Below are 54989 nucleotides of genomic sequence, written 5' to 3'. Positions count from 1 at the left end.
CACCTCGCGCAGGTGCTCGGTCACCTTCTCGGCCGGCCAGGCGTCCTTGTAGCAGCGCTTGTGGCTCAGGGCGTCGAACACGTCGGCCACCGCCACGATGCGGGCATACGGGTGGATGTCCACGCCCTTGAGGCCCTGCGGATAGCCGGTGCCGTCGAACTTCTCGTGGTGCTGGTGGGCGATCACGGCGGCGGCCTTGAGGATCGGGCGCTGCGAGCCGTCGAGGATCTGCAGGCCCACGGTCGGGTGCTGCTTCATGATTTCCCACTCGTCCTCGGTCAGGCGGCCCGGCTTGAGCAGCACCGCGTCCGGGGTGGCGATCTTGCCCACGTCGTGCATCGGCGCGGCGTGCATCAGGGTCGCGACTTCGTCTTCCGGCATGCCGGAAGCCTGGGCCAGCAGGTGGCAGACCTGGGCCATGCGGCGCACGTGGTTGCCGGCTTCGTTGGAACGCGATTCCACTACGTCGCCCAGGCGCAGGATCAGTTCCGCCTGGGTGTCCGTGATTTCCTGGTTCAGCAGGATGTTGTCGAAAGCGATCGCCACGCCCGAGCAGAACACCTCGAGCAGCTGGGCGTCGATCTCCGCGATCTCTTCCACGCCTTTCAGCACCAGCAGGGAAGCCTTGCCGCTGTTGTTCGGGAAGTAGCCGACATAGGTGTCGCCGTGCAGGCGCGAAATGCGGTTGTGGCGCGCGTCGTCCAACTGGGCGATCAGCTCGGGGCCGATCTCCTCGCCTTCCATCTCGCCGATCTGGGCCAGCACCTCGTACTGGCTTTCGCCGGCGATCACGCTCGCGCCCTTCAGGCGCAGCAGCATGCTTTGTTCGAGGCGCAGCAGCGCCACCACCTGCTGCAGCAGGCCGTTGGCGAAATCCTTCAGGTTACGCTGCTGGAAAATGTGGGTCGAGGCGGCGATCACGCGCTCCAGGCCTTCGCGGTAGGTCTGTTGTGCACGGCGCGCTTCCTCGACCTTCATGATGTCGCGGTAGGCGCGCAGGGCGGCAAAGGTGGTGGTGAACAGCTTGGTGCGATCGAGCTCGGTCTTTTCCTTGTAATCGTTGATGTCGTAATCGACGATCACGCGTTCTTCCGGCGCCTGGCCCGGCTGGCCGGTGCGCAGCACGATGCGGGTGAACTGGTTGTCCAGGTCCTGGCGCATCCAGCGCGCCACTTCCAGGCCGCTGTCCTCGCTTTCCATGACCACGTCGAGGAAGACCAGCGCGATGTCCTGCTCGCGCGCCAGCACTTCCTTGGCCTCGGCGCCGCTGTAGGCGTGCACGAAGCTCAGCGCGCGTCCGTCGAGGCGGAAGCGGGACAGGGTCAGCTTGGTGATGTCATGGATATCCGGCTCGTCGTCGACCAGCAGGACTTTCCATGGAGCCAGCTTGGGCGCCGCATTGGAGAGGAAGGACATAGGGTTACCGTTACCGTGGGTTGATCATTCGCACAATCGAGCGGCAGATATGTAGCCGCAAGTCAAATCGATTGTAGTACGACCATTAGCCCTTAACAACAGGCAACATTAAAAGTGTTGGTTAACGATGTCACGAAGCCGAAAGCTATGTGAAATAAATAAGGGAAAGACAGTAAAACGCACTCAAATGTAGCGCTTCTGGCAGTTTTCACAGTAAAAACTACGGCGATTGCTGGTTCCGAGATGCGCCTTCTTGAATGGAATGTGACAGCGCGGGCAGGTCCGCTTGGCGTGGGCCAGCCAATGCTGCTTGAGCACGTATTGACGTTTCCATTCCAGGAAGTCGAAGCTGTATTGACGCGCCTCCTCGACCAGGGCCCGTAGTTTGGGTGCGGGCAGGGCGCCGACGGTCGACAGTGGATGCACCCGGATGCGGAACAGCACCTCGTTCTTGATGATGTTGCCGACCCCGGAAAAGATGTCCTGGTCGAGCAGGGCGTCGCAGGCCAGCATGTCCGGGTTGGCGCGCAGCTTCTTGCGCGCCTTCTTCGGGTCCCAGGAATCGGACATGACGTCGGCGCTGAAATCGTAGGCCTCATAGGTGGCGCGGTCGATTTCCTTGACCTGGCAGGCGTAGAGGTTCAGTACGTCCCCCTTGGCGGTTTCGATCGACAGGCGCGGCGTCTTGCCCTCGCGCCCTTCGTTGATGCGGTAGGTGCCGAACAGCAGGAAGTGGACCCGCACCACCATCTCGGCCGTCTCGATGAGCAGGTGCTTGCCCCAAGTGTGGATGGCCTCGATGCGCTGGCCGACCAGGCGCGCCGGATCGATGGCGCGCACATTGCCGTCGGCGCGCACGATGTCCTGGCCCGTAAAGCCGGTAACCAGTTCCTTCAAGATATATAGTGATGGTCCTTCTGGCACGATGCGACCTCCTCCGTGCCATTGTCGGCTCAGCCGGCAAAAGCGGGTGTGCGGGGCCTAACATTTGGATACAAAACTTCGACAAAGGGGTACTGGAAAGGCCGCGTAAAGGGCGTATATTCGGAACATGAACCAGTACGAAATATTGAAAGGGAAAGCGATGAAATCCGTGATTGGCAAGGTGGCCCTGGCTGGCTTGTTCGCGCTGAGCGCCGGCGCCGCCTCGGCGGGCGTGACCGTCAACTATGTGGAATCCGACAAGTTCTCCGACCTGCCGTTCGCGCAGTGGGAGCGCAAGGAGGTGCTGGACGACCTGGCCGGGTTCTTCGCCGAAATCGGCAAGCAGCTGCCGCCGGGGCAGGACCTGACGGTGGAAGTCACCGACATCGACCTGGCCGGCCGCGAGTACCCGAACAGCCGCAGCGGCCGCGACCTGCGCATCCTGAAGGGCGGCGCCGACTGGCCGATCATGGACCTGCGCTACACCCTCACCAGCAATGGCCAGGTGGTCGCCAGCGGCAAGGAAAGGCTGACCGACATGAACTATCTGAACCGCATCAACCGCCTGACCGACGGCGACCGGCTGCGCTACGAGAAGCGCATGATCGAGGACTGGTTCAACAAGACCATCCTGCACAAGAAGTCCTGAAGCTTCCGCGGCAGGCATGAAAAAACGGCGCCCAAGGGCGCCGTTTTCGTTTTCCGCGCCGGCGATCAACCGTTGCGATCGGCCTTGGCGCGCGCCGCCGCCGCCTTTTCGGCCGCTTCCTTGGCGATCGCCGCGGTGTCCTTAACCGTGTAATCCGAAGGCACGGTGAACAGGCTTGCGGCCGGCTCCTCGCGCTTCAGGTCTTCCAGGCGGAACACCGACTCGCCGCTGCGCGGATCGCTGCGCTTCTGGTACACCACGGCCTGCAGTTCCGGCGAGATCCAAGTCTCGGTGCTGACCACGATGGCGTTGCGGTTGCCGATCTCGCCGGCCGGGATCTCGTAGCTGCGCAGGGTGCCGTTGGCCTTCACGCCATTGAAATCGCGGCTTCCCAGGTCCTTCGATTCGGCTTTCGAGGCCCATTTGTGCTCGCCGATCGCGCCGGCGATCACCGGCGCCACGCGCGCCGCGGCCTGGGCCGCCGCCACCTGGGCGATGCGGATCTGCACGTCCTTGTGCTCGCCGCCGACGCCGCCGGAGCGCTCGACCTGCTTGATGATCACGCGCTCGCCCTCCGGCAGCTTGCCTTCGCGGCGCAGTTCTTCGATGCGGGCGCGCGCCTGTTCGGCGGCCACGCGGGCCTGGGCGCCGGCGACGCGCGCTTCGGTGCTGGCCGCGCGTGCTTGCGCCGCTGCGGCGCGCGCCTGTTCGCGCGCCACGACGACGGTGCTGTTCGGCGCCGAGACCTTGATCGCGCTCTTGTCGCGCGGACGCAGGATGTAGCGCGCGCCTTCCACCGGATCGTTGATCGTCACGGCCACCAGCTCTCCTTCGGGGCTGCGCATTTCGGTGCGGCTGCGGCCGGCGCTGTCGCGGTAGCTCTTGGTGCTGCTCTTCTTGACGATCTGGTTGCCGTCGCTCAGGGTCTGGACCTTCTCCGAGACCATCTCGGCGCTGTAGGGCGCGTTCTTGACCATTTTCGCGTGGTGAACCAGCAGCGCGTGGCTGTCGATCCCGTCCAGCACTGCCAGCGCATCCAGATTGCCGAGCCGGACGGGCAGGTCGCCTGCGCTGCGGGTGACGATGCGGCGCTCGGTGCGCGGCGCGTCCTCGTAGCCCATCTCGTCGGCCAGGGCCGGCGCCAGGGCGCTGGTCAGCAGTGCTGCAATCAAGATCTTCTTCGTCATCATGGCATCCTCTTGTTGGTGAATTGTGGGTATTAGTTCGCAGAACTGAGCCGCACGGCCAGCGGGTGGCCGTCAGCGGCGACAAGCATTTCGGCGCGCACGGTATCGGCCGCGTTTTCCGGGCTGACTGACAGGCCGAGCGGCGCCAGCGCGGTGCGCGGCACCTCGGCCTCGACCAGCTGGGCATCGGGTTCGGCTTCGATCCGTTCGAGCGAATCCAGGGCGACGAAGGCGGCGCCGTTGTCGAAGCTGACCAGCGGCTGGCTGCCCACGCGCACCGCTTCGTGCGGCGATTGCGCCACCAGCAGCACCACGGCGGTCAGCGAGCACAGGGCGCCGGCCGTGCCCCATTGGGGCAGGCTCAGGGCCTGGTACCAGCGGCGCTTCGGCTTGAACTGGCGCTCGAAAGCCTGCAGCAGTTCCTTTTCCACGCAGCGCGGGGTGTCCTGGCCGGCCAGCTCGCCGCGCAGCGCCGCGAAGGCGGCGGCCAGCTTTGCATCCGGGTTGTCATTCATGTCCATCATCTACTCCATCCATTCGCTAGGCAGGCGCATGCGCCCGGAGGCGCTTCGCCAGGGCCGCCCGGCCACGCGACAAGCGTGAGCGGACGGTGCCGATGTCGACCTGGCAGACCGTGGCGATCTCCTGGTACGACAGTTCATGCAGTTCATACAGGATGACCACGTCGCGGTAGTGCGCCGGCAGCAGGCTCAGGGCCCGCCTTACTTCCTCGGCTGCCTCGTTGCCCAGCAGGCTGGCGAGCGGCTCGGCGCCATCAACGGCCACGTCCAGCTCCAGCTCACCATCCTCGTCGGGCTCCGGCAGCGCCACCTGGCGCTGACGCGATTCCTCCAGTTTCAGGGCCAGGTTGCGCGCCACGCCGAACAGGAAGTGCTGCAGCTGGCCACGCAGCGGATCGAAGGCGAAACGCTGCGTGAGCAGGCCCATGAAGGCTTCCTGCACCACGTCCGCCGCCATCTCGGGCGCGCCGCAGCGCATCAGCGCGTAGCGGTACAGCGGACCCTGGTGGCGCCGGTACAGCGCCGTAAAGGCGTCGGCGCGGCCTGCGTGCGTCAGGCGCAGCAGCTCGTGGTCGGCGGTCTCTGGGGTGATGGTCATCATGCTTGTCATCTTTAACCGTATTCCGGGCGGTGTGACGAAAAGTTCCAAGTATTTTCGGAAAACGGCCGGGTTGGCTGGCCTCGGGTGACAAAGCGCGCGTTTTTCGTGGGCGCACTTTGCTATCGTTGCGTGAGATGGTAAAGCCCTCGCATTCGACAATTTACAAATTCAACCCATGAGTGACACCAAGCCGCTGGCCCAACTGGTCCTGTGCATCCCCGGCCCCTGGAGCGATCGCAGCGAACTCCTGCAGCGCATTATCGCGGGGAGTAAGGGCGACTACCTGTTTGCGGGACGCCTGCTGATGCATGTCCAGACCAAGCACGTCTTCGAGCTGGAACATGAAGCTGCCGACGAACGCATGGCCCAGGCGTTTGCTGCAGCCGGCCCGCACTGGCGCGATGCGCCCGAGATGGCCGCGATCGGTTCACACCGCAGCGTCGTCTACCTGCTGGGCCATGGCGGCTCGGACCAGAACGTCCAGGCCCTGATGCTGGCGGCGCAGGCATTGCTCGTTGCGGGCGGCCTTGGCGTAAAGGTGGAAAGCAGCGGCCTGGCGCATGCGCCGCAGGCCTGGCGCAGGATGTGCGCGGAGTTTGCCTTGTTCAGCCCCTATAACGCTTTCGTGGCCGTGGTCGGCGGCCGCCGCGAAGCGTATTCCTGCAGTATGCATACCTTTGGCATGCACGATGTGCAGGTGTTTGAAGAAGACAGCGCCGAGGCCGTCGAGGTGGCGCGGACCTTTTCCTGGTACTTGTACACGGAACACCCGATCATCAAGGAAGGCCAGACCTTTGCCTGCGCGCCGGATGCGCCGGTGTACGTCGTCTCGGCGGGGAAGGGCGTCGACTACGGGCCGGACTCGCTGTTTGCCAATCCGTATGGCACCTGGCAGCTGCGGCGCCTGTGATGGCGCCTTCGGCAGGATTGCCGCGATCGAGAACTGCTGCTATCGTGTTCCGCATCCCAGCCAGCAGGAATGGATCGCCATGAAACGGACGTTTGTCGCCCTCGTCGCAGCCCTGCTCGGCGCCAATGCCAGCGCCTGTCCGGAGCTCGATGCACTGACCAAACGCTACGGCATCACGTTCAGCGGTTTCCTCACGCCGATATCGTCCGTCAGCCTGCCGAAATTCTCGAAGACGGGGCGCCTGCTGCATCTGCCGATTCATACGCCGGAATTCGTCAGTGATGGTTTCAAGCACAAGATCGTATTCGATACCGAAACGCGCAAGGCATGGATCCTGCGGACCAGAGGGTTTTTCGGCGTGCGCGAATGGTACGGGCCGGTGGAAGCGGACGACGCGAAGCTCGAGAACTGCCAGGCCGAAGCCGAGAAGATCGTCGAGCCGATCGGCAGGAGCTGAAGATACTTTTAAGCGCTGGTGCGAACTGGCCGTTCTAAGCGTCTGCTAACGGCCAAAAGCAGACGTCGAAAGGCTAGTGAGGCATTCCGAGGTAGCGAACGATGAACGCATTGTTAATGGTTGGCCGTCTCCTTGACGCGGTTTGGGTGAGTCCACGAGCGCAAGTGCACCCCGCATGGGTGGACGAAACTACGGCAGCAATCTGCACCCACGTTGTTAGCTTTCACTTTTCTGTCGCCCCTTCCGTACAGGTCGTGCCATGCGAGGTTCCGATAGACGACGCTTATCCGGCGCTTGGTATTGATGTTCAGGAGTTACCACCGCCTTCAGTAGTGCCAGAGGTGTTGCAAACACTAGAGCGGCTAGACGAAATTCAGGAGTGTCTACCTGCGATGGTCGCCGGGGTGAGGGTCTGGGACGCATTGGGAGAAGGCCCTGACTCTGCTATTGAAGTCGCTTTGGAAACCGGAGTAACGCTAATCGTCAGGCATATGTATCCACCCATGAGCCTTGGTGTAGAGGTACTAAGACAAGGCAACTCACAGACCGCTTAGGGTCGGTAGCTGCCCTTGGTGAATGTTCGTGACTTTCCATCACTAGCAAACTGCTATGCTGATCCCGACGGCCTCGCTGAACCAGGGCGTAGCGTCATTCTTCTAGCGAACGAGCAACGCATGCATAAGATGTTTCACTTTCATTTTGCTGGGCCAGCAAGCCTACATCGGAGCTTACATAGCTTCCTGATATTTGGCGCGATCATTGTGCCCGCGTGTGCAGCGCAGACGAACACGTCAGCCAGCAACGATCTTCTTCCCGAAACGGCTAGTACGCTTCCGAAGCTTCGTTCAGCGATGCCAGTCATGCCTTGCGAGAGACCTGCTTGGTCGCATGCAGCACTCCGCAAACAAATGACGGGAACGGTCACGATGAAGTTCCTCATTGACACGGATGGGACTGTTCTTGAAAAGGAGATCTTCAAATCAAGCGGCTACCCAATACAAGACAAGGCTGCCTTGGAGGCCACTGCCCGTTGCAAGCTTCAAGTAGCGCCCCAAGACAGCCAACCTAAGAAAGAATGGGTCTTGCTTCAATATGTCTGGACCTTGGAGTAGCCAAGCCAATAAAGCTCGGTTCTGACGTTGCTAACTGCACCGGTCCACATCGCCCTATCCGGGCGTCCGGAATCGGCCAGGAGCGGACGGTCACGATGTAGCTCGGGACTTTCTCTTGAGGTCATATGCAGCTTCTAGATGCGATTTTTCTTGTTGGACAGATGCCGGAGCAATCCGTGATCTACACGCGCGAACCGTTCCAGTTGAGCAGTGAGGCGAAGATCGTCCAGTTTGGAAAGGACGACACGGTCGTGCGGCACGATAAGGAAGAAGGCTTTGTCTATTTTCTCGAAGCTGAGCTTGTAACTGAGTTGTTGGAGATGATTGCCTCGAAACGTAGCTCTAGAGAGACCAAGGCTGAATTCGTGTGTCACTACGCTACTTGGGATGCATATCCTGCCTGGGCTTCCGATCTTGAAGATGCGTGAAGTCCATCGTCCGCTTCGGGTCGGTAGCGGACGCTACGATAGGTCTGCAAACGGCCAGAAGCGGACAGTGGCGCAAGCGCACGCGACCTACCGTATTAGAAACAACAATCAGTTGAGCAGACTTCATGGATAACCCAATAGGAAATCGAGCATTGGCATCTAATGAGCTGCGCCTAGCTCGATGGATGCTTGAACACGGCACCCCTGAAGCGTCAGCGTTTCTGCCGCAGCTCGAGCTTGCAGAAGTCACCTCATGGAAATGTCCATGCGGGTGCGCAAGTATCAATTTCCAGATACAGGGGCAGCCTTTGCCGCCGGCCGGCGTTCATATTCTGGGTGACTACTTCGTCGGCGAAGGGAACGAAGTAAGCGGCGCTTTTATATTTGAGAGCGGTGGACTGTTGAGCGGAATCGAGTTCTACAGTCTCGGAGGTGAAGCGCTCCGGTTTCTACCTAGCATTGAAGAGCTACGCCCGTTTGAAAGCGGTAGGTGACATCGGATAATCGGACGCTACAGGTTACGTCCGGTTCGGGTCGAGAGCGGCCTGCCGTAACAGCCTGCGACTTTTCCAGGTCGGCAAGCTGATATGCTGAGTCGAATGGCCGGGTTCGGCCAGAAGCGGACCTACGTCGAGAACGCATTGTTGTCTGAACTCAGCCATAAACACATCACTATGAACCCATCTTTGTCCATCGCCGCTAACGGACATGTAACTCTCGAGTTCGGCGATTACGATTCCGTGGCATACCAACAGGTGTGCGGCAAACTTGAAAACGAACTCGGATTTTCTAGGCAGGGGGACACCGTGGCTGGACTCGACGAAGGCATAAGTCCGTCGTTTTTACGTGCCGAGCTTGAGATTTCAAGCGGGTGGGACAACTGGAGCGGTAGCTATCTGCTTGCGAATTCAAACGCAGGCGACGAGATACTCCGGCTTTTGTACGCTGAACTTATGTAGGAAATTGCGAGACGAAACTACGCTCGCTACAGTCTACGTCTGACACTAGCCAACGTCCGCTTCGGGTCGTAAGCGGACGCTACAATAGGTCCGCAATCGGCCAGGAGCAGTCGTTGCGCGCCCTCGGATTAAGCTCGAGTTAATCTAAACAGAAAATGAAATCCATTGCTTGCCTCACTTTGCTTACCCTTACTATAGGGACCGCTCTAGCTCAGGACACTCGGCCAGCCGAACTAGCTAATGCGAATGAACGGCTGAATACAACGTACCAGCGGATCCTTAGCCTTATGGCCTCCGATGAACAAGTCAAGCTTCGGAAGGCTCAGCGGGCTTGGATTGAATACCGAGACCTTGACTGTGCATGGGCATTCAGCGCACAGCCACTTGACTGTCAAATCCAGCGAACCCAGGAACGTGTTGCTGCTCTGGAAGACTCATTCTTTCGAGACAAGGCCGGTACCTACAGAATGGGTGACGACGGAAAAAAATAGTAGGTCATCCAGGGCTGGTTGACTGTCCGCTTCGGGTCGGTAGCAGCCCTACGTGACAGTCCGCGATTTTTCGGTCCTGGCGACCTGCTATGCTTGAGCTAAACGGCCGCCTTCGGCCACAAGCGGTCACTGGATCTTTAACACTTCAGGAAATCCCCACAATGCGCGATCCGGCCAGAATTGACGAGGTACTCGAACTGCTGCGCGAAGTATGGACACTTGAGCCGGATCTGCGGTTGGGCCAGCTCATCTACAACGCCGCACGCATTCGCGAGCCCGGTTTAAGTGATGTATTTTCAATCGAAGACAGCAGTCTTTACAAAGGGCTGGTTCGTTACCTTGAGCAGATTCAGGTTGATAGATCTGCAAAGTCGGCCGGTAAATGACTGCTTCGGGTCGGAAGCGGACGCTACAATAGGTCCGCAATCGGCCACGAGCGGACATTGGCCTAACGATACTTTCGTCAACATGTTCATGAAGTCGCTGACAATCACCGGAAGGCTCAAAAGCCTACCTGGCGTAGCACTGGGTATGAGCGCTTTTCTCGCTTGGGCAATCGTCAGTGGTATGCAGCCAGAAAATGGTATCGACGCGTCTGTCTATGAATTCATCATCTCTGCCTGTGCAGGGGCCATCACAGTATCGTTTCTTCCCTTTCTTGCTGGCTTGGGTTTGGGGATGAGTTGTTTCACCATTTGGACCGCTATCACACTCAATGGTATCGGTTTCCTTGGAAGGATGATGCTTCCAGTTCTCTTCGGTTGGTCGCTAGGTGTGGCTTCCATTGGATTTGTTCTCGGAACACTCATAGGCAGCGGCGCCAGGGGCTTGAATGACCGGATAAGGAAGCGATAAGGATGTCCGGTTTGAGTTGAGAGCAGCATGTACAGCGTGCGGCTGAGCAGGCTCGAAGCTACGGCTTCGATATTGCACGCATCTTACAACCTAAGATTTCACTGCTGAGCGCAAGAACTCTACAAATGCGCGTACTCGCGCTGACAGGTGACGATTCTGGGGGTAGAGAATCGAAAACGGGCGGGAGCGGCCGCCATATTCTTGAAGGACCTCTACAAGGTCACCACGCCTCAAGGCGTCGCCTACTGCAAAGCGGTAGGTTTGATAAAGGCCTCCGCCCGCATTCACCCAAGCGACAGCCCCTAACGCATCGTTAAGCACGCGCATCCGGCTCGTTATCGGCTTCTCGATGAAGGTACCGTGTTCATCGGTGAACAGCCACTGCAGGGGGCGCCCTGTATTCGGCGATATGTACTGGATACAATCATGTTCACTGAGGTCATCAATACTGCGCGGTACACCTTTTTTTGCAAGGTATGTTGGGGTACCAAATACCCCTACCATAGCGTCCTCAAGCTTGAATGCGACAAGACGTGAATCTTGTTGAATGCCAAGCCGGATTGCCAGGTCAAAGCCTTCTTCGACGAAGTCAATTATCTTGTCGGAAATGCTGATCTCGATGTCGATCTGAGGATAAAGCTCGGTAAACTTGGGCATTAAAGGCAGCAACCGAAACGTCCCGTAAGCAGCACTAACACTGATGCGTAGTGGTCCGCTGGGAACAGTTTGCGCACCTGTGATCGCACGCTCAGCCTCGGCGATTTGCTCGAGTGCTAGCTGACATTCCTTCCAATAAAGCTCTCCTTCCGTTGTCAGCTTGACGGCGCGGGTAGTCCTCAAAAAAAGACGCACGCCAAGACGCTGCTCGAGCCGGCTGATCGATCGACTGACCGCGGCCGGCGTCAAACCAAGAATCTCAGCTGCACTGGTAAAGCTACCAGTCTCCGCTGCTCTACAAAACTGCTCGATGCTGCCAAGTTGCCGTGGGTCGCCCGCTGCCATATTCATTACCGTTTGTAATAAATGAATTGATTATCACACGGTTTATCAATCAAGAACGACGCATTAAAGTACGTTCACTGCTTCAGCAATAACGCGCCAAGGCCACGCTACACAAGCAGGTACACAGTTTGGCCTACACATCGACACACTAAAAGGACCTGCAAAATGACTAGCAAACTGAACGTTTACACCTCGCCGTCGGCTTTCCCCAACCCGCAACGCCTGCGCCTGTTCATGCATGAAAAGGGAATTGCTGATCAGTTCCAAGAGACCATTTACGACATGACGCCAGTTGGTGAACAACGTGGCTGGCGCCACTTGAAAATGAATGCCTGGGGTGAGACACCGACCCTCGAGCTCGCTGACGGTAGCTACATCTCCGAAACGGCAGCGGTCGTTCGTTACCTGGACCAGTCTTACCCCGGCCGCAAGATCATGGGTGACACGCCGCTGGAACAGGGCCTGGACAACATGTGGGATAACCGCATCTGGGTTCACATCCTGTATCGCATCGTCACAGCTTTCCACGTTCTGCATACCGGTCTCGGCTTCAAACTCGAACTGACGAAGAACGAAGCCTGGGGTGAACACTGCCGCAAAGAAGCGTTGGCCCATGCTGCACTCGTCAACAAGCATCTTTCGGACGGACGCAAATGGCTGCTGGGGGGCGATGAGCCTACTTTCGCCGACATCACGCTGGCAACTGCGATCGCGTTCTCGAAGTTCCCGGTGAATGCCACGCCGCTGGACGAGCGTTTCGAGTTCCTGGATGCCTACTGGCAGCGCTGGCAGCAGCGTCCGAGCTTCCAGGCCGCGTATGCCGATCGTAGCAGTGGCATCCCTGAACTGGATAACGAGGCTTGATCCAAGCTTGAAGTCGGGCGCTGTCCAAGCAATGGATTTCGCGCGTTTGAACGGGTCTACTTGGGTCGGTAGCGCGGTGACCGTGGTAGTCTGCTTTTGACCGGCTACGGTCGGTATGGTGACATTGAGGTCAAGGTTTGACGCGGCAGATGCATTACCTGCCGCGCCTCTTCTCACAATTTTTTGGACTGTGTCGTATGAACAAGACCATGAAACTGCCTGGGCCGGACCATCCGATCACGATCACGCCCGAGTCTCGCCGCATTACCGTAACCGTGGGTGGAACTGTCATTGCGGACAGCACTCGAGCGCTATCCCTGAAAGAAGCAAGCTATCCGGCTGTCCTGTACATCCCGCGCGAAGACGTTCGCATGGATCAGCTTGAGCGCACCGAACATGCAACGTATTGCCCTTACAAAGGGGACTGCGCTTACTACAATATTCGATCGGGCGGAGAACGTGGCGTGAATGCCGTATGGACTTATGAACATCCGTTTTCTGCAGTCAACCAAATAGCTTCGCACCTGGCGTTCTATCCTGACCGGGTTGACGCTATCAACGTCGCCCAGGGTTAACAGGGCTTTGTCGACGCGCGCGAATGGTAGAGAAGGCAATTTCGCGCGACCGCTCTCACAGAACATGGGAACAAGAGCAAAATGTTTGTGTGGATAGTAGGCGCGATTTTGCTTGCGCCGGCCGTCATAGCGATTAGCGCATGTGGGGTCTTCATGTTCCGGTATATGCGGCTGCGAAGAGGCCGCAAGAACACCCTGGTCGATCATCTACATGACTTCGCAGGGACTTGGACACGCCTGTTCACCCGTAGAGATCCAGCTGAAGAACGAGCGTATTTGCGAAAATCCCTCTATGCCGGACTGTTGTTCGTTGGCTATGTACACATCCTAATTGCCATTACCAGCAATTCTTAGTCGCCCGACTGACTTGGTCGAATTTGCGCTGGAATTGCTCCGGCATCATCACGACCTCGCTGCTCTTGTCGTTGTAGAAAACGAAGCCCAACTTGGCCATGGCGATTCGCTTGCGGTCGCACGGGCGGGTGAGGCGCCAGGTAGAGGCCGAGAAGGTTGTTGGGCTGAGTCGCAGGAGCTGAGGGCGGGCCCGTCCCGCTAGCCGAACAGCGTTTTCAACACGTAGCCGACCGCAAACACCAGGCCGAGACCGGCCACGGTCACTACGAGCCCATACCCAATGCGCAGCAACGACAGGCGCTGTCCGGCGGTGCGCTCATCGACGATTTTCGTTAGCCGCGTATTCCAGAAGCGAGACGCCAGCCATTCGAACAGCAGTTGCGCCGGCAACGCGAGCAGGAAAACAGCGGCCCATTGTGTGGGACTGGTCGGAAGGTCAGGGTACGCGAAAGCTAGCCAGAGCAGTGCAAAGACAGCGGACAGGGCAACGTAAATGGCGATAGCCTTGAATGCCGTTCGTATGGTGGCTATCCGCATTGGTGCGCCCTGACGGTCAATTCGGCAAAACCGGTTCAGTCGACCCAGTTTACCCGGTCAAACTTGCGTTGGAACTCCTCCGGCATCATCACGACTTCGCTGCTCTTGTAGTTGTAGAACACGAAGCCCGATTTGGCCATGGCGATCAGCGTGCGGTCGCGTGGCCGGGTGATGCGGAAGATGATGTCGCCGCCGTACTTGTTAAAGTCCATGACCCCTACCTCGAACAGCAGCTGGTCGCGCGCATGCGCCTCGGCGCGGTAGGTGGTGGCAAGGTCGGTGACGATGATGCCGGTGCCGTCGCGTTCGGTCTCGGCCACGCCGAATTCGAACAGGAAGCGCGCCCGCGCCTCGGAGATCATTGAGATCATCGAGTCGTTGCCGAGGTGGTTGGCGGCATTGATGTCGGTGACGCGCACCGACATCGGGGTGGAATAGTAGAACTGGTCTTCGGGGAAGGTGAGTTGTAAGCGTGCCATTTCTCTATTCTAAACTCAGGGAGTGGTCGACCTGACGATTTTATAGACGATTCCGCCCGACGTCAGAAGGTACATCTCGCCCTGTCCGTCCTCGCCGAAGGAGACCACATTGCCGACGTTGCCTACGTTCCACTCGCGTTGCTCACCAACATTACTGCCGCCCATGGGGCGGAAGCTTTTCAGGAAACCGCGGCAGTAGTCGGAATAGAAGTATACGGCTCCGAGGTTCGGAATGGCACTGCCGCGGTAGACGAAGCCGCCCGTGATCGAGCAGCCGTTGGCGTCGTTGGTGCCGTGATCGTATTCGAAGGCAGGAAGGATCAGGCCTGTGCGGTCGCAGGTGGTGGCGTTGTAGCAGAGCGTACCTTCCATTGTGTTCCAGCCGAAATTGAGCCCGCCCGCGTCGGCAGCGTTGATGTTCACCTCTTCGCGCCGGTCCTGTCCCACATCGCTAAGGAAAATCATTCCCGACGAGAAGGAGAAGCGCCACGGGTTGCGTAGTCCCGAGGCCCAGATTTCGGCGCGCCGGTTGGGCTGGCTGTTATAGGGGTTGCCACGGGGGATAGTGTAGGGCTGGACGGCGGATGCGCCGCGCACATCGATTCGCAGCAGCTTGCCGAGTAGGGAATTCAAATTCTGGGCATTGCCGAGCGGGTCACCGGCACCGCCGCCGTCACCGGTACCGATGAACAGGTTGCCATCCGGGCCGAAGGCGAGTTGGCCGCCGAAATGGTTGGTGTAGGTCGGGTGCGCAATGCGCAGGATCGGCAGGCTCGAGGTTGGGTCGGCCTGGTTGGCGTTGCTGCCCACGCTGAGGCGCTCGATTACGATATTCTGCTGCGGATCGGTGTAATAGATATAGAAGTAGCCATTGCGAGCGTAATCCGGATCGAAGGCCATCGACAGCAGGCCACCTTCTCCGCCCGTGAACACGCGGCTGCTGATGTCGAGGAAGGGTATGCCGAGCGTATTGCCGTTCTCGACGATGCGGATGCGCCCTGGGCGCTCGACCACGAACAGGCGCGCATCTCCTGCTGGCGCGGTGAGGTAGGTCGGGTTGTCGAGGTTGGCCACCACTTGACTCAGCGCGATATTCACGCTCGCGCCGGTGTAGGCGATGGTGGCGTTGGTCGTGGTGCCAGCGTTGACAACCGCGCTTTGTCCGCTAGGGAAGGGCGTATAGGTGACGCCGCCAGCAGTGATGGGTGGTCCAGCCAAGGTGTAGGTGCCTGGCGTCAGACCGGACAGGGTTTGCGACGCGGTCAGGTCTTGCTGGTAGCTGGCGGGACCCATGACGCGCACCGAGGCATTAACGCCCGCCGGCAGGCCGCTGATAGTGACGGCCAGCGAGCCGGTGGTGGCGCTCGGCGGCGGTGTCGATGGGCCGGGCGTGCCGGGATTGCCGCCGCCTCCACCGCAAGCGCTCAGGCAGAAGGCGATCAGGATCAACAGGTAAGTCCACGCACGCATGACAGCTCCCCGATGTTCGTCCAGTACTGCATTCTGCCAGCGAAACGGCAGGCCTTGCCATTCGCGTGCGTCAGCGGTGTGCGCCCCTTTAGCGCGTCAGGCGGTACATCAACAGTGCGGCACGGATCGCGGAGCGCTCCATCGAGGTCAGGTCGACCCGCTCGTTGGGCGAATGCGCCCCGCCGCCACTCGCGCCCAGGCCATCGAGGCTGTCGACCAGCGGCGCCACGAACTGGATGTCGCCGGCGCCGCGCGCGGTCGGCGGCACCGCGCCCACCGTGCCCAGGCCGGCGTCGCTGCTGGCCTGCGAATACAGCTCCAGCAGCTTCAGGTTGCCGGGCGTGACCGCCATCGGCGGATAGGAATCGCGGAAAGTAATCGAGGCGCTGGCGCCCGGCAGGCTCTGGCCGACGATCTCGCGCATGCGCGCGTGGGCGCGGTCACGCTGGGCGTAGTCGAGGTAGCGCAGGTCGCCGCGCACGACCACCTTGTTGGCGATGACGTTGGTCTTGCCGGCAGCCGTGCCTTTCGCATTCGCCTCGTCGTAGGCGACGTCGGTGCCGCCCAGGATCACGCCCGGGTTGAAGGTGAGGCCCGGCTCCACCACTTGCTGGCGGAATCCGTCGAGGATGCGCGCCGCCTCGTACACGGCGCCATAGCCCGCATTGCCGAACACGCCTTGCGAGTGGCCCTGGCGACCGGTGACGTCGAGGTCGAAGCTGGCGGTGGCGCGGCGCCCGACTGTCGCCATCGGCTGGCCGCCTGGTCCGGTGACGGCGCCTTCGAAACTCAGGGCCACGTCGCTCAGCTTGGCCAGCTCGACCATGTCGCGGCGCGAGATCTCGCGCGGGTGACCGGCTTCTTCCTCGTCGCCGGTGAAGACCACGGTGATCGTGGTGTTGTCGAGCGCACCCGTGCGCTGCACCGCGCGCAGGGCGGCGATCACGACCACGTTCCCGCCCTTCATGTCGCCCACGCCCTGGCCGCGCGCGGTGGTGTCGCTCTCGCGTTCCCACAGCGGACCCGGCGCGTCGGCTTCGAACACGGTGTCGAGGTGGCCGAGCAGCAGCAGGCGCTTGCCCTGTTTGCCCGTGCGGTTGGCGACCAGGTGGCCGGCGCGGCCCATCGCGCGCGGCATGTCGATCCAGACCGTCTTGAAGCCGAGCGCCTCCAGCTCCTTGCGGAACACTTCACCGGTGGCGCGCACGCCGGCCAGGTTCAGGGTGCCGCTGTTGATGCGCGCGCTGCGCTCGAGCAGGTTGATGGCTTCCGGTTGCCAGGCCTTGACCTCGGCGGCGATGCGCTGCTCGACCGGGGACAGGCTCTGAGCATGGGCGCCAGTGGCGAGAAGGCTTGTCAATACAAAGGAAAGGGCGAGCTTGCGCGGCATGTGGGCATCCTATGCGGTGGGGATGCACAACTTTACTACGGTCAAGAGCACGCAACAAAACACGCTTGCGAGCAGAGCAACAACTCCCCTACACTGGACCGCGATCACATCCTCATTGAAAGGAAACGCATGAAGTTTGCTGTCCACGCCCTGCTCGGTCTTTCCCTGGTCGCCGGCAACGCCGCGTTCGCCGCGCCCGCCGCTGCCCCGTCGCAGGCTGCGGCGACCAATCCCGCCCATGTGAAAGCCGTGGAAGACCTGCTTGCCTCCATGCAGGTCGAAAAGGTTCTGCGGGGCGTCGCCGGACGCAGCCGCTACCCGAGCGAAGCCCAGCGCAAGGAGGTCTTCGCCAAGCTCGACAGGACGCCGCCGGCCGAGGTGTACCGCCGCCTCGCCGCGCCGCTCGCGCCCGTCATCTCCGCTGACACGGCCACCGAGATGACCCGCTTCTATAACACGCCCTACGGCAAGAAAGTCATCCAGGCCAGGTACAACAGCAGCGCGCAGATCATGTTCCCGGGCACGAAGCCGGTGGTGCCGCCGGAAGAAAAGAAAGAACGCACGCGCGCCGCCTATGTCAATGCCAGCAAGGCTCTGGCGGATGCGCAGCCGGCGATCGAGAGCGAAGCCTTCAAGCTGCTGCAGATGATCAACAAAGAGAAGCGCTGAAGCATGGCAACGATGAACTTCGAAGGCATGGGGCGCTACATTTACGGCGCCGCCAGGATCGGCGGCGATCTTGAGGCCGTCACCGACTGGATGGCCGATGATCTGGGCGTGGCGCGGCCACAGCCTGGCGACGACGATGCCGCGCGCGGACTGTATGGTGCGTTCTTCGCAAAATACGCCGATGAGGATGCTCTGCGGGACAACTTCGAGCGCTTCATGATCATGCTGAAAAGCCGTCCGCCTTCGGCCGGCAGGGTGCGGGGAGAGGTGGTTCCCCGCCGCATTGAAACACCTAAGTTCATCGCCTCCGAGCGCATTTTATGGCTGCACGCCGACGGCACCGAAACGATCATCGAGGCAAAAATCGGCGAGCCATATCAAGTCGACGAACGCACGTGGGCTTGTCCGGCATGCCTGGATGGCGTCGATGGACGTTATCCTGACATTTTCGGCGCGGGTTCAATGCAGGCATTGACGCTTGCACTCGATCTGCTCAGGACCATACTGGGGCATATGCTTAAGGATAATGCCCAACTTGTTTTTCCTGAAGACCGAAGCCCTTGGGACATGTCGACGCTCGGCATGCCTTGACGAATCCGCTCCGGCGGATACGCAAGGCAGGCCTGCACTTCTTCAACGCAGCGCGGCGCCTGTCGCGTTCACGCCGCCTGTCACCGTGGAAGCCCTGATGCCGGCGAATTCGAGGCCGGCAAACACTAGCACCGTCAGCGCCTGGGCCAGCAGGAAGGCGACACCGAGCACGCCCGGCTGGTCGGCCACGCCAACCGCCACGCAGCCGAGCGCCCAGCCGGCGTTGCCGATCACGAGTCCCCAGAGCAGCAGTGACGGTACCGGCTTGCCGCGCGCGAGCCAGACCAGCAGCAAGGCGTAGCCGACCAGGAAGACGCCGGATTCGAACAGCACGTCGTGGGATAGGCCCAGCAAGCCCGCCAGGCTGCGCGTGAGCCCCAGCTGGAGAGCTGCAACGAGCATGCTGACAAGCGCATCGGCCAGCAGCACGCGTTGCAGGAATTTGGAAGGAAGAAGGTGTTTCATGTCGGCTCCTTGAAAGATGGAGCCTTCAGTGTCCTTCCTCCGGCGCGGACCGCCAATTACCCGGCAGGTAATAGGAGGCGCCCTGTCCTCAGGGCTGGTCCGCCTCGCGCGTACGCGTCTTGGTGACGATACCGGCAGGATTGATCAGCACGACGAACTCGGCGAAGCGTCCGCCGCCCGCCGGCGACTGGTAGACCCAGGTTTCGTAGCCGCTGTCGAACACGACGCTCTTGGTCGGACCGAAGGCGGCCAGCAATTGCGCCTTGGTGGTCGTGCCAGGAACGACGGCCTGCTGCAGGCGCTCGGCCGCCACCTGCGTGCCGGGCGGCGCGGACGTGCTGGCGCAGCCGGCCAGCAGGAGCAGGGCGCAGAAGGACAATGCGGTGCGCTTCATGGCGCGTCCTCCATGTATTCGAACTCGACCAGGGTATCGTCCGGCCAGGATTTGTCCCAGATCGGCGCATAGAAGGTGCGGTCGAGCATGACCTGGCAGTCGCAGTACTGCAGGTCCGCCTTGGTCTGTTCGCCGCCGGCGTACAGCATGTTGAAGGGAAGCGTTTCAACGCGCTCGCCTGCGCGCAGGCGCACCGCGAAGACGGGGCGCTCGGCGAAGAACAGGTAATTGCCGTTGGGGCTGTTGCAGACCTGATCTGGCGAGGTCAGTGCATTCGAGATCCAGGCGAATAGCGGCGAACTGTTGGACACCAGCCCGGCCTCGACGCCGACCATGCACTCCAGCCGCATGTCGCCCAGGCGGCGCGTGCCCGCTGGCAGGCCGGGCGTGATGATCTGCGCGCGCCAGGTCATGCTGGTGGTCTTGCGGTTGGCGACCACGGCGGCGTCTTCGCGCAGCGCGACCTCGTTACGCGGCAGGACGAAGCTGTTGTCGGGCGCGATCGGGACCGGCACGCTGACGCTGTCGCCGGCAATGCGCAAGCTAATGCCGCGCATGTCCACCGTCGGCAGGCGCGGCAGCAACTGGAAGCGCAGCGGCGCATTCGGCGCCAGGGCATGCTCGCGCGCGAAGCGTTCCATGCCCTTGATCATTTTTCGGTAGGATTTATCGACCGGGTCGCGGGTAGATTGCACCTTGACCGTCGCCGGCTGCCCGCCCGTCTGGGCATGTGCAGCCGGAAGCCCGGCCAGGACGGACAGGCTGAGAATAACGCGGACCAGGAGCCGCGTCATGGGATCACCAGTAACGGACGCGGCCGGTGTCCATGTGGACGAACTGCGAATCGGCGTAGTAGCCGACGCCGCCGCCCTTGAGGGACATGGCCGCCTTGTGCAGCATCTTCAGGTCCTTGCCCGGCAGGCGGATGTCGATGGCCTTCGCCTCCATGTGCAGGCTGTGCTTGGCGACACCGCCGCTAGCGGCGTGCAGCTTGGCGTTCGACTCCGGCGAGCGGTAGCCGGAAATGATGTGCAGTTCACGGTTGCTGTTGTCCAGCTTGTCGTTCAGCTGGGAGAGCAGCAGCAGGAGCTCAGGATCCATCTGCGCCACCTTGTTGTTGCGGTGGTCGCGCAGCACCTTGTTGATGTCCTTCAGCCCGTCTTGCACGAACTCGCCGTCGGCCCAGAACGTCGTGTTCACCTTCTCGCCGGTATGCGTGTTATACAGGCGCAGGGTACGCTCGCCGGGAACGGCTTGTGCTGTTTTGGCAAGTGCTGGGATGCTGAGGGAGGGTACTGCAAGGAGGAGGGAAGACTTCAGGAATGCTCGGCGTTGCATCATCGGATGGGATCCTTATGGCTGGTTCGCTGAAACGTGAATTCTACGCCTCTTGTGTTAAACGTGCAGAGAAAACGCAGGAAAATGCGGTAAAAAGGCCACTTCGTTAATGGTTTGACCAATCCAGGGAGATATCTTCATGACGAGTTATCAATTAATTGCCGCGTCCGTTGCCAGCTTGATCACGATGGCGTGCTCGAGCGCCATGGCGCAGGGCCTGGAACCGAGCGGCGAACCGCCGGCGGTCAAGGGCTGGAAGCTGGAAACCGTCGCCGATGGCTTGCCGCAGCCCTGGGGCATGGCCTGGCTGGCGGACGGCCGCATGCTCGTCACCGGCAAGAAGGGCAGCCTGCACCTGGTGAGCGGCAAGCAGGTCACGAACGTTCCGGTCGAAGGCTTGCCGAGCCTGTTCACCGAAGGCCAGGGCGGCCTGCTCGACATCGCGATCCATCCGGCCGACAAGGGACCGAATCCGCGCGTGTACATGACGATGGCCAGCGGGACCATGGATGCCAACCGGACGGTGCTGGTGCAGGGCGTCTTCGACGGCAGGCGCGTGCACGGCATCAAGACCCTGTTCACGGCGTCGCCATCGAAGAGCGGCGGCGAGCACTTCGGTTCGCGCATCGTCTTCCTCAAGGACGGCACGCTGTTGATGAGCATCGGCGACGGCGGCAATCCGCCCCAGCGCGTCGGCAATATGCTGGCGCGCGAGCAGGCCCAGAACCTGGGCAGCGACAACGGCGCCATCCTGCGCCTCACGGCCGACGGCAAGCCGGCGCCGGGCAATCCGCTGGCGGGCCAGCAAGGCGCGCTGCCGGAGCTGTGGAGCATCGGCCACCGCAACATCCAGGGCCTGACGGTCGATCCCCAGGGCCGCGTCTGGGCCAGCGAACACGGTCCGCGCGGCGGCGACGAAATCAACCTGATCGAAGGCGGCAAGAACTACGGCTGGCCGCTGCAGAGCTATGGCGCCGACTACCGTTCGCGCGAGCCGATCGGCGTGAAAGTGGTGCCGGGCATGGTGCAGCCGCTGGTGGCCTGGGTGCCGTCGCCGGCGCCCTCGGGCCTGGCCTGGTACACCGGCAAGGGCTTCCCGCAATGGCAGGGCAGCCTGTTCTCGGGCGGGCTGGCGTCCAAGGACATCCGCCGGGTGGCGTTCGACGCCCAGGGCAAGGTGGTGAAGCAGGAACGCCTGGAGATCGGCAAGCGCGTGCGCGACGTGCGCCAGGGGCCGGATGGGCAGCTGTATGCATTGACCGATGAGGCGCAGGGCAGCCTGCTGCGCATCGTTCCGCAGTAAAAGCAATGCCAATGGCATGGATTCATTTCCACGCCAAATTTATTCTTTGTTGCAATAACAAAAGCTGCCTAGAATGCAAGGATTGGCCGGCCAGCTCGCACTGGCCGGCCGGTTTGCGGCAACCCGCCGTTTTCCATCCTGAACCGGATGATCCTATTGGAGGAGCAGCATGGCAGTATCCCTTCGTCGCAGTCTCCGCCTGGCAGTAGCGCTCGCGCTCGCCACGGGCGTTTCCGCCGCCGGCGCGGCCCCGGCCAAACAGGCCAGCACGCCCGACATTCCCATCCCTGACGTCAAGTACACCAAGTTCACCCTGAAGAACGGGCTGACGGTGCTGGTCCACGAGGACCACAAGACGCCGGTGGTGGCGATCAACACCTGGTACCACGTCGGGTCCAAGAATGAAAAGGTCGGCAAGACCGGCTTCGCCCACCTGTTCGAACACCTGATGTTCGGCGGCAGCGACAACTTCAAGAAGACCTATATCAACGCGATGGAAGGGATCGGCGCGACCGACCTGAACGGCACCACCAACCAGGACCGCACCAACTATTTCCAGAACGTGCCGACCTCGATGCTGGACTATGCGCTGTTCGCCGAGAGCGACCGCATGGGCCACCTGCTCGGCACCGTCGACAAGAAGACGCTCGACCTGCAGCGCGGCGTGGTGCAGAACGAAAAACGCCAGGGCGAGAACCAGCCCTACGGCGTCGCCTACGAGCTGCTGGTCAACAACACCTACCCGGTCGGCCACCCGTACTCCTGGACCGTGATCGGCAAGATGGAAGACCTGGACGCGGCATCGATGACCGACGTGCAGGACTGGTTCAAGAAGAACTACGGCCCGAACAACACCGTGCTGGTGCTGTCCGGCGACATCACGCCGGAAGTGGCGCGCCAGAAGGTCGAGCAGTACTACGGCCACATTCCTCCGGGCCCGCCGCTGGCCAAGCATGAAGCCTGGATCGCCAAGCGCACCGGCACCCACCGTACCACCGTGCAGGACCGCGTGCCGCAGTCGCGCATCTACCGCACCTGGAATGTGCCGGGCGCGAATACGCCGGAAGAAGCGGATCTCGACCTGGCGGCCCTGGTGCTGGGCGGCGGCAAAACCTCGCGCCTGTACAAGCGCCTGGTGTACAAGGACCAGCTGGCCACCAGCGCGGTCGGCAGCAACGACGGTTCGGAGATCGGCGGCCAGTTCGACATGACCCTGACCGCGCGTCCGGGCGCCGACGCCGCCAAGATGGAGCGCATCGCCGACGAAGAGCTCAAGGCCCTGATGAAGAGCGGCCCGACGGAAAGCGAACTGCGCCTGGCGAAGACCACCATCCTGGCGCGCTACGCCCGCATGACCGAGCGCGTTGGCGGCTTCGGCGGCAAGAGCGACCTGCTGGCATCGTGCCAGACCTATACCGGCAATCCGGACTGCTACAAGGTCTATCTGCAGCGCGTCAAGGATGCCACCCCGGCGTCCGTGAAGAAGGCCATGAACGACTGGCTGAGCGATGGCGACTTCGTCCTGCAGGTCGACCCGTACCCGACTGGCCTGGCGGCGGGCAAGCCGGGCGTGGACCGCAGCAAGGAGCCGGCACTCGGCAAGCCGATGGCCCTGAAGCTGCCGGAAATGCAGAAGATGACGCTGTCGAACGGCCTGAAGGTCGTGCTGGCCGAGCGCCATGACGCACCGGTGGTCAACTTCCAGCTGCTGGTGGACAGCGGCTATGCCTCGGATGCGGCGGACAAGCCGGGCGTCGCCAGCCTGGCCATGCGCATGCTCGAAGAAGGCACCCGGACCCGCAAGTCGCTCGAGATCGGCGAAGCCTTCCAGAGCCTGGGCGCGCAGTTCGGCGCCAGCGCCAACCTGGATAGCGGCATCGTCTACATGAACACGCTCAAGGCCACCATGCCGCAGGCGCTGAACCTGTATTCGGACCTGATCCTGAACCCTGCCTTCCCGCAGAACGAGTTCGAGCGCCTGCAGAAGGACCGCCTGGCCGCGATCGCGCGCGAGAAGACCGTGCCGCAGCTGATGGCCCTGCGCGTGCTGCCGAGCATCCTGTACGGCAATCAGCACGTGTACGCCAAGCCCTTCACCGGCACCGGTACCGAGGAAGCGGTCAAGCGCATGACCCGCGACGACCTGGCGAAGTACCACGCCACCTGGTTCAAGCCGAACAACGCGACCCTGCTGGTGGTGGGCGACACCACCCTGGCCGAAGTCAAGCCGCAGCTCGAGAAAGCCTTCGCCGGCTGGAAGGCCGGCGAAGTGCCGAAGAAGGTGCTGACCACGGTCGCCGCACCGGAAAAGAGCGTGGTCTACCTGGTCGACCGTCCGGGCGCGCTGCAGAGCGTGATCGTCGGCGCCCAGCTGGCAGGGCCGCGCAACGATCCGGAGGCGCTGCCGCTGGAAATCGTCAACGATGTGTTCGGCGGCACCTTCAGCTCGCGCATCAACATGAACCTGCGCGAGGACAAGCACTGGTCCTACGGCGTCTACAGCCAGCTCCAGCCGGCCCTCGGCCAGCGTCCGTTCATCAGCGTCTCGCCGGTGCAGACCGACAAGACCCGTGAATCGCTGCAGGAGCTGGTGCGCGAGTACCGCGATATCGCGGGCGGCAAACCGATCTCGCCGGACGAACTGAAGGCGGCCCTGGCCAACAACACGCTGGGCCTGCCGGGCAGCTTCGAGACCGCCGGCCAGCTGACCGGCGCCTACACCAACATCGTGCAGTATGGCCTGCCGGAGGACTACTACAACACCTTCACCGAGAAGGCGCTGTCGCTGACTCCGCAAGCGGCCAATGCGCTGGCGGCCCGCAGCTTCACGCCGAACCGCCTGGTGTGGGTCGTGGTGGGTGACCTGAGCAAGATCGAATCGGACATCCGTGCGCTGAACGTCGGCGAAGTCCGCAAGATTGACGCCGACGGCAAGCCTGTCCAGTGATGTGCGGGGTGGACGGCGCCGCCGTCCACCTTACATGTCGTCGAACAGCGCCAAGGCGATCTTCGCCTGATCCGACTGCTGCATGTCGGTGTTGTTCAGCAGGACCACGGCCCGGCCGTCCGCCGGGTCGTAGGCGAGCAGCGTCTTGTAGCCCCCGATGGCGCCCGCTTCCCAAGCCAGGGAGCGGGCGCCTTTTTTCGTGTTGACGGTTTTTACCTTGCCGCCCAGCGCGTACTCTTCCGACGGCACCACCACGGTGGAGAGCGCCTGGCGCGACTTGTCCGACAGCAGTTTGGTGAAGTAGACGCTGTCGGCGATCGCCACCAGGTCGCGCGCGGTGCTGTACAGGGTGCCGCTGGCCGCCACCATCGGCGGCACGGCCGCGGTCTTGCGTTGGCCGGCCGCGTTGTAGGCCACCGCCATGCCCACTTCGTCCTCGTAGCCGGTGCCGGCGAAACTGGTGTCGCGCACGCCGGCGGGCGCCAGCACCAGTTCTTCCACCACCTCCGTGAACTGCTCCTTGGTGGCGCGCTCGACGACGGCCGCGACCAAAATCCAGTTGGTGTACGAGTAATCCCATTGCTGCCCCGGCGCCGATGTCGGCGTGCCGGTAGCGAAGCGCAGGGCCGCCTCGACCGGGCCGATCTCGAGCTTCTCGACCGCGCGGTCCTTGCGCAGCGCTTCGGCCAGGCCGTTCGGGATGCCGCTGCGGTTCGACATCAGCTGGCGCAGGGTAACCGCGCCGTTCGCCGCCGGCAGTTCCGGCAGGTGGCGCGCGATCGGCGCATCCAGGTCGAGCTTGCCCATGTCGGCCAGGCGCAGCACGGCGACGGCGCTGATCCACTTGCTCATCGATCCGACCAGGAAGCGCGTGTCCTTCGTCATCGGCTGCTTTTCTTCGCGCAGCGCCAGTCCGCTGGCATGGGTGACGAGGGTCGAGCGCGCATCCTTGCGCACCGCGACCACGCCGCTGTAATCCTTGGGGACGTGGCGCTCGATCAGCGGGCCGGTGGTCAGGTTCGCGACCGCGGCGCAGCCGGACAGCAGGCCGAGCGCGGCGAACGAGGAAAGGTGAAGAAAGTAGCGACGTTGCATGCGGACTCCCAATAGACGTGGTCGGGGCATTGTAGCCGCGTGCGCCGGAAGGGGCACGAAATCGCCATACTGCGCGTAGGAGGACGGCCATGAACGAACAAGCCTTGAACCTGGCGCGCACGGCGCTCGTGCTGATCGACTTGCAAAACAGCAACGTCAACCGTGAACTGGCGCCCTACAGCGCCGAGCAGGCGGTCGGCAGTTGCGTGCTGCTGGCGCAGGAAATGCGCGGCCGCGGCGCGATGGTGGTGTACGTGCGGGTGCTGCTGAACGAATTGCCGACCCCGCTGGCCGATGCGCCGATGCGCCCGCCAGGTGCGGCCGCGCCACCCTACGATGCCTCGGAACTGGCCGAGCTTGCCGGCGTGGAAGCGACCGACATCGTGGTCACCAAGCGCCAGTGGGGCGCGTTCTACGGCACTGAACTGGACCAGCTGCTGCGCCGGCGCGGCATCGATACGCTGATCCTGGGCGGCATCGCCACCAACTTCGGCGTCGAATCGACGGCGCGCGCCGCTTTCGATCGCAACTACAAGCTGGTGTTCGCGGAAGATGCGATGAGCAGCATAGAGGCCGAAGCGCACCACTTTGCTTGCAAGCACATCTTCCCGAAGATGGGGCGGGTGCGCTCCACCCGCGCCATCATCGACCTGTTACAGGCTGGAACCGGCGACGCTTGACCGCTTCAGCCCTTGCGGTTGATCTCGGCCGTGATCTCGTAGGCGTGCAAGCGCGCCGCGTGGTCGAAGATCTGCGAAGTGATCATCAGCTCGTCCGGCTTGGTGCGCGCGATGAAGCTGCGCAGCTGGCTCTCGACCGTGGCCGGCGCGCCGATCGCGGTGCAGGACAGCACGCTGTCTAACATCATGCGTTCGGCCGTACCCAGGTTTTCCAGGTAGCCCGGCACCGGCGGCTGCAGCTTGGTCGGACGGCCGGTGCGCAGGTTCACGAAGGCCTGCTGCATCGACGTCGCCAGCAGCTGCGCTTCCTCGTCGGTGTCGGCGGCGAACACGTTAAAGCCGAGCATCACGTACGGTTTGTCGAGCTGCTTCGAGGGCCGGAAGGTCGACCGGTAGATCTCGATCGCCTGCATCATCATCTGCGGCGCGAAATGCGAGGCAAACGCATAAGGCAGGCCGAGCGCCGCTGCCAGCTGTGCGCCAAACAGGCTGGAACCGAGGATCCACACCGGCACGTCCAGGCCCGCGCCCGGCACCGCACGCACCTGGCGACGCGGCGAATCGGCAAAGTAGTCCATCAATTCGACGACGTCCTGCGGGAATTCGTCGGCGTCCGAGGCCAGGTTGCGGCGCAGGGCGCGCGCGGTGGTGTGGTCGGAACCGGGCGCACGGCCGAGGCCCAGGTCGATACGGCCCGGGAACAGCGAGGCCAGGGTGCCGAACTGTTCGGCGATCACCAGGGGAGAGTGGTTCGGCAGCATGATGCCGCCGGCGCCGACCCGGATGCTCTTGGTGCCGGCCGCCACGTGGCCGATCAGGACCGAGGTCGCGGCGCTGGCGATGCCCGGCATGCCGTGGTGTTCCGCCAGCCAGAAACGCTTGTAGCCCCAGCGCTCGCCGTGCTGGGCGAGGTCGAGTGAGCGTTGGAAAGAAGTTGCCGCATCGCTGCCTTCAGTGATGGGCGCGAGGTCGAGTATGGAAAATGGAATCATCCATTTATCTTACGCCGATCCGATTTTCCGCGTGCGCGGCCACCCATAAATTGCATGTGCGTAAACATTGACCCTTGGCGGACCCGTCCTTATGATCGGACGCATCACCGACCCCCAGGCCCGCCATCCATGTCCAGTTTCGCCTTCCTGCCATGCCGCCGCACGACTCTCCTTGCCACCCTGTGTACTGCGCTGCTGGCTGCCGGCTGCGCCCAGTTATCGGGGAGTGCAATGCGGCCTGACGCGCGCCTGGACGCGGCGCGGCTGGCGCAGATCGACCGCGCGATCGAGGCCAGCATCGCCGAGCGCAAGCTGCCGGGCGCCGTGTTCCACCTCGAGCGGGACGGCGCCGTGTACGAGAAGGGCTATGGGCGCTTCACCTACGACGACGGCGCCACACCGGTCACGCCGGAGACCGTGTTCGATGCCGCTTCGCTGTCCAAGGTGCTGTCGACCGCGCCCTCGGTGCTGCTGCTGGCCGAGGAGGGCAAGCTGGATCTGGAAGCGCCGCTGGCGCGCTACTTCCCCGAGTGCACCGGCAGCGGCAAGGAAGCGATCACGGTGCGCCAGCTGCTGACCCATTCGTCCGGGATGCCGGCGGGCCTGCCGGCCAAGCCGGCCTGGGAAGGCAAGCAGGCGGCACTGGCGCTGGCCTGCAGCCGCGAGCTGTCGCATCCGCCAGGGATCTTTTTCCGCTACTCCGACATCAACTACATCCTGCTCGGCCTGCTGGTAGAAAAGGTCTCAGGCATGCCGCAAGAGCGCTTTGCGCAGGAGCGCATCTTCGCGCCGCTCGGCATGCGCGACACCGGCTACCTGCCCCTCGCCCGCATGGCGGCCGCGCGCATCGCGCCGACCCAGCGCGGGGCCGACAGCGCTCCGGATGCGGCCCTGCACGGCGACCTTGGCCCGGGGCAGCTGCTGCAGGGCGCCGTACACGATCCGACCGTCCGTCGCATGGGTGGCGTGGGCGGTTCTGCCGGCGTGTTTTCGACGGTGCGCGACGTGGCGCGCTTCGGGCGCATGCTGGTCCAGGGCGGGGAGCTCGATGGGGTGCGCGTCCTGAGCCGGGACAGCGTGCGCCTGCTGACCACCGTGCAGTCGCCGCAAGGGCTGGCGCTGCGCGGGATGGGCATGGACATCGATTCGCCGTATGCGCAGCGTCCGCGCGGCAGCGTGTTCCCGGTCGGAAGCTTCGGCCATACCGGTTTCACGGGCTGCATCCTGTGGGTCGATCCACAGTCGGGGACGTTCTACGTGTTCCTGTCGAACCGGGTCTACCCTGATGACAAGAGCAATATCCTGACGCTGTACACCGAGCTCGGCACCCTGTCGGCCCAAGCCGCCGGCCTGGCCGCGCCGGCGCCGCGTTGACCAACTTTTTGTTTTTCCGGGAGGCTACCGTGCGCCTTCCTCGAATCGCTCTCTCTAAACTCGGAAACCTAAATTCAATATCTTATTGATATTGTTGAGCATCCAGCCCCGAAGACAATTTTAGGAGATCGACATGAAGATGAATTCGCTACTGAAAGGCCTGCTGAGCGCCTCTGTTGCCGCCGCCATGTTCGGCGCCACCGCTGTGCACGCACAATCGAGCAGCACCGCAGACCAGTCGGGCACCAGCGCGACCACCGGCACCAGCCAGAGCGGCAGCATGAACGATCAAAGCAGCGGCAGCTCGTCGTCGAGCGCGACCGGCAGCTCGCAGAAGCATGACAAGAAGCACAGCAAGAAGAAGCATTCGAGCAGCGGTTCCAGCCACAGCGGCTCGACCGGTTCGAGCCAGAGCGGCTCGATGGATTCGGGCAGCCAGAGCGGCTCGAGCGGCATGAGCGGCCAGAGCGGCTCCAGCGGTTCGATGGGCACCAGCGGTTCGAGCGTCGAAGCGGGCAAGACCAGCACCGGCCGTTCGAGCGAACCGGAAACCCGTAGCTCGACCAGTGGTTCGTCGGGCACCAGCGGCACCAGCGGCTCGTCCGGCACCAGTGGTTCGTGGGGCACCGGCAGCTCGTCGGGCACCAGCGGCAGCTCGGGCACCACCGGCACCACCGGCACCGGCACGTCGAGCGGTTCGATGGGCACCGGCGCCACCGGAACCACCGGCACCATGGGCACCAGCGGTTCGACCGGCACCATGGATTCCACCGGCCGCGCAGGCACCACCGGCACTACCGGTACCTCGGGCACCACCGGTACCTCGGGCACCACCGGCACCACCGGTACCACCGGTACCTCGGGTACGGGCGGCACCACCGGCACCACCGGCACCACCGGTTCCAGCACCACCAGCGGCGGCACCGGCGGCGGCACCACCGGCCGCGGCTACTGATCGCGTAGCAGCGTCACCTGATGCGGCCCTTGCGGCCGCACGCGGCACCAGCCTCCGGGCTGGTGTCGCCGTTTACGGGCCCGTTCTCAGGCGGCGAGGGCGGGGCGCATCGACGTCGTGCGGCGCGGTGCCGTCGGCGCGGCTGCTTCTTCGCGTTCGTCGAGGCGGAAGGTGGCCACCAGCTGCGACAACGCCTGCGCCTGTTCGCGCAGCGCGTCGGACGCGGCCGCCGCCTCCTCCACCAGCGCGGCGTTTTCCTGCGTGACCTGGTCCATCTGCGTCACGGCCTGGTTAATCTGCTCGATGCCGAGCGACTGTTCGTCGCTGGCCGCCGCGATCTCGGCCATGATGGCCGACACGCCGGCGATGCCGGCCACGATTTCTTCCATCGTGCTGCCGGCCTGCGCGACCAGGCGGGTGCCTTCATCGACCTTGCCGGCCGAGTCGCCGATCAAGGTCTTGATTTCCTTGGCCGCGGTGGCCGAACGCTGCGCCAGCGCGCGTACTTCAGAGGCTACCACCGCGAAGCCGCGGCCCTGTTCGCCGGCGCGCGCCGCTTCGACCGCGGCGTTCAGCGCCAGGATATTGGTCTGGAAGGCGATGCCGTCGATGACGCCGACGATCTCGCCGATCTTCTGCGAGGCGCTGCTGATCTCGGCCATGGTGCGCACCACGTCGCCCACGGTCTCGCCGCCGCGCGCGGCGCTGCCGGACGCGGTGCGCGCCAGGGCATTGGCCTGCTGCGCATTGTCCGCGTTCTGGCGCACGGTCGCCGTGAGTTCTTCCATCGCCGACGCGGTTTCTTCCAGCGAGCTGGCCTGCTCTTCGGTGCGTGACGACAGTTCCAGGTTGCCGCCCGAGATCTGGTGCGCGGCGCTGGCGATGGTGTCGGTGCCGCCCCGTACTTCGCTGACGATGCCGCGCAGGCTGTCGCGCATGTCCTTGAGCGCCACCATCAGCTGGCCGGTCTCGTTGCAGGCGTCGGCCTCGATGCGGGCGCTCAGGTCGCCGCGCGCCACGGTCTGGGCGATGCCGAGTGCACGCTGCAGCGGCGCACTGACGGCGCGCATGATCAGCCAGGCGAAGGCGATGCCGGTGACAACCGCCGCCGCGCTCAGGACCAGCAGCAGGCTGCGGCTGTTGGCGACCTGGGTGTCGATCGCCTCGCCCTGGACCGCGACGGCGCGTTTCTGGTAGGCGACCATCGCCTCGATGTTGGCCGTGTAGCCGTTCACCTTGGGCAGCATGTCGGTTTCAAAAAAGCGCGCGGCCGATTCCAGCTGTCCTTCTTTCTTCTGGCGGAAGGCTTCGGCGCGCGCCGCGCGGTAGGCTTCACGGCTGGCCACGATGCTCTCGAACAGGCGCTTGCCTTCGGGGTCGCTGGCCGTCGCTTCCTGCACCAGCTTCTGCAGCTCGCTGGTGCGCTCGGAGGATTTGCTGATGGCGTCGAGGAAGAACTTTTCGGCAGCCGGGTCGGTGGCCTTGGCGACGGCGATGGTGCGCGCCGCGTTGACCTCGATGAGCGACTTCCATTCCTGCAGCAGGTTCGACTTGCGAATGCCATCGTGGGTGAGCGCGTGGGTCATTTCGTTCGCGCGGTTCATGGCGGACATGGCGACGCCAGCCAGCACCAGCATTAGGGCCAGCACGGCGCCGAAACCAAGGGCCAGCAGGCTGCGGATCTTCATTTTCTCGAGCTTCATGGGATTTTTCTCGTCGCTTTACAAAAGGGCAGGGCATGCGCGGGTGCGCACGTGCACCAGCAAGGTGCAGCCGGTACATGTTGACGAGTATCCCGTTTCCACACAGCAAGTCCACACTTCTGTGACATTTGCGTGACTTTTGCGTGGCAAATACAACGCTTTGTTAAGGCGGCGTTAAGGCACAGTTGGCAGCAAGATAAGCACTGTGAGCGTGCTAATAAGCTTGTCATCGCACGCCCCCGCGTATGCCGGGACGCGGCGAGCGCGTCGGCGGGCCGTCGCCAGCCAGTTTGATTTTCTCGGGCGGATTACTTGCGCGCAGGTTTTCGATAGCAGGCACTGTGGCTTGCAGGCTGCATTCCTCGGCAAAGCCGTCAGTTAGCGCTTGCCAGGCCAATAATGTGGCGTAGAATCAATTTAAATTGCCGATGGGAACAATCATGGACCTTGCCGTTCCGCCTGAAGTGCGCGCCCCGAGCGCCATGAAACTCTCCGAACTCATCGGCGCATTGAGCTATGCGCTCGACATCACCGAAGGCCAGCCGGCCGGCCACTGCGTGCGCGCCTGCTGGATCGGCATGCACATCGGCCGCGCCGCCGGTCTGCCGGACGAGCAGCTCTGGGAGCTGTACTACACGCTACTGCTCAAGGACCTGGGCTGCAGCAGCAACGCGGCGCGCATCTGCGAGCTCTACCTGACCGACGACCTGGACTTCAAGCGCGACTTCAAGCTGGTGGGCGACAGCCTGCCGCAGGTGCTCTCCTTCGTGCTCACCCATACCGGCCTGAAAGCGGGGCTGGCGGAGCGCTTCCGCAGCGTGATGACGATCCTGCGCGACGGTCCCGCAATCGCCCAGGACCTGATCGCGACGCGCTGCCAGCGCGGCGCCGAGATCGCGCGCCTGCTGCGCTTTTCGGTGGACGTGGCGGCTGGCATCTATTCGCTCGACGAGCATTTCGACGGCAAGGGCAAGCCGGACCGCCTGGCGGGCGAAGCGATCCCGGTGTATTCGCGCATCGCCCTGCTGGCCCAGGTGGTCGACGTGTTCCACACGGCCGCGGGGCGCGACAGCGCGCTGCGCGAAGCGCGCGAGCGCGCCGGCAGCTGGTTCGACCCGCGCCTGGTGCGCGCCCTGGACGAGGTGGCGGCCGATCCCGCCTTCTGGCAGGTGCTGGCCTCGCCCGAGGTCGACCGCGCGGTGTTCGCCCTGGAGCCGGCCGGACGCGAAGTGAAGCTGGACGACGACTACCTGGACGACATCGCCGAGGCCTTCGGCCAGGTGGTCGATGCCAAGAGCCCGTACACCAGCGGACACAGTGCGCGGGTGGCGCTGTACACCGACATGATCGGGGAGTCGCTCGGCCTGAGCGCCGCGCGGCGGCGCTGGCTCAAGCGCGGCGCCCTGCTGCACGACGTCGGGAAGCTCGGGGTCAGCAACAGCGTGCTGGACAAGGCGGGGTCGCTCGACCGCGACGAATGGGATGCGGTGCGCCTGCATGCCGCCTATACCGAGACCATCCTGGGAAGGATCCATGCGTTCGCGGAGCTGGCCGCGATCGCCGGCGCCCACCACGAGCGCCTCGACGGCACCGGCTATCCGCGCGGGCTGACGGGGGACGCCATCGGTATCGAGACCCGCATCATCACCACCGCGGACATTTTCGACGCGATCACAGCCGAGCGCCCCTACCGCGGGGCAATCCCGGTGGAGCAGGCACTCGTCATGATGGAAAAGACGGTCGGCAGCGCGCTCGATCCGGACTGCTTCGCGGCCCTGAAGGCCGCGCTGGCGCGCGTGCCGGGGGTAGCGGCTGCCTGACTGGCGCCCGCGCGGTTAGCGATCAGCCGCGGCGGCGTACTGCCGCCAGGCCGGCCATGCCGATGCCGAAGATCAGCAGCGAAGCCGGTTCCGGCACGCCTGCCGGCGGCTCGCGCAGCGTATTGATGCGCAGGGTGTCCAGGCCGACGTAGTTCGAAGTCGCTTCCGGACCGGTGTGGACGAAGCCCAGGCGGCCCATCACGCCCTCGAGCGGATTGATCGTCAGGGTGTACTGCCGCCAGCCGTCCTTGGGCGCGGTCACGACCATCGACTCGATGAAGTCGGCCGGGTCGGTCGATCCTTCGGTATAGCCGTAGATCACGATATCGCTGAAACCTTCCTCCGGTCCGGCGCGCAGGTAGAAGGTGGCGATGGCGCCGTTCGTGAGCGAGAACAGCGGCGTGAACAGCCGGTCATCCAGGATGCCGCCCGGTGCGGCGCTCTCGAAACTGGAGGCGATGTAGGCATTCGCCGGTTCAGCCGGGAAGCGCTGCGCCGGGAACACGTCTGGATTGCCTTGCACCCAGCCCGGCGCGATCCCCGGCGGCATGCTGGCGTTGTTGAACACCCAGCCTTGTCCCGGCAGCGCGCTCACGTCCTCGAAATCTTCCGTCAGCAGGACTGCCGCCTGCGCCCCGCCCATTGCCGACGCGAATGCCAGAGCAGCCATCAACTTCTTGATCATGTATCGCCTCCGTGCGTTGTAGTCAAAGGGCCTGTGTAACCCCGCGTTACGAGCATCGCATGCAGACGCCCGGACACCACAAGTAAGCATGGATCATGCCAGAATCATAAGTCATTGATTTTCTTACTAAACAGTGCATTTCTGGCGAGAAAAAGTTATAAATATGTAAAAGTATTCGACAGCGGTCGACACCCATCCATTTGGTACCACGCGGGTGTGACGGGACGATGAAATTCTGTTCGGCATAGCAAGATTTGACAAACATGGCCCAAAAGATCACTCCACAATGCCTCCCACACGAGAGACGCCCGAACGTCCATAGCATTCAAGACCGGAAGGCCGAAGTGAACGAAAGACGCGGTTCCGGCGGTCGCGGAATCATCATTCAGTTTTGGGAGAGAACATGAACGAGCAGATGGCACGGCAGCAGTACAGGCGCACCGCGATTGCGGGCGCGGTGGCGGTATTCGTGATGGGCTTGAGTAGCCAAGCCCTCGCACAGGCCCAGGCGCAGGAACCAAGCGAGACCCAGACCGTGGTCGTGACCGGCGTGCGCGCCGCCCTCGAACAGTCGCTGCGCCAGAAGCGCAATAGCGACGCCGTGGTCGAAGTGGTGACCGCCGAGGACATCGGCAAGATGCCGGACAAGAACGTGGCCGACGCGATCCAGCGCCTGCCGGGCGTGAACACCCAGTCCTCGGCCGGCGGCGAAGGCGGCTTCGGCGAGAACGACCGCGTCAGCCTGCGCGGCACCAGCCCCAGCCTGCAGCAGACCCTGTTCAACGGCCATGCGATCAGCACCGGCGACTGGTTCGTGTTGAACCAGTTCGGCGGCAACGTCGGCCGCTCCAGCAGCTTCTCGCTCCTGCCCTCGGAACTGGTGGGCTCGATCGTCGTGCAAAAGAGCCCGACCGCCGACCTGGTCGAAGGCGGGGTCTCCGGCGCCATCAACGTCATCACCCGCCGTCCGCTCGACTTCCGCAACCAGCTGACGGTGGAAGGCTCGGTCCAGGCCAACTACAACGATTTGTCGAGCAAGACCAAGCCGCACCTGTCCGGCCTGGTGAGCTGGAAAAACGCCGAGAACACCGCGGGCCTCCTGGTGCAGGCCTTCTCCGAGAAGGCCGCGGTGCGCCGCGACGGCCAGGAGATCCTCGGCTACACCCCGATCAGCGCCACCAGCGCCGCTGCCATCGCCAATCCGGCCCTGCGCGGCGTGGTGGTCCCGACCTTCATCGGCGCGGCCCTGTTCGAGCAGGAGAAGAAGCGCCAGGGCGGCGCCTTCGACCTGGAATTCCGTCCGCAGCGCGGCACCAGCATCGACCTGAACGGCTTCTATTCGAAGCTGGAAGCACCGCACCAGAACACCAACTGGCTAGCCGCGCCGGCCAACTCGATCAACAGCATGAACCTGGTCCCGGCCAATGCGGTCGTCCGTAACGGCACCCTGGTCGGCGCCGCCTTCACCCGCAACGCGGGCGAGGTGGACAACATCTACCGTCCGGATGCGGGCGGCGAATCCTGGTACCTGGACCTGAACGGCAAGACCCGCGTCAACGACCGCCTGAGTTTCTCGGGCAAGGTCGGCAAGACCCATGGCGTGGGCTGGGACCGCGACGACGTCTACTACCAGAACAACGTCGACGGCGGCATGACCTATGCGCTCAACGGCCTGTCCCCGGCCTCGGTCAGCTACCCGGGCGGGAACACCACCTCGCCGGGCAGCACCGCCTGGGCCGGCGGCGGCGAGTCGCAGTCGGTCGACAAGGAAAAGTACGCCCAGGTGGACGGCGAATGGCGCATGCAGGACAGCAGCGTGTCGGCGATCCGCTTCGGCGCGCGCTGGACCGATCATAGCCGCGTCGCCGAGCACCCGCTGGAGACCCGTCCGGGTCCGAACGGCTTCACGGCACCCGGCCCCGCTTGGAGTGGCCAGCAGTATCCTTCCGACTTCGGCTCTGACCTGGGCGGCAACGTCATGTCGAACTACTTCAAGTACGACGGCGCGGCACTCGGCGTCTGGGGCGCGATCCCGGGCAACCGCCTGCTCGACTACACCCTGCGCCACAACTGGACCGACGAATTCAGCGTCGGCGAGAAGACCGCGGCGCTGTACGCGATGGCCGACTTCGGCGGCGACAACTGGAGCGGCAATATCGGCCTGCGCGCCATCAGGACGCGCCAGACCACGGTGGTCAACCTGGCCGGCGGCCCCAGCCCGATCACGGGTTCGGCCTTCGGCGCCTACACCCCGACCACCTTCAAGCGCACCTACAACGACTACCTGCCGAGCGCGAACTTCAAGTACGAGGTCTCGCCGACCCTGGTGCTGCGCACGGCGCTGGCCAAGACCATCGCGCGTCCGGACTACTCGGCGCTGGGCGGCTCGGTCTCGCTCAACGACGACGCCCTGAGCGGCAGCGGCGGCAACGTCAACCTCGATCCGGTGCGCGCCACCAACTTCGACCTCGGCATGGAGTGGTACTACGCGCCGAAGGCGCTGCTGTCGGCGGGCTTCTTCTACATGGACTTCCGCTCCATCGTGGCCCAGGGCACCTCGAGCGGTACCTACTTCAACAACAAGCGCAACCAGCAGACCACGTACCAGATCACCTCGCCGTTCAATACGACCGGCAGCAACAAGGGGATCGAGTTGAGCTGGCAGCAGCCGCTCTGGAACAACTTCGGCACCCTGGTGAACTACACCCATGCCGACGGCGAGCTGGATGACGGCGGCGAGCTGCTGAACTCCTCGAAGAACACCTGGAACGTCACCGGCTACTTCGAGAACGAGCGCTTCTCGGCGCGCCTGGCCTACAACTACCGCTCCAAGTACAAGGCGGGTGTGGACCGCGGCGCCAGCCAGCACGTCGACAGCATGCCTTCGCTGGCGGCCTCGCTCAACGTCAAGCTCACCGAGCAGCTGACCCTGACCTTCGATGCGCTGAACCTGACCAACGAGACGATCAAGATGTACGCCGAAAACGAGGACCGCCCCCGTGCGTTCTACTCGAACGGCCGTACCTTCTACATCGGCCTGCGCGGCAAGCTGTAATTGCAACACCGGGGACGGCAGGGCAGCATTGCCTGCGCCGTCCCCGTAGCGGAAGCCTCACATGATCCCGACCACGGACCGGACGCCAGGCGTCCCGGCGATCGCCATCGCCTGGGAATGCCTGAGCAACTACACGCGCGACGACGCGTTTTCCGCGCGGCTCACGCTGCGCAACGATTCGACGGAGACCATCGCGCCCGGCTGGGCGATCCTCTTCAATACCTGCCGCAAGGTGATCCCCAAGAGCGTCAGCCCGGGCTACGCGATCGAGCACCTGAACGGCGACCTGTTCCGCCTGACCATGCCCGGCGGCGGGCCATGGAATCCGGGTGCCAGCCACACGCTGGAATACGAAGCCCTGCACTGGGCGATCAGCATCACCGATGCGCCGCTCGGCTTTTACCTGGAGCCTGGTGACGGCGGCGCGCCAATCAACCTGGGCGACCCGGAGATCGCGCCTTTTGCGCGTCCCGAGCAGCGCCACCGCATGCGCGGCGACCTGCTGCCGACCGCCGACGCGGCCTGGCGCTTTGAGCAGAACGCGGTCCTCCACCTGCTGCCCGAGAACGCGGTGAGCCGCATCACGCCGCGTCCCCAGTCCGCCCGTTTCGATGGCCGGCGCTGCCTGCTGTCGCGCCACGCGCCGCTCAGCTACGACCGCGCCCTGTGGAACGAAGCGTCGCTGCTGGCCTCGATGCTGGGGGGCTTGCCCGGCGTGGTACCCGGCGGCTCGGCCGACATCTGCCTCGAGATCGGAACGGTTGACGAGGTCGTCACCTGCGCGCCGGATGAAGCCTACTGCCTTGAGATCGAGCCGGGCCGGGTACGCATCCGCGGCGCCAGTCCGCATGGGGTCTTCAACGGCATCCAGAGCCTGGTGCAGCTGCTCTCGCCAAACGGCGAACTGCCGAGCGGACGCGTGGTCGACGCCCCGCGCTTCGGCTACCGCGGCATGATGCTCGACGTCGCACGCCACTTCGCCGGCGTGACCACTGTGCTGCGCCTGCTCGACTGCATGGCCAGCTACAAGCTCAATCGTTTTCACTTCCACCTGACCGACGACGAAGGCTGGCGCCTGGCGATCGGCGCGCTGCCGGAACTCACCGGCGTGGGCGCGCGCCGCGGCGTCTCGCTCGACGGCAGTCCCTGCCTGCCGCCCTCGTTCGGCTCGGGCGCCGACATCGATGCTTCCGCCGGCAGCGGCTTCTATACGGCTTCGGAATTCATCACCATCCTGCGCCATGCCCATGCGCGCCACATCGAGGTGATCCCCGAGTTCAACATGCCCGGCCATGCGCGCGCCGCCGTGACCGCGATGCGCGCGCGCTACCAGCGCTTGCTGCAGGCAGGGGAGGGCGACAAGGCCGAGGAGTTCCTGCTGAGCGATCCGGAAGATGCCTCGGTCTACGAATCGGTGCAGCTGTGGCACGACAACGTGATCTGCATCGCCTTGCCTTCGGTCGACCGCTTCATCGACACTGTGGTGGGCGAAGTCTGCATGCTGTACCGCGAGGCCGGCGTGCCGCTGCGCGTGATCCACACCGGCGGCGACGAGGTGCCGCTCGGGGCCTGGCTCGGCTCCCCGCGCTGCCGTGCGCTGATGGAGGAGCGCGGCTGGAGCAGCGTGCAGCAGCTGCACGACGATTTCCTGGAACGCTGCCGCGCGATCCTGGCGCGCCACGGCGTGGAATTCGCCGGCTGGGACGAAACCGCCCTGGTGCGCGAGGGCGAGCGCCTGCTGCCCAATCCGCGCTTCGCCGGCCCCGACTTCCACGTCTACGTCTGGAACAATGCCTGGGGCTCGGGCCAGGAAGACTGCGCCTACCGCCTGGCCAACGCCGGCTACGACGTGGTGCTGTCGAACGCCGCCAACCTGTACTTCGACCTGGCCTATGCCAAGCACCCGCAGGAACCGGGCTACTACTGGGCCGGTTTCGTCGGCACCCGCAGCGCCTTCGGCTTTTGCCCGCTGGACGTGGGCACCATGTCCAGTCTCGATCCGATGGGCCGCATACCCGCGCCAGTCACGCTGCAGCCGCTGGACGGCGCCGCGCGCGGCCGCATCGCCGGCCTGCAGGGCCAGCTGTGGGGCGAGAACGCCCGCTCGCGCGCACGCCTCGAATACCTGGCCCTGCCGCGCCTGATCGGGCTGGCGGAGCGCGCCTGGGCGCCCGATCCGGGCTGGCAGGACATCGCGGAGCTTGAGCGGCGCGCGGCCTGGGCCCTGCGCGACTGGAACGAATTCGCCAACCGCCTCGGCCAGCGCGAGCTGCCGCGCCTGGACCGTGCGCGCCGGCCCTGGGACTACCGCCTGCCGCCGCCCGGCGCCATCCTGCGCGACGGGCTGCTGCATGCGAATGTCGCCCTGCCGGGCCTGGCCGTGCATTACACTCTGGATGGGCTGGATCCGACGGCGCGCAGCCCGCGCTACGACGCACCGGTAGCGATCGGGGACACGCGCGTGGTGAAGCTGGCCAGCGTCGACACGCGCGGCCGCGCCAGCAGGATCGTTACCTTGAATGTAGAGCAGCCATGAACCCGATCAACGACCTGGCGCGCGCCGCGCTGCCGACTGCCACCCGCCATCCGCTGGCCTGGGTGCCGACCCTGTACCTCGCGCAGGGCTTGCCCTTCTATGCGGTGGCGCTGGTGGCGGGCCTGATGTACAAGTCGATGGGCGTGCCCAACGAGCAGATCGCGCGCTGGACCGGCCTGCTCGGCCTGGCCTGGGTGTTCAAGGCGCTGTGGAGCCCCTTCCTGGAACTGGCGCGCAGCAAGCGCGGGGTGGTGGTGTGCTTCCAGCTGGCCGGCGGCTGCGCGCTGGCGGCGATGGCGCTGGCCTTGCAGATGTCCAGCTGGTTCGCGCTCTCGATCGGGCTGTTCGCGATCGTGGCGCTGGCCTCGAGCACCCACGACATCTGCGCCGACGGCATCTATATCGCCAGCCTGAGCGAGCGCCAGCAGGCCGCCTACGCGGGCTGGCAGGGCGCCTTCTTCAATGCCGCCAAGTTCGTGTCGATGGGCGGGCTGGTGATGCTGGCCGGTTACCTGGAAGACCGCATGGGAACCAGGGCCGCCTGGGCCACCGTGTTCGGCCTGCTCGGCGCCCTGATGGCAGCCCTGGGCCTGTACCACCTGTGGGCGCTGCCCGACACGCCGGGCGCCGCGCGAGGGAAGCAGGGCGTGGACAGCGTGGCGTCCACCCTGCTCGACGTGATCCGCGCCTTCTTCGCCAAGCCCGGCATCTGGCTGGCGATCCTGTTCATCATCCTGTTCCGCGCCGGCGAGGGACAGATCCAGACCATCGGTCCCCTGTTCCTGCGCGATGCCCGCGAGCTGGGCGGCCTGGGCTTGAGCACGGCCCAGGTGGGCGCGGTGTACGGCACCGCCGGCACCATCGCCTTCCTGGCCGGCAGCATCGCCGGCGGCTATTTCACGGCAAGCCTCGGCCTGCGCCGCGCCATGCCCTTCCTGATCGTCGCGATGAACCTGCCCAACCTCGTGTTCTGGTACCTGAGCGTGGCGCAGCCCGAGTCGCTCGGCGTGATCGCGGTAGGACTGGGCGTGGAGATGTTCGGCTACGGCTTCGGCTTCGTCGGGATGATCCTGTTCATCATGCAGGTAGTGGCGCCCGGCCCCTACCAGACCGCGCACTACGCGCTCGGCAGCGGCTTCATGCAGCTCGGCTTCGTGCTGTTCAAGATGGTCAGCGGCGACATCCAGGGGGCGCTGGGCTACCGCGATTTCTTCCTGTGGGTGCTGGTGGCGGCGCTGCCGGTGCTGGTGCTGAGCCGCTTCGTATGGCGCTATGCGCCGGAGGCAAAGCTCAGCGCTTCTTGATCGGCAGCGCCAGCAGGCCGCGCCACTTGCCGGCGCAATCGCGTTCGACTTTCTGGATGTGCGGGCGCGTGCTGTCGAAGCGCCAGGTCGTCTGCTTGTCGAGCCAGTCCTCGTACATCGAACGGAAGCGCGGCCACTCGTGGCGGAATTCGAGGCAGGCATAGGTGCCGGCAGGGAGCACCCGCATGCCCAGGCTGCCGTCCGGGGCTTCGCCGGTGTGCCCGAAGTCGTAGCAGTATTCGCTCTCGCCGGTAAAGCCGGGATCTTCGTCGAACACCCCGTACCAGGGCGCGCCGTGGGCGATGCCATCGAGACGCTCGCGTTCGCAGATGAAGGTGTTGCAGGCGATCGAGAGCGCGGCCCCGGACTGCCCGAAGAAGCGCTGGTAGCGCAGCGTCACCGCGGGCAGGGTGCGCAGCGCGATGCGGGCGGCGATGCTGCCCGGCTCGGGCGGGCAGTAGGGCGCCAGGATCACGTCCAGGTTGGAGGGCTCGGCCACGAAGAAACTGACGTCGCTCTCGCGCCCGACCTGCTGGTCCATGTAGGCGCGCCAGCCGCCTTCGCGCCAGGCCTTGGCCGACATCGCGAACTGCTGCTTGAAGGCCTTGGCGAAGGCCGCGTTGGAGGGAAAGCCGCAGTCCTGGGCGATGCGCACGATCGGCACGTCGGGCTCGTGGCGCAGCTGGTGCGCGGCGCGGCGCAGGCGCCGCTTGCGCTGGTACTCGACCGCCGAGAAGCCGGTCAGCTCGCGGAAGATGCGGTCGAAGTGGTAGCTGGAATAGCTGGCGGAAGCGGCCAGGCCGTCGAGGGCGAGCGGATCGCCGACCGAGTCCAGCATCAGGTCCATGACCTCGTACAGGCGCGAGGTGCGCGCAAGCTGCGAGGGCGCCTTGGCGTTCATGCTGGGGAGAGCGGGCAGGCCGGCTGCCGGAGCGGGACGGGACGACAGGACATCGCGTAGCGGGGTTGCTGTTATTACAGCAATTATGCGGCAAACCCGTCGCCAGGACGTGATGTCATAGTGAAATATGTGCACGCGGCGCAACACATGCAGACGCCCGTTGCGTTGGCATCGCCGTCGGCAACGGTGGTAGCGCTCAGCCCTGTCCCGACAGCGTGGGCGTCTCGTGCGCGCGCGGGCTTTGCCGGCGTCCGGCCAGCAGGCCTTGCGCGACCTCCTGCCGCTCGGCCTCGCGGGTGAGTTCGTCGATTTGCCGTTCCAACTGTTCCAGCCGCAGGGCCTCGAGATCGAGGCCTATCTGGCGCGCGGCGGAGGCCATCAGCGCGCATTCGTCGGGACGGAAGGATTCGGCATCGGGTCGGTTGCCGACCACCACGACGCCGTCGAGGTAGCCGCGGTGGCTGATGGCGAGCACCAGCTGATTGGGCAGGATGCCCGCGACGCCATGTACCTGCAGCGCCTGCGCTCCGCCGCGCGAGATGGCGAGCTGGCCAGCGCTGGCGGCGAGCAGTAGCGGGACGCCGGTCAGGGAACTGGCGGCGCGGCGGTAGCTTCCGTCCGGCGTCCGCAGATAGATCGCGGCGCCCGCGCCTGCGCTGAAACCGTCGAGCGCTTTGACGAAGGTGGACAGGAGGGTGTCCTGGTCGGTGATGTGGGCGGCGCGGCGCACGAATGCGCGTAGCGCCTGTTCATTCTCGTGCCAGCGGCGGAACAGCAGTTTTTCGATCCAGTGTTCCAGCCTGTGGTGCACCAGATGGAAACCCAGGTAGGTCAGCAGCGCAATGGCCGCGCTGGCGATGCCGATGCGGCGCGCGAAGCTGTCCGGATCATTGAGCAAAGGCGCGGCCAGCCATTCGGCCAGCCCGACGCAGCACAGCAGCAAGGTGCTGACGATGCTGTACACGAGGGCGCGCCCGGCCGCGAAGCGGAAGTTGAAGACCCGGTGGCGCAGCACGCCGTAGGCCAGGCCCACATACATCAGCAACAGGCCGGCATAGCAGCAGAACACCGCAAGGCGCAGGCCGAACGGACCGGGCGCGTCGAGACCGGGGATGGCGGCAGCCAGCGCCGGCACGGCTCCGGTCATGATCGCCAGCAGCAGCCAGCGGTGGCGCTGGCGTATTTCGCCGGTGCTCTGGCGCCCGCCTTCGGCCAGGCTGAGCGCGGCCATGGCGACGCCCCCTCCCGCCACGAGCAGGGTCAGCCAGTCCAGTCCCGGTGCTTCGAAGCCGGCGCCGAACCATAGCGAATAGGCAGCGCAGGCGCAGGCCGCCACGCGCAAGGCCGGGAACAGGCGCTCCAGCCACAAGCGTTGCGCGGTAGCGCGGTAGGACTGGTAACGCAGCGTGAAGCGCACACACAGGTACCATGCCAGCGGATAGCAGGCCAGGTTGGCGAGCTTGCCTGCGTTGTGCAGGAACCCGGGCGCCATGTAGTTGAAACTGATGAACAGATTCAGGCTCATCGCCAGGAAACTCAGCGCCAGCGCACGGTGCGCGTCGTGCTGCGCGCCCTTGAGCGCGAGCGCCATGCAGAATCCGAGCGCGGGCAGGACCAGCAGCAGGCGCGCCATGCTGTCGGCGGCATCGGCGCGCGGGACGGCCGACGGGGACGCGGCCAGCCGCAGCGTATGCGGCGCGGCGCTGCCCGCCGCCTCGAGCGTGACGATCTCGCCGGGCTGGTAGCGGCGCCATGGATCGAAGGGGCGGGCAAAGCGCACCAGCATTCCTGGTGCCAGCACGCCGGCGGCGGGGGAGCCGGGCACCACCGAGTGGACACGCAGCAAATGCGTGGCGCGCCCGACCGGGGTATCGACCACACCCTCGAATACGATGCCGAGCGTGGCGTGGGCGCCGTCGAGGGCATGCAGGCGCTGGCGGAATTCGGCCTGCCACAGGAATAGGACGAGCACGCAGGCGCAAGCGACCGCCGCTTTCCATGCCGACTCACCCAGCAGGCGGCTCATGGCAGCGCGTCCATGCCGAAGCGGCGCCGGCCGGCCGCGGCCTGCAGTTCGACGCTACGGCGCCGGACCTGCGCATGCAAGGATCCGACCGCCTGCTGCAGCTCGTCCACCCGCAGTGCCTGCAGCCCCAGCCCGGCCTGGCTCGCCGTGTCGGCCAGCAGCGTGATTTCGTCGGGACGCCAGGACTCGCCATTCGGCCTGGCGCCAAGCAGGACGATACCGTGCAGTTGCGCGCGGTGGCACATCGGCAGGGCCAGCACGCCGGCGTCCTGCGGCAGCTGGTGGCGGGTCGGCGCAAGGTCGGCCCGCAGCAGCACCGCCAGCGGGTCGTTGGGCCCGATCCGCGGCGGAAAGCGCCCCGTAGCCGACGCGGCCAGCGCGAATCCGCCGTCAGGAAGGCGCAGGTATACGGCGCTGCCCGCATGGTCGCCAAAGCGGTCGAGCGCGGCGGCCAGGCCCGCCACCAGGGTGTCGGAAGAACGGATGTGAACGATCGCGGCCAGCCACTCGCGCAGTTGCGCCTCGCGCGCGGCCCAGCGCCGGAACACCACGGCGTGCACCGCGTGCTCGACGCGGGCATGCAGCTTGTTGAAGACCAGGAAGACCAGCACGGCCGGCGCGGCGTCCGACAGCAGCTGCCAGCCGAAGCCACTGTGGCCGGCGCTGACGTGGTGCGCGACCCAGTGCTGCAGCATGCCGAAGGTGCATAGCAACAGCAGGCTGACCACGCCGAACACGACAACGCGGTTGACCGCGAGGTAGAAATCGAACACCCGGTAGCGCATCACGGCGTAACCGAGCAGGCAATAGGTGAGGAACTGGCCGCCGAAATAGGCCAGTACCGTGATCCGCCCGAGCCCGGTTTCCCAGTCGAGCCAGGGCAACATCGTCAGCAGCGGCGGCACCCCGCCGCACATCAGACCGAGCACCAGCCAGCGGTAGCGCTGGCGCAGGTCGCCGCGTCCGGAGCGCCAGCCGTCGACCAGCGACAGGAACAGGATCAGAGCGCCGCCGCCGATCGACAGGGTGCTGGGCACCCACAGCCAGGGCGCCTCATGGCCGAGCGCGAACCAGGCGGTGTAGGCGGCGCTGGCCAGCGCGAGCGGACGGTAGAAGCGCATGGCGTGCGCCAGCCAATGGCGCAGGTGGCCGGTGTGCTGGGCGGCGTAGTGAAGTGCGAAATCCGCGGCGAAGTACCAGGCCAGGCAGTTCAGCGGCAGCTGCACCAGTTTGCCCAGTGCCGAAGGGCCGTCCGCAGCGCCGAACCAGAAGCTGTAGAAGAACGCGGCGCTCATCGCCAGGAACATCATGGACAGGCTGCGGTAGGCGCGCTGGGCCGGCTGGTGCCAGCCGATTGCGAGCGTGAACAGCAGCGCCGGAAAGACGATGAGGGTGCGGCCGATGTAATCGGTGCGGTCGGCCAGGCCGACCGGGGTCGGCAGCGCGGTCAGGCGCAGCGAGCGTCCGCTGTCGAGGGTGACATCGACGCGTTCGCCCGGTGCAAAGCGGCGCCAGCGGTCGAGCGGGCGGTCGAAGCGCAGGCGTTCTCCCGGCCGCACGCCGGCCGCCGCCAGCGGCGAGCGCGGATCAAGCGCGGCGACCGTGAGCCAGTGCGTGCCGAGGCCCTGTGGGCGCGCGCCCAGCTGGTCTTCCAGCGTGACACGCAGGCTCCCTTCGCCATCCGGCAGGCGCGCTCCGAGACCGACATGCAGTTCGCTGGCGACCAGTACCGCCAGGCCGCCCGCCATCAGCAGGATCAGCCACTTCCATACCGAGGCCGGGATGCGCCATCCGTGCATGATGTCTCCTCGACAAGTTTTCACCAAGGATGAAGCAGGCGCCGACGGTGTGCAACGAAAATCGGGCGACGCCGCGGTAACTGTTGGTTTTACGCGGCAATTCACCAGCCGGGAAGCAGGGCGGTTTGCTATGCTAGCGGCTTTTGCGAAGGCCGCCGTCGTGCCGGCCCGCATGGTCAAGGAGCACAAGATGGTCTCGCTGCAGGAGCAGTTGCTGAAAGCCGGCTTGGTGGACAAGAAAAAGGTCCAGAAGGTCAACCAGGACAAGAGCAAGCAGAAAAAGATCGAGCGCCGCACCGGCGCCGAATCGGTCAACGAATCGCGCGAGGCCGCGCTGGAGATGCAGCGCCAGAATGCCGAGCGGGCGCGCGAACTGAATGCCCAGCGCGACGCTGCCGCCGCCCAGAAGGCGGTCAAGGCGCAAATCGCCCAGCTGGTGCAGCAGAACCGCCAGCCGCGCGCCAAGTCGGGCAAGGGCGACATCGCCTACAACTTCACGCACGGCAGCAAGATCGAGCGCATCTACGTGTCCGAGCAGGTGCAGCAGCACCTGGTGTCCGGACGCCTCGTGATCGTGTTCCTGGCCGGGAACTACGAACTGGTGCCGAAGGTCATCGGCGAGAAGATCGCCGAGCGCGATCCGGACAGCGTCATCCAGGTCAAACAGACCAGTATCCAGGCCGATGCGGACGATCCCTACGCGGACTTCAAGATCCCGGACGACTTCACCTGGTAATCCAGTCTGTCTGCCGTACTATTGAACAGCTATCTTTGACGATTTTGAGTTACACTGAATGTCTCGCATTTGTAGCGGGACAACCATCAGATAACGGGTTCAACGGCGGGTCATATGAACGACAGAATGGATGAACAGCGGGGCGAAGCCCGCGAAGTTACCTACCGCAGCGGTGTCGCTGCGCGCCTGGCGGGCTTGCCCGTCGAAACCCTGCGCGTCTGGGAGCGGCGCTATGCGCTGTCGGATACCCAGCGTTCGGCGCACGGACAGCGGCTCTATACCGCCGAACAGGTGCGGCGCCTGGGCCTGCTCAAGCAGCTGGTCGACCTGGGGCACCCGATCGGCGTGCTGACCGGCCTGCCGGTCGAGCGCCTGGAAGAAATGCTGGCGCCGAATGCCGCGCGCGCATCCGAGGTGGCCGGCCCGATGCGGGCGATGGTGGTCGGCGACAGCCTGGTGCGCCGCATCGCCGCCAGCGGCCGCGACGGACGCGCGCTGCAGGTGCAGCGCCATTGCGCCCGGCTCGAGCAGGTAGGCGCGATGGCCGACGGCGTGGCGCTCGACGTGCTCTTGATCGAAGCCTCCGAACTCGACGATGGCGCGGTGGCCCAGATCGCGGCGGCGCGCGACATCATGCGTCCGCTGGCGACCGTGGTGCTGTACCGCTTCTGCGGCAGCGCCACCATCCGCGCGCTGCGCAGCGAAGGCTGCCTGGTGGCGCGCGTGCCGGCCGAAATCGGCGAACTGGTGTCGCTGTGCCGCTCCGCCCTGGCCGGCCAGGGCCTGCCGGCGCCCGACCCGCAAGGCGAGCCGGTGGCGCCGCGCCGCTTCGACGACCAGGCGCTGGCGGCCATCACGGCGGCCGGCAACCGCCTGTCCTGCGAATGCCCGCGCCACTTGTCGGACATCCTCATGATGGTGGGCAGCTTCGAGCGTTACAGCGCCCAGTGCGCTGCGCGCAACCAGGAAGACGCCCGCCTGCACCGCGAACTCGAGCTGGCATCGGGCCGCGCGCGCATGGTGCTGGAAACGGCGATGGAAAGGCTGGCGCTGGCCGAAGGCCTGCCGCTGCCGGGCAAGAACGGCTGAAGCAATCATGCTTCGAGAAAATTCGAAACCATAACGCCGTGAAATCTGTTTGAAGTAAAGCAGGAAAGCGGTTGATCTCTCTCATGCGTGCAGTGTCTGTCCGGTTTGGCTCAAGCGGGTAACTAGCGGTGGGGCGTAGCGTGGTAGTGTCGAAGTAAGGTGCGCAGGGGTAGCGGCGATCCGTGTTCCAATACGGATTCCGGGTCATGCTTGTCCCGGCGCGGTACGTTTCCGAGACAAGCATGCCGTCATCCCAAGGAGGGCAGCATGGCAAACACGTTCAAGGCAGGCGATAAGGTGCAATGGCAGTCGTCGCAGGGTACGGTGCACGGCACGGTCAAAAAGAAGCTGACGTCGCCGACCGAGATCAAGGGCCACCACGTGGCGGCGTCAAACGAGCATCCGGAATACCTGGTGGTCAGCGACAAGACCGGCGCCGAGGCGGCGCACAAGGCGGACGCACTCAAGAAGGCGTGAATGAGGAGAGGAAGGGGCCGCTATAATCCTTCCTTTTCTGACCGGTCCATGGCGCCGGTGTTTTCAGTCCGATGGCCATCGACTGGTTCTCCCCGGCGCAGTGCGTCGGCTATGCGGCATTCGTGCTGGGCGTCGCTTCCTTCCTTCAGAAGGACGACCGCCGCTTCAAGCTCTTCATGGCGGCCGAGTGCCTCGCCTACATCATCCACTTCAGCCTGCTCGGCAGGCCGACGGCGGTCGCCAGTTCGACCATGTCGCTGCTGCGATCGGTGCTGGCGCTGTACACCCGTTCGAAGTGGGTGGCGCTGCTCGTGATCGCCGCGAACCTGGCATTGGGGCTGACGTTTGCCACCCGCCCCAGCGACTGGCTGCCGCTTGGCGCCTCCTGCATCGGCACGCTGGCCCTGTTCCTGATGGAGGGCGTGCGCATGCGCATTGCCATGCTGTGCGGGACCGTGCTCTGGATCGTGAATAACGTGATCGCCGGATCGGTCGGCGGCACTGCGCTGGAACTGGTGATCGCCGCCGTCAACCTGGTGACGATCCGGCGCATGCTGCGCGATGCGCGTGTGACGCCGTCCTGAGCGAAGGCTTTTCTACTCAGCCCGGATCCTGTGTCGTATCTGGGTGATTCCCTTTCCCCGCCGGCCCGCCGGCTCGCCGACAGCGTTCGGAACAATACTTGACGTGTTCCCAGTCGCGCTCCCACTTCTTGCGCCAAGTAAAAGGAAGCCCGCAATGGGCGCATGACTTCGTCGGCAATGCCGATTTCTTCCGCATTTTCATGCAGCCAATTGTAGTCCTGGCGCGGCTCCCATCCGCAACGCGAAACAGCGGAGGCTATACTGGATGTGCGCGCCTTTGCCACTCCATGCCGCATGCATGCCTGGGCAGGAGGTGCTGGCGATGCTTACCCAGTCGGATTGTCCGGTGGTAAGCTATTCGCGTTGTCACTTCAACCTGAAGGAAGTTTATGAAACCCTTGTTCTCGTCCGACGAAGAAGCGAACGCAGCATCCTCGGCGCCGGCACCGACCCTCGCGCCCCTGCTGAATCCCGGCGTGATGCCGGACGCGCTGCCGGCATTGCGTCCGGAGGCGAGCGCGGCCCCCATGGTCCGGGTCGATATCTCCGGCATCGACGACAAGGCGATCGAGACCCTGGGCGGCAACACCGGCGCCGGCGTGGCCAAGGTATCGGCCAAGCTGCTGGGCACCGTGCGCGCCTCGGATGCGGACGTGTTCGGCACGCAGCTGAACGAACTGATCGCGACCTCCAAGGGCCTGGACCCGGCCAAGCTGCGCTCCGGCGGCCTGCTGTCGCGCGTCACGAACATGTTCGGCTCGGTCAAGGAAAAGATGCTGTCGCAGTACCAGGTGGTCGAATCGCGCATGGACGCCCTGATCGGCGAGATGACGCGCCACGCCAACCTGCACCGCAGCCGCATCCAGGATTTCGACGAGATGTACAAGGGCCTGGAAAGCTATTACCAGGGCCTGGACGCCGACGTGAAAAAGGGCGAGGCCTGGGCCGACAAGCTGCGCCAGGCACTCGCGCAGCAGGGCGCGGCGGCGAATGCCTTCGAGGCGCAGCAGGCGACCGAACTGAAGCGCCGCCTGGAACGTCTCGAAAAGCGCATCGACGACCTCAAGCGCGCCATGCTGATGGCCACCCAGATGGTGCCGCAGATCCGCCTGTCGCAGGACAATGCGCGCGCGCTCACCGATACCTTTACCGACATCGTCAACGTGTCGATCCCGGCCTGGCGCAACGTGTTCTCGCTCTACCTGCTGCAGCTCGAAGCCAAGCAGAGCGCCGCGGTCGCCAACGCCGCCTACGACGCCACCGACGCGGCCTTCCGCGCTCAGGCCGATATGCTGCTGGAAAATACCGAGACGGTGGCGCGCGCCAAGCAGCGCTCCCTGGTCAGCCTGGAAACCGCCCAGCACGTCCAGACCCAGCTGGTGACGGCCTTCGACAAGCTCGAACAGATCTCGAACGAAGGCCAGCAGCGCCGCAGGGACGAGCTGCCCAAGCTGCAGGAGCTGGAACGCGAGCTGATCGCGCGCTTCTCGCCATCCGCCTCCTGAACGAACCACCCATTTTCACCATAGAAGGAAAGCCATGTCGACGACGCTCCAAACCGGCCACCGCATCAACTTAGAGAAGACCGCTCCGGGCTTGACGCGCGTGCGGATCGGCCTTGGATGGAAGGTCAATGCGGCCGACGGCCCGGCCTTCGACCTCGACTCGTCGGTCTTCCTGTGCCGGAAGAACGCGGACGACCACCCGGTCATGATCAGCAATGCCCACTTCGTCTACTACAACCACACCACCTCGCCGGACGGCGCCGTGGTGCACTCGGGCGACAACCGCACGGGCGACAGGGACGGCGACGACGAAGTGATCACCGTCGACCTGACCAGGGTCGAAGCGGAGGTGGTGGAGATGCCGATCGTCGTGACCATCCACGAGGCCGAAGCGCGCAAGCAGACTTTCGGCCGCGTCACCGACGCCTACATCAAGGTGTACAACGACGAGACCAATGAGGTGATCGCGGAATACGATCTGGACGAAGACTACTCGGACAAGACCGCACTGCAGTTCGGTTCGCTGTACCGCAAGGATGGCGAATGGCGCTTCCAGGCCGTCGGCGCCGGCTTCAAGCTGAACCTGGCGACCTTCATCCGCAAGCTGGGCGGTACTGTCTGAGGAGGGCCGGCGCTTTGGCGCCGCATGATCGATGACGCACGAGAAGCCCAAGGCATTCGACTTCGCCGAGGAGCCTGAGGCTTCTCCTGGTTCGTCGGGGCCGCGCGCCTTTGACTTCGGGGACGAACAGGGCGCCGCGCCGCCTGTTCCCAGTAGCTCGCCGCGGGCGCTGTCCTTCGACGATCTTCCTTCGGCGCCCGAAGGCCTGCTGCAGAAGGCCGTCGCCAGGCCGCTGTTCGACAGCGACGATCATCCGGCCGTGCGCGATGCGCTGGCGATCGGCAGGCGCGACTTTCCACTCCTGTTCGAGCATTCGGAGCAGCGCCTGGCGGCGCTGCTGCGCCGCATCCTGCCGGTGCGCTTGGCGCTGGTCACGGACTGGGCCGAAGCGCCCTTGATGGAGCAGGCCGGGCTGCTCCAGCCGATCACCGAACTGGTATTGAAGTTCACGCAGATGGGCGTGCCCGCGCTGCTCGAGGCCGCGCTCGAGAGCACGAAAGAGCCGAGCGGTGTGTTCGGCAAATTCTTCCGCCGTGCCAGCACGCCCGCCGAATACAAGCCGGCGCTGACATCCGCCCGCCAGCAGCTGGTGCAGCTGATGACGGACAGCGAAGCCGCCATGGGCACGCTGGAAGCATCGGCGCAAAACCTGAGCCTGCACGCGGCCGTGCTGGCCGTCGTCGCGACCCTTGCCGACGCCGCAGTGGATGCCAGCCTGCGTGATGCGCTCATCCAGCGCCGCACGCTGATCCAGCAGGCCATCCGCCAGGCCGAGCTGTCGGTGCTGCAGATGGGGCAGGTGCGCCAGCAGGCAGCCGAGCTGATCGGCCAGGTGTCGTCCTTCCTGACGGTGACCCTGCCGGCGCTGGAGATGGCGCAGGCGCAGGGCGGGAACTGAAGGACGCCGCACACGGCCCCGGCACAGTAGAATTTGCCTTGGCCTTTCGACCCCCATTCGCAGGAGTACGCAAATCTTAGGTTTCTTAGTCAGAACGGCGATCCGCAGGCCGAAGCTCACGGCCGCTGTGACCTTATTATTGCTGGCCGCCCTGGCCAGCACGATGACCTATACCGGTTACCTTGTCGTCGGCGTCCTGGCCGAACATCTCGGCACAGGACGGGTCGCGGCGGGGCTGCTCCTTGGCGCGCTCTTTGCACGCTTTCCCTGGATTAGCCAAGGCAAGCTGCGCATTGTCGGCGTCTTGCCCAAGCCTGTCCGCCGCCCGCTCATCGCCGGCATTCTCGTGCTGTGTCTGTTGAACTTCCTGTGGCAGGGCAGGTATGCGCCTGCATTTTTCCCAGGTTTCGCCTTGGCATTTCTTCTCGCCTATCCATGGTTGAGGAGAGCGATATTCGATCGAATCTCATCGTCCGTCTTTAAATTCGCAGGGCGAAATACGCCCGGCAGCACCGACGAAAGGGTGATCGAAGGGGAATTCAGGGAAAGAAAAGACTGAGAGGGCTGAAAACAACAACGCCAACCTGCGTGGGTCGGCGTTTCGTACGGCGCTGTTCTTGGTGGCCCGGGGCGGAATCGAACCACCGACACAAGGATTTTCAATCCTCTGCTCTACCAACTGAGCTACCAGGCCAAGGGCTCGCATTCTAGCACAAGCGTTGACGCGACGGTAGTGCTGCAGCGAAATGAGTCAACTCGGTTCATTGTCCCTGTTTGGTTGGCATCAGGCGGTTCAGGTCCAGGCCCTGGGCGCGCAGGCGGCCCAGCAGTGCATCGTAGACGGCCGGGTCCACCGTCGGCGTGCGCGACAGGATCCACAGGTATTCGCGCTTCGGTTCGCTGACGGCAGCCAGCTGGTAGCCGGGATCGAGATCGATCACCCAGTAGTCGCCCCAGACCAGCGGCAGCCAGGACAGGATGGCTGGCGCGAAGCGCACCTCCAGTTTTGGCGAACTGGCGCCGCCAAGCTGGCGCGCCACGCCGTTCGCGGTGTCGGTGCCGCCGTCGGCGCGGCGGCAGCGGTTGACCACGTCGACGCGGCCGTCCTCGCGCACGCTGTAAGTGGCGGTGGTGAAGCCGACGCACTTCTTCTGGAAGTAATTCGGGAAGCGCGCGATCTCGTACCAGGTGCCCATATAGCGCTTGACGTCGAGCGCGGGGATGGTGGCGAGCGGCCGGGCGCCGCTTCCCGCTTGGGCGGCGGCGGGGGCGGCGAGCAGCGACGCGGACAGCAATGCTGCGAGCAGGACAGGTTTCATGCAGGCTCCCGGAATGGTCGAGCCTAGATGCTAGCTCAGGAACGCGACGCGGCGCGTTCCGCGTGGCGCCGTTCGAGTTCGAGGCGCGCCGCCTTGCGCCCCTTGGCTTCCTCGAAGCGGCGCTGTTCGTCGGGCGTCGACGGCTCTAGGGGCGGCACCGCCACCGGCTTGCGGTCGTCGCCCACCGCCACCATCGTGAAGAAGCAGCTGTTCACGTGGCGCACCACCTGCGAGCGGATGTCTTCGGCGATCACCTTGATGCCGATTTCCATCGAGCTGCGGCCGGCGTAGTTCACCGAGGCCAGGAAGGTCACCAGCTCGCCGACGTGGATCGGCTGGCGGAAGGTGACCTGGTCGACGCTCATCGTCACCACGTAGCGGCCGGCATAGCGGCTGGCGCAGGCGTAGGCCACCTGGTCGAGCAGCTTGAGGATGGTGCCGCCGTGGACGTTACCGGAAAAATTGGCCGTGTCCGGGGTCATCAGGACCGTCATCGACAGCTGGTGGGAAGGCAGGTTCATGCGGGTCTTTCAGGGATGGACGCAACAGTATAGTCGTTCCGATCTTACCGAACTGGCCGCCGGCATGTGTGTTGGCCTAAAGATAATTTATTTATATCTAAGTGTGATTTAAGTCGTTTTCCTGCCCCGGCATTCGGTTTAGGCTGGGGGCATGAACAGCGACTTCCCGACCTCCTCCGGCTCCGTGCAATGGCACCTGGGCCCGATCATCGACGCGCTGCGCACTTCGCGCGAATCGACCCACAACATTCGCCACCAGGGACGGGTGCGCGAGCTGCCGTCGCGCGACGTCCTGACCCAGGTCGTGGGTGGCGTCTCGGCGGCGCTGTTCCCGACCCATTACGGGCGCCCCGACCTGAACGACGAGAGCATCGACTATTTTGTGGGCGACACCCTCAACGTGACCCTCGACCTCCTGGTCGGGCAGGTGCGGCGCGCGCTGCGCTTTTCGCCCGGCTTCGAGGACGCCGACGAGGCGCTGCTCTCGGAGCAGGCGCAGGCCATCACGCGTGAATTCGCCGCCAGCCTGCCGGCGATCCGGGCGCTGCTGGTGTCGGACGTGCATGCGGCGATGGCGGGCGACCCGGCGGCCAGCTCGGTGGCCGAGATCATGCTGTGCTATCCCGGCACCATCGCCATCCTGTACCACCGCCTGGCGCACTGCCTGCACCGGCTGGGCGTGCCGTTCCTGGCGCGCCTGGCGGCCGACATCGCCCATTCGCTGACCGGCATCGACATCCACCCGGCGGCGCAAATCGGCGCCAGCTTCTTCATCGACCACGGCACCGGCGTCGTCATCGGCGAGACCGCCATCATCGGCGAGCGCGTGCGCCTGTACCAGGCCGTGACCCTGGGCGCCAAGCGCTTCCCGGTGGATGCCAGCGGCGCCCTGGTCAAGGGCGCGCCGCGCCACCCGATCGTCGAGGACGACGTCGTCATCTACGCCGGCGCCACGGTGCTGGGCCGCATCACGGTGGGCGCCGGCTCCACCATCGGCGGCAATGTCTGGCTCACCCAGAGCGTCCCGCCGGGCAGCAACGTGTCGCAGGCGCTGTCGCGCGGCACCTGACTTGCTCAGAAGGCGTGCGCCGCGTGCAGGCTGTCCAGGATCGCCGCGCGTAGCCCACTAGCGGCCAGCGCGCTGCGCTCGCGCGGGCGCGGCAGCTCCACCGCGAACTCGGCCCGCACCGGCCCCGCCGCCGCATCCATCAACACCACCCGTTCGCTCAGGAGCAGGGCTTCGTCGATATCGTGGGTGACCACCAGCACGGCCAGCCCGCGCTGGCGCACCACGCGCACCAGCAGATCCTGCAGGCGCATGCGGGTAAAGGCGTCGACCGCCGAGAAGGGTTCGTCCAGCAGCAGCACCCGCGGGGAGGTGAACAGACCGCGCGCGATCGCCGCGCGCTGGGCCTGGCCGCCCGA

General features: G+C 64.5%; 56 protein-coding genes and 1 tRNA gene (2 of these 57 cut by a window edge). 31 read left to right on the top strand and 26 right to left on the bottom strand.

Translation table 11 applies throughout. From position 1 onward, the window contains the following. Together GV068_RS07235 and GV068_RS07230 are read right to left on the bottom strand one after the other, a co-directional pair. Nucleotides 1-1416: the 5' portion of a response regulator gene (locus GV068_RS07235; protein WP_159696687.1), read on the bottom strand. The gene continues 90 nt to the left of window position 1, outside the view; the window shows 1416 of its 1506 coding nt (coding positions 1-1416); it begins with the start codon at nucleotides 1414-1416; the stop codon falls past the left edge of the window. A 183-nt stretch (nucleotides 1417-1599) separates the two neighbouring features. Beyond that, nucleotides 1600-2313 (bottom strand): DNA-formamidopyrimidine glycosylase family protein, encoded by a 714-nt coding sequence (locus GV068_RS07230; protein ID WP_308637002.1) that lies wholly within the window; start codon nucleotides 2311-2313, stop codon nucleotides 1600-1602. Between the two features lie 187 nt (nucleotides 2314-2500). Between GV068_RS07230 and GV068_RS07225 the strand changes: the two genes are divergently transcribed. Next, entirely contained in the window at nucleotides 2501-2989 is a 489-nt protein-coding gene (locus GV068_RS07225) for a DUF3016 domain-containing protein (protein WP_159696685.1), read from the top strand. A gap of 65 nt (nucleotides 2990-3054) precedes the next feature. On the opposite strand, the gene GV068_RS07220 is transcribed toward GV068_RS07225, so the two are convergent. Genes GV068_RS07220 through GV068_RS07210 form a run of 3 tightly spaced genes read right to left on the bottom strand, consistent with a single transcriptional unit; the run spans nucleotide 3055 to nucleotide 5298 of the window. Beyond that, nucleotides 3055-4176, bottom strand: coding sequence for a hypothetical protein (locus GV068_RS07220; RefSeq protein ID WP_229463852.1), 1122 nt, complete (start codon nucleotides 4174-4176; stop codon nucleotides 3055-3057). A 32-nt stretch (nucleotides 4177-4208) separates the two neighbouring features. Next, entirely contained in the window at nucleotides 4209-4700 is a 492-nt protein-coding gene (locus tag GV068_RS07215) for a hypothetical protein (RefSeq protein ID WP_159696684.1), read from the bottom strand. A gap of 16 nt (nucleotides 4701-4716) precedes the next feature. Further along, nucleotides 4717-5298 (bottom strand): RNA polymerase sigma factor, encoded by a 582-nt coding sequence (locus GV068_RS07210; RefSeq protein WP_229463850.1) that lies wholly within the window; start codon nucleotides 5296-5298, stop codon nucleotides 4717-4719. Between the two features lie 175 nt (nucleotides 5299-5473). On the opposite strand from GV068_RS07210, the gene GV068_RS07205 reads away from it, so the two are divergent. The 8 genes from GV068_RS07205 to GV068_RS07170 all read left to right on the top strand — a co-directional run bounded on the left by GV068_RS07205 (nucleotide 5474) and on the right by GV068_RS07170 (nucleotide 10510). Beyond that, nucleotides 5474-6208: a hypothetical protein gene (locus tag GV068_RS07205; RefSeq protein ID WP_159696683.1), complete on the top strand. Its 735-nt coding sequence runs from the start codon at nucleotides 5474-5476 to the stop codon at nucleotides 6206-6208. Further along, nucleotides 6180-6665, top strand: coding sequence for a hypothetical protein (locus tag GV068_RS07200; protein ID WP_159696682.1), 486 nt, complete (start codon nucleotides 6180-6182; stop codon nucleotides 6663-6665). Before GV068_RS07205 ends, GV068_RS07200 begins: the two co-directional genes overlap by 29 nt. Nucleotides 6666-7339: 674 nt before the next feature. Beyond that, nucleotides 7340-7777 (top strand): energy transducer TonB, encoded by a 438-nt coding sequence (locus tag GV068_RS25460; RefSeq protein WP_159696681.1) that lies wholly within the window; start codon nucleotides 7340-7342, stop codon nucleotides 7775-7777. A 125-nt stretch (nucleotides 7778-7902) separates the two neighbouring features. Continuing rightward, nucleotides 7903-8205 carry a hypothetical protein gene (locus GV068_RS07190; protein WP_159696680.1) on the top strand — a complete coding sequence of 101 codons (303 nt, stop codon included), beginning with the start codon at nucleotides 7903-7905 and terminating at the stop codon, nucleotides 8203-8205. A 587-nt stretch (nucleotides 8206-8792) separates the two neighbouring features. Next, nucleotides 8793-9164: a hypothetical protein gene (locus GV068_RS07185; protein ID WP_159696679.1), complete on the top strand. Its 372-nt coding sequence runs from the start codon at nucleotides 8793-8795 to the stop codon at nucleotides 9162-9164. Nucleotides 9165-9319: 155 nt separating this feature from the next. Beyond that, the gene (locus GV068_RS25455; RefSeq protein ID WP_159696678.1) at nucleotides 9320-9655 is read left to right on the top strand and encodes a lysozyme inhibitor LprI family protein; all 336 of its coding nucleotides are present in this window, start codon (nucleotides 9320-9322) and stop codon (nucleotides 9653-9655) included. A gap of 161 nt (nucleotides 9656-9816) precedes the next feature. Next, a complete protein-coding gene (locus GV068_RS07175) occupies nucleotides 9817-10041 on the top strand; it encodes a DUF1040 family protein (RefSeq protein WP_159696677.1) in 225 nt (74 codons plus the stop codon). 88 nt (nucleotides 10042-10129) lie between these two features. Beyond that, nucleotides 10130-10510 carry a hypothetical protein gene (locus tag GV068_RS07170; protein ID WP_159696676.1) on the top strand — a complete coding sequence of 127 codons (381 nt, stop codon included), beginning with the start codon at nucleotides 10130-10132 and terminating at the stop codon, nucleotides 10508-10510. A gap of 90 nt (nucleotides 10511-10600) precedes the next feature. Here the strand turns inward: GV068_RS07170 and GV068_RS07165 are convergent, their stop codons facing one another. Continuing rightward, entirely contained in the window at nucleotides 10601-11512 is a 912-nt protein-coding gene (locus tag GV068_RS07165) for a LysR family transcriptional regulator (RefSeq protein WP_159704688.1), read from the bottom strand. Nucleotides 11513-11677: 165 nt separating this feature from the next. Between GV068_RS07165 and GV068_RS07160 the strand changes: the two genes are divergently transcribed. Together GV068_RS07160 and GV068_RS07155 are read left to right on the top strand one after the other, a co-directional pair. Next, nucleotides 11678-12376 (top strand): glutathione S-transferase family protein, encoded by a 699-nt coding sequence (locus GV068_RS07160; RefSeq protein ID WP_159696675.1) that lies wholly within the window; start codon nucleotides 11678-11680, stop codon nucleotides 12374-12376. A gap of 197 nt (nucleotides 12377-12573) precedes the next feature. Next, complete coding sequence (locus tag GV068_RS07155; protein ID WP_159696674.1) at nucleotides 12574-12951, top strand: DUF427 domain-containing protein; 378 nt, start codon at nucleotides 12574-12576, stop codon at nucleotides 12949-12951. A 552-nt stretch (nucleotides 12952-13503) separates the two neighbouring features. Here the strand turns inward: GV068_RS07155 and GV068_RS07150 are convergent. From GV068_RS07150 to GV068_RS07135, 4 genes are all read right to left on the bottom strand, one after another. Next, nucleotides 13504-13842, bottom strand: coding sequence for a hypothetical protein (locus GV068_RS07150; protein WP_159696673.1), 339 nt, complete (start codon nucleotides 13840-13842; stop codon nucleotides 13504-13506). 35 nt (nucleotides 13843-13877) lie between these two features. Beyond that, nucleotides 13878-14321: a thioesterase family protein gene (locus GV068_RS07145; RefSeq protein ID WP_159696672.1), complete on the bottom strand. Its 444-nt coding sequence runs from the start codon at nucleotides 14319-14321 to the stop codon at nucleotides 13878-13880. A gap of 15 nt (nucleotides 14322-14336) precedes the next feature. Continuing rightward, complete coding sequence (locus GV068_RS07140; protein WP_229463847.1) at nucleotides 14337-15770, bottom strand: sorbosone dehydrogenase family protein; 1434 nt, start codon at nucleotides 15768-15770, stop codon at nucleotides 14337-14339. 109 nt (nucleotides 15771-15879) lie between these two features. Further along, on the bottom strand, nucleotides 15880-17181 hold the full coding sequence (locus GV068_RS07135; RefSeq protein WP_159696670.1) for a M20/M25/M40 family metallo-hydrolase: 1302 nt from the start codon (nucleotides 17179-17181) through the stop codon (nucleotides 15880-15882). Nucleotides 17182-17310: 129 nt separating this feature from the next. On the opposite strand from GV068_RS07135, the gene GV068_RS07130 reads away from it, so the two are divergent. After that, nucleotides 17311-17850, top strand: coding sequence for a hypothetical protein (locus GV068_RS07130; RefSeq protein ID WP_159696669.1), 540 nt, complete (start codon nucleotides 17311-17313; stop codon nucleotides 17848-17850). 3 nt (nucleotides 17851-17853) lie between these two features. Beyond that, the gene (locus GV068_RS07125) at nucleotides 17854-18441 is read left to right on the top strand and encodes a hypothetical protein (RefSeq protein ID WP_159696668.1); all 588 of its coding nucleotides are present in this window, start codon (nucleotides 17854-17856) and stop codon (nucleotides 18439-18441) included. Between the two features lie 42 nt (nucleotides 18442-18483). On the opposite strand, the gene GV068_RS07120 is transcribed toward GV068_RS07125, so the two are convergent. The 4 genes from GV068_RS07120 to GV068_RS07105 all read right to left on the bottom strand — a co-directional run bounded on the left by GV068_RS07120 (nucleotide 18484) and on the right by GV068_RS07105 (nucleotide 20500). Beyond that, nucleotides 18484-18906: a hypothetical protein gene (locus GV068_RS07120; protein WP_159696667.1), complete on the bottom strand. Its 423-nt coding sequence runs from the start codon at nucleotides 18904-18906 to the stop codon at nucleotides 18484-18486. An 88-nt stretch (nucleotides 18907-18994) separates the two neighbouring features. Continuing rightward, nucleotides 18995-19300: a hypothetical protein gene (locus GV068_RS07115; protein WP_159696666.1), complete on the bottom strand. Its 306-nt coding sequence runs from the start codon at nucleotides 19298-19300 to the stop codon at nucleotides 18995-18997. Further along, nucleotides 19297-20094 (bottom strand): hypothetical protein, encoded by a 798-nt coding sequence (locus GV068_RS07110; RefSeq protein WP_159696665.1) that lies wholly within the window; start codon nucleotides 20092-20094, stop codon nucleotides 19297-19299. Before GV068_RS07110 ends, GV068_RS07115 begins: the two co-directional genes overlap by 4 nt. A gap of 4 nt (nucleotides 20095-20098) precedes the next feature. Beyond that, nucleotides 20099-20500 (bottom strand): DUF882 domain-containing protein, encoded by a 402-nt coding sequence (locus GV068_RS07105; RefSeq protein WP_229463845.1) that lies wholly within the window; start codon nucleotides 20498-20500, stop codon nucleotides 20099-20101. Between the two features lie 277 nt (nucleotides 20501-20777). Here GV068_RS07105 and GV068_RS07100 point away from each other — a divergent pair, with 277 nt between their 5' ends. Together GV068_RS07100 and GV068_RS07095 are read left to right on the top strand one after the other, a co-directional pair. Then, nucleotides 20778-21941, top strand: coding sequence for a PQQ-dependent sugar dehydrogenase (locus GV068_RS07100; RefSeq protein WP_159696663.1), 1164 nt, complete (start codon nucleotides 20778-20780; stop codon nucleotides 21939-21941). A gap of 169 nt (nucleotides 21942-22110) precedes the next feature. After that, nucleotides 22111-24888 carry a pitrilysin family protein gene (locus GV068_RS07095; RefSeq protein WP_159696662.1) on the top strand — a complete coding sequence of 926 codons (2778 nt, stop codon included), beginning with the start codon at nucleotides 22111-22113 and terminating at the stop codon, nucleotides 24886-24888. Nucleotides 24889-24918: 30 nt separating this feature from the next. Here the strand turns inward: GV068_RS07095 and GV068_RS07090 are convergent, their stop codons facing one another. After that, complete coding sequence (locus GV068_RS07090) at nucleotides 24919-25983, bottom strand: serine hydrolase (RefSeq protein ID WP_159696661.1); 1065 nt, start codon at nucleotides 25981-25983, stop codon at nucleotides 24919-24921. Between the two features lie 89 nt (nucleotides 25984-26072). Between GV068_RS07090 and GV068_RS07085 the strand changes: the two genes are divergently transcribed. Further along, a complete protein-coding gene (locus GV068_RS07085; RefSeq protein WP_159696660.1) occupies nucleotides 26073-26663 on the top strand; it encodes an isochorismatase family protein in 591 nt (196 codons plus the stop codon). Nucleotides 26664-26668: 5 nt separating this feature from the next. Here GV068_RS07085 and GV068_RS07080 read toward each other — a convergent pair whose 3' ends face one another. Next, entirely contained in the window at nucleotides 26669-27655 is a 987-nt protein-coding gene (locus GV068_RS07080) for an LLM class flavin-dependent oxidoreductase (RefSeq protein WP_159696659.1), read from the bottom strand. A 129-nt stretch (nucleotides 27656-27784) separates the two neighbouring features. On the opposite strand from GV068_RS07080, the gene GV068_RS07075 reads away from it, so the two are divergent. Continuing rightward, a complete protein-coding gene (locus GV068_RS07075; protein WP_229463843.1) occupies nucleotides 27785-29029 on the top strand; it encodes a serine hydrolase in 1245 nt (414 codons plus the stop codon). 133 nt (nucleotides 29030-29162) lie between these two features. Further along, nucleotides 29163-29984: a hypothetical protein gene (locus GV068_RS07070; protein ID WP_159696658.1), complete on the top strand. Its 822-nt coding sequence runs from the start codon at nucleotides 29163-29165 to the stop codon at nucleotides 29982-29984. Between the two features lie 86 nt (nucleotides 29985-30070). On the opposite strand, the gene GV068_RS25330 is transcribed toward GV068_RS07070, so the two are convergent. Further along, the gene (locus GV068_RS25330) at nucleotides 30071-31687 is read right to left on the bottom strand and encodes a methyl-accepting chemotaxis protein (protein WP_308636998.1); all 1617 of its coding nucleotides are present in this window, start codon (nucleotides 31685-31687) and stop codon (nucleotides 30071-30073) included. Between the two features lie 440 nt (nucleotides 31688-32127). Here GV068_RS25330 and GV068_RS07060 point away from each other — a divergent pair, with 440 nt between their 5' ends. Beyond that, nucleotides 32128-33507, top strand: a complete 1380-nt coding sequence (locus tag GV068_RS07060) for an HD-GYP domain-containing protein (protein WP_159696657.1) — start codon at nucleotides 32128-32130, stop codon at nucleotides 33505-33507. Nucleotides 33508-33529: 22 nt separating this feature from the next. Here the strand turns inward: GV068_RS07060 and GV068_RS24915 are convergent, their stop codons facing one another. Continuing rightward, nucleotides 33530-34192 (bottom strand): choice-of-anchor J family PEP-CTERM protein, encoded by a 663-nt coding sequence (locus tag GV068_RS24915; protein ID WP_201303252.1) that lies wholly within the window; start codon nucleotides 34190-34192, stop codon nucleotides 33530-33532. A gap of 403 nt (nucleotides 34193-34595) precedes the next feature. Between GV068_RS24915 and GV068_RS07050 the strand changes: the two genes are divergently transcribed. The 3 genes from GV068_RS07050 (at nucleotide 34596) to GV068_RS07040 (ending at nucleotide 41087) form a co-directional block, all read left to right on the top strand. Beyond that, nucleotides 34596-37247: a TonB-dependent receptor gene (locus GV068_RS07050; protein ID WP_229463841.1), complete on the top strand. Its 2652-nt coding sequence runs from the start codon at nucleotides 34596-34598 to the stop codon at nucleotides 37245-37247. A gap of 61 nt (nucleotides 37248-37308) precedes the next feature. Further along, a complete protein-coding gene (locus tag GV068_RS07045) occupies nucleotides 37309-39783 on the top strand; it encodes a family 20 glycosylhydrolase (protein WP_159696656.1) in 2475 nt (824 codons plus the stop codon). Continuing rightward, nucleotides 39780-41087: an MFS transporter gene (locus GV068_RS07040; protein WP_159696655.1), complete on the top strand. Its 1308-nt coding sequence runs from the start codon at nucleotides 39780-39782 to the stop codon at nucleotides 41085-41087. Before GV068_RS07045 ends, GV068_RS07040 begins: the two co-directional genes overlap by 4 nt. Here GV068_RS07040 and GV068_RS07035 read toward each other — a convergent pair. The 3 genes from GV068_RS07035 to GV068_RS07025 form a co-directional block, all read right to left on the bottom strand. Continuing rightward, entirely contained in the window at nucleotides 41074-41988 is a 915-nt protein-coding gene (locus GV068_RS07035) for a helix-turn-helix domain-containing protein (protein WP_159696654.1), read from the bottom strand. The two genes, GV068_RS07040 and GV068_RS07035, sit on opposite strands and share 14 nt — an antisense overlap. 196 nt (nucleotides 41989-42184) lie before the next feature. Then, a complete protein-coding gene (locus GV068_RS07030; protein ID WP_159696653.1) occupies nucleotides 42185-44014 on the bottom strand; it encodes a hypothetical protein in 1830 nt (609 codons plus the stop codon). After that, nucleotides 44011-45813, bottom strand: a complete 1803-nt coding sequence (locus GV068_RS07025; protein WP_159696652.1) for a hypothetical protein — start codon at nucleotides 45811-45813, stop codon at nucleotides 44011-44013. The genes GV068_RS07030 and GV068_RS07025 overlap by 4 nt, the downstream gene beginning before the upstream one ends. Before the next feature lie 190 nt (nucleotides 45814-46003). Between GV068_RS07025 and GV068_RS07020 the strand changes: the two genes are divergently transcribed. The 4 genes from GV068_RS07020 (at nucleotide 46004) to GV068_RS07005 (ending at nucleotide 48699) form a co-directional block, all read left to right on the top strand. After that, nucleotides 46004-46549, top strand: coding sequence for a DUF2058 domain-containing protein (locus GV068_RS07020; RefSeq protein ID WP_159704676.1), 546 nt, complete (start codon nucleotides 46004-46006; stop codon nucleotides 46547-46549). Between the two features lie 126 nt (nucleotides 46550-46675). Next, on the top strand, nucleotides 46676-47638 hold the full coding sequence (locus GV068_RS07015; RefSeq protein ID WP_229463839.1) for a MerR family transcriptional regulator: 963 nt from the start codon (nucleotides 46676-46678) through the stop codon (nucleotides 47636-47638). Nucleotides 47639-47905: 267 nt separating this feature from the next. Next, nucleotides 47906-48115, top strand: coding sequence for a DUF2945 domain-containing protein (locus GV068_RS07010; protein ID WP_159696650.1), 210 nt, complete (start codon nucleotides 47906-47908; stop codon nucleotides 48113-48115). A 71-nt stretch (nucleotides 48116-48186) separates the two neighbouring features. After that, entirely contained in the window at nucleotides 48187-48699 is a 513-nt protein-coding gene (locus GV068_RS07005; protein WP_201303251.1) for a YgjV family protein, read from the top strand. A 16-nt stretch (nucleotides 48700-48715) separates the two neighbouring features. Here the strand turns inward: GV068_RS07005 and GV068_RS07000 are convergent, their stop codons facing one another. After that, the gene (locus tag GV068_RS07000) at nucleotides 48716-48895 is read right to left on the bottom strand and encodes a DUF2256 domain-containing protein (RefSeq protein ID WP_373888434.1); all 180 of its coding nucleotides are present in this window, start codon (nucleotides 48893-48895) and stop codon (nucleotides 48716-48718) included. A gap of 193 nt (nucleotides 48896-49088) precedes the next feature. Here GV068_RS07000 and GV068_RS06995 point away from each other — a divergent pair, with 193 nt between their 5' ends. The 4 genes from GV068_RS06995 (at nucleotide 49089) to GV068_RS06980 (ending at nucleotide 52283) form a co-directional block, all read left to right on the top strand. Further along, complete coding sequence (locus GV068_RS06995) at nucleotides 49089-50204, top strand: toxic anion resistance protein (protein WP_159696648.1); 1116 nt, start codon at nucleotides 49089-49091, stop codon at nucleotides 50202-50204. A 34-nt stretch (nucleotides 50205-50238) separates the two neighbouring features. Further along, nucleotides 50239-50826, top strand: coding sequence for a TerD family protein (locus tag GV068_RS06990; RefSeq protein ID WP_159696647.1), 588 nt, complete (start codon nucleotides 50239-50241; stop codon nucleotides 50824-50826). Nucleotides 50827-50857: 31 nt separating this feature from the next. Beyond that, nucleotides 50858-51724 carry a hypothetical protein gene (locus GV068_RS06985; RefSeq protein ID WP_159696646.1) on the top strand — a complete coding sequence of 289 codons (867 nt, stop codon included), beginning with the start codon at nucleotides 50858-50860 and terminating at the stop codon, nucleotides 51722-51724. Between the two features lie 163 nt (nucleotides 51725-51887). Beyond that, nucleotides 51888-52283, top strand: a complete 396-nt coding sequence (locus tag GV068_RS06980) for a hypothetical protein (protein ID WP_159696645.1) — start codon at nucleotides 51888-51890, stop codon at nucleotides 52281-52283. A gap of 59 nt (nucleotides 52284-52342) precedes the next feature. Here the strand turns inward: GV068_RS06980 and GV068_RS06975 are convergent. From GV068_RS06975 to GV068_RS06965, 3 genes are all read right to left on the bottom strand, one after another. After that, nucleotides 52343-52418 (bottom strand) — tRNA-Phe (locus GV068_RS06975). A gap of 67 nt (nucleotides 52419-52485) precedes the next feature. After that, entirely contained in the window at nucleotides 52486-53043 is a 558-nt protein-coding gene (locus tag GV068_RS06970; protein ID WP_159696644.1) for a lipocalin family protein, read from the bottom strand. Nucleotides 53044-53078: 35 nt separating this feature from the next. Continuing rightward, the gene (locus GV068_RS06965; RefSeq protein ID WP_159696643.1) at nucleotides 53079-53564 is read right to left on the bottom strand and encodes an acyl-CoA thioesterase; all 486 of its coding nucleotides are present in this window, start codon (nucleotides 53562-53564) and stop codon (nucleotides 53079-53081) included. 151 nt (nucleotides 53565-53715) lie between these two features. Between GV068_RS06965 and epsC the strand changes: the two genes are divergently transcribed. After that, nucleotides 53716-54633: a serine O-acetyltransferase EpsC gene (epsC, locus tag GV068_RS06960; protein WP_159696642.1), complete on the top strand. Its 918-nt coding sequence runs from the start codon at nucleotides 53716-53718 to the stop codon at nucleotides 54631-54633. A gap of 5 nt (nucleotides 54634-54638) precedes the next feature. Here the strand turns inward: epsC and GV068_RS06955 are convergent, their stop codons facing one another. Beyond that, a protein-coding gene (locus GV068_RS06955; RefSeq protein WP_159696641.1) for an ABC transporter ATP-binding protein crosses the window boundary here: on the bottom strand, nucleotides 54639-54989 show its end. The gene runs 384 nt beyond the window's last position; the window shows 351 of its 735 coding nt (coding positions 385-735); the start codon falls outside the window, past its right edge — the gene reads right to left on this strand; its stop codon occupies nucleotides 54639-54641.

This window comes from Massilia sp. 9I, from assembly GCF_902506415.1.
GTDB lineage: Bacteria > Pseudomonadota > Gammaproteobacteria > Burkholderiales > Burkholderiaceae_D > Telluria.
The sequence above is the reverse complement of the archived record's forward strand: the minus strand, read 5'-3'. Positions and strand labels throughout refer to the sequence as shown.

Bases quoted from the DNA above. Each gene is read 5' to 3' on its own strand.
- GV068_RS07080 (WP_159696659.1), bottom strand. From the start codon at position 27,655: ATGATTCCATTTTCCATACTCGACCTCGCGCCCATCACTGAAGGCAGC.
- GV068_RS07215 (WP_159696684.1), bottom strand. From the start codon at position 4,700: ATGATGGACATGAATGACAACCCGGATGCAAAGCTGGCCGCCGCCTTC.
- GV068_RS07160 (WP_159696675.1), top strand. From the start codon at position 11,678: ATGACTAGCAAACTGAACGTTTACACCTCGCCGTCGGCTTTCCCCAAC.
- GV068_RS07190 (WP_159696680.1), top strand. From the start codon at position 7,903: ATGCAGCTTCTAGATGCGATTTTTCTTGTTGGACAGATGCCGGAGCAA.
- GV068_RS07200 (WP_159696682.1), top strand. From the start codon at position 6,180: ATGGCACCTGGCAGCTGCGGCGCCTGTGATGGCGCCTTCGGCAGGATT.
- GV068_RS07175 (WP_159696677.1), top strand. From the start codon at position 9,817: ATGCGCGATCCGGCCAGAATTGACGAGGTACTCGAACTGCTGCGCGAA.
- GV068_RS25330 (WP_308636998.1), bottom strand. From the start codon at position 31,687: ATGAAGCTCGAGAAAATGAAGATCCGCAGCCTGCTGGCCCTTGGTTTC.
- GV068_RS07130 (WP_159696669.1), top strand. From the start codon at position 17,311: ATGAAGTTTGCTGTCCACGCCCTGCTCGGTCTTTCCCTGGTCGCCGGC.
- GV068_RS07045 (WP_159696656.1), top strand. From the start codon at position 37,309: ATGATCCCGACCACGGACCGGACGCCAGGCGTCCCGGCGATCGCCATC.
- GV068_RS07165 (WP_159704688.1), bottom strand. From the start codon at position 11,512: ATGGCAGCGGGCGACCCACGGCAACTTGGCAGCATCGAGCAGTTTTGT.
- GV068_RS07030 (WP_159696653.1), bottom strand. From the start codon at position 44,014: ATGAGCCGCCTGCTGGGTGAGTCGGCATGGAAAGCGGCGGTCGCTTGC.
- GV068_RS07005 (WP_201303251.1), top strand. From the start codon at position 48,187: ATGGCCATCGACTGGTTCTCCCCGGCGCAGTGCGTCGGCTATGCGGCA.
- GV068_RS07225 (WP_159696685.1), top strand. From the start codon at position 2,501: ATGAAATCCGTGATTGGCAAGGTGGCCCTGGCTGGCTTGTTCGCGCTG.
- GV068_RS07125 (WP_159696668.1), top strand. From the start codon at position 17,854: ATGGCAACGATGAACTTCGAAGGCATGGGGCGCTACATTTACGGCGCC.
- GV068_RS07070 (WP_159696658.1), top strand. From the start codon at position 29,163: ATGAAGATGAATTCGCTACTGAAAGGCCTGCTGAGCGCCTCTGTTGCC.
- GV068_RS06985 (WP_159696646.1), top strand. From the start codon at position 50,858: ATGACGCACGAGAAGCCCAAGGCATTCGACTTCGCCGAGGAGCCTGAG.
- GV068_RS07050 (WP_229463841.1), top strand. From the start codon at position 34,596: ATGAACGAGCAGATGGCACGGCAGCAGTACAGGCGCACCGCGATTGCG.
- GV068_RS07095 (WP_159696662.1), top strand. From the start codon at position 22,111: ATGGCAGTATCCCTTCGTCGCAGTCTCCGCCTGGCAGTAGCGCTCGCG.
- GV068_RS06970 (WP_159696644.1), bottom strand. From the start codon at position 53,043: ATGAAACCTGTCCTGCTCGCAGCATTGCTGTCCGCGTCGCTGCTCGCC.
- GV068_RS07135 (WP_159696670.1), bottom strand. From the start codon at position 17,181: ATGCCGCGCAAGCTCGCCCTTTCCTTTGTATTGACAAGCCTTCTCGCC.
- GV068_RS07210 (WP_229463850.1), bottom strand. From the start codon at position 5,298: ATGATGACCATCACCCCAGAGACCGCCGACCACGAGCTGCTGCGCCTG.
- GV068_RS06995 (WP_159696648.1), top strand. From the start codon at position 49,089: ATGAAACCCTTGTTCTCGTCCGACGAAGAAGCGAACGCAGCATCCTCG.
- GV068_RS07150 (WP_159696673.1), bottom strand. From the start codon at position 13,842: ATGCGGATAGCCACCATACGAACGGCATTCAAGGCTATCGCCATTTAC.
- GV068_RS07090 (WP_159696661.1), bottom strand. From the start codon at position 25,983: ATGCAACGTCGCTACTTTCTTCACCTTTCCTCGTTCGCCGCGCTCGGC.
- GV068_RS07035 (WP_159696654.1), bottom strand. From the start codon at position 41,988: ATGAACGCCAAGGCGCCCTCGCAGCTTGCGCGCACCTCGCGCCTGTAC.
- GV068_RS07085 (WP_159696660.1), top strand. From the start codon at position 26,073: ATGAACGAACAAGCCTTGAACCTGGCGCGCACGGCGCTCGTGCTGATC.
- GV068_RS06990 (WP_159696647.1), top strand. From the start codon at position 50,239: ATGTCGACGACGCTCCAAACCGGCCACCGCATCAACTTAGAGAAGACC.
- GV068_RS06965 (WP_159696643.1), bottom strand. From the start codon at position 53,564: ATGAACCTGCCTTCCCACCAGCTGTCGATGACGGTCCTGATGACCCCG.
- GV068_RS07000 (WP_373888434.1), bottom strand. From the start codon at position 48,895: ATGCGGAAGAAATCGGCATTGCCGACGAAGTCATGCGCCCATTGCGGG.
- GV068_RS07060 (WP_159696657.1), top strand. From the start codon at position 32,128: ATGGACCTTGCCGTTCCGCCTGAAGTGCGCGCCCCGAGCGCCATGAAA.
- GV068_RS07040 (WP_159696655.1), top strand. From the start codon at position 39,780: ATGAACCCGATCAACGACCTGGCGCGCGCCGCGCTGCCGACTGCCACC.
- GV068_RS07205 (WP_159696683.1), top strand. From the start codon at position 5,474: ATGAGTGACACCAAGCCGCTGGCCCAACTGGTCCTGTGCATCCCCGGC.
- GV068_RS07010 (WP_159696650.1), top strand. From the start codon at position 47,906: ATGGCAAACACGTTCAAGGCAGGCGATAAGGTGCAATGGCAGTCGTCG.
- GV068_RS06980 (WP_159696645.1), top strand. From the start codon at position 51,888: ATGACCTATACCGGTTACCTTGTCGTCGGCGTCCTGGCCGAACATCTC.
- epsC (WP_159696642.1), top strand. From the start codon at position 53,716: ATGAACAGCGACTTCCCGACCTCCTCCGGCTCCGTGCAATGGCACCTG.
- GV068_RS07075 (WP_229463843.1), top strand. From the start codon at position 27,785: ATGTCCAGTTTCGCCTTCCTGCCATGCCGCCGCACGACTCTCCTTGCC.
- GV068_RS07025 (WP_159696652.1), bottom strand. From the start codon at position 45,813: ATGCACGGATGGCGCATCCCGGCCTCGGTATGGAAGTGGCTGATCCTG.
- GV068_RS07020 (WP_159704676.1), top strand. From the start codon at position 46,004: ATGGTCTCGCTGCAGGAGCAGTTGCTGAAAGCCGGCTTGGTGGACAAG.
- GV068_RS07015 (WP_229463839.1), top strand. From the start codon at position 46,676: ATGGATGAACAGCGGGGCGAAGCCCGCGAAGTTACCTACCGCAGCGGT.
- GV068_RS07185 (WP_159696679.1), top strand. From the start codon at position 8,793: ATGCTGAGTCGAATGGCCGGGTTCGGCCAGAAGCGGACCTACGTCGAG.
- GV068_RS07220 (WP_229463852.1), bottom strand. From the start codon at position 4,176: ATGACGAAGAAGATCTTGATTGCAGCACTGCTGACCAGCGCCCTGGCG.
- GV068_RS25460 (WP_159696681.1), top strand. From the start codon at position 7,340: ATGCATAAGATGTTTCACTTTCATTTTGCTGGGCCAGCAAGCCTACAT.
- GV068_RS07145 (WP_159696672.1), bottom strand. From the start codon at position 14,321: ATGGCACGCTTACAACTCACCTTCCCCGAAGACCAGTTCTACTATTCC.
- GV068_RS07120 (WP_159696667.1), bottom strand. From the start codon at position 18,906: ATGAAACACCTTCTTCCTTCCAAATTCCTGCAACGCGTGCTGCTGGCC.
- GV068_RS24915 (WP_201303252.1), bottom strand. From the start codon at position 34,192: ATGATCAAGAAGTTGATGGCTGCTCTGGCATTCGCGTCGGCAATGGGC.
- GV068_RS07170 (WP_159696676.1), top strand. From the start codon at position 10,130: ATGAAGTCGCTGACAATCACCGGAAGGCTCAAAAGCCTACCTGGCGTA.
- GV068_RS07115 (WP_159696666.1), bottom strand. From the start codon at position 19,300: ATGAAGCGCACCGCATTGTCCTTCTGCGCCCTGCTCCTGCTGGCCGGC.
- GV068_RS07100 (WP_159696663.1), top strand. From the start codon at position 20,778: ATGACGAGTTATCAATTAATTGCCGCGTCCGTTGCCAGCTTGATCACG.
- GV068_RS25455 (WP_159696678.1), top strand. From the start codon at position 9,320: ATGAAATCCATTGCTTGCCTCACTTTGCTTACCCTTACTATAGGGACC.
- GV068_RS07110 (WP_159696665.1), bottom strand. From the start codon at position 20,094: ATGACGCGGCTCCTGGTCCGCGTTATTCTCAGCCTGTCCGTCCTGGCC.
- GV068_RS07155 (WP_159696674.1), top strand. From the start codon at position 12,574: ATGAACAAGACCATGAAACTGCCTGGGCCGGACCATCCGATCACGATC.